47 protein-coding genes, 2 rRNA genes and 1 pseudogene (2 of these 50 running past the window's edge) are annotated in these 57,217 nt (G+C 72.3%); 11 read left to right on the top strand and 39 right to left on the bottom strand.

The window, feature by feature from the left end:
- Both OG349_RS28400 and OG349_RS28395 read right to left on the bottom strand, forming a co-directional pair.
- On the bottom strand, positions 1–239 hold the 5' end (the start) of the coding sequence (locus OG349_RS28400) for an FAD/NAD(P)-binding protein (protein WP_327237282.1). It extends 1,741 nt beyond the left edge of the window; the window shows 239 of its 1,980 coding nt (coding positions 1–239); its start codon is at positions 237–239; its stop codon lies beyond the left edge, outside the window.
- Positions 240–671: 432 nt separating this feature from the next.
- Complete coding sequence (locus OG349_RS28395) at positions 672–1,895, bottom strand: DUF5685 family protein (RefSeq protein WP_327237281.1); 1,224 nt, start codon at positions 1,893–1,895, stop codon at positions 672–674.
- A gap of 238 nt (positions 1,896–2,133) precedes the next feature.
- Here OG349_RS28395 and OG349_RS28390 point away from each other — a divergent pair, with 238 nt between their 5' ends.
- Positions 2,134–2,565, top strand: coding sequence for a cell division protein SepF (locus tag OG349_RS28390; protein WP_327237280.1), 432 nt, complete (start codon positions 2,134–2,136; stop codon positions 2,563–2,565).
- Between the two features lie 47 nt (positions 2,566–2,612).
- On the opposite strand, the gene OG349_RS28385 is transcribed toward OG349_RS28390, so the two are convergent.
- Together OG349_RS28385 and OG349_RS28380 are read right to left on the bottom strand one after the other, a co-directional pair.
- Positions 2,613–3,800, bottom strand: a complete 1,188-nt coding sequence (locus OG349_RS28385; protein ID WP_327237279.1) for an acyl-CoA dehydrogenase family protein — start codon at positions 3,798–3,800, stop codon at positions 2,613–2,615.
- A 126-nt stretch (positions 3,801–3,926) separates the two neighbouring features.
- Positions 3,927–5,711, bottom strand: coding sequence for an MFS transporter (locus OG349_RS28380; protein WP_327237278.1), 1,785 nt, complete (start codon positions 5,709–5,711; stop codon positions 3,927–3,929).
- Between the two features lie 432 nt (positions 5,712–6,143).
- Here OG349_RS28380 and OG349_RS28375 point away from each other — a divergent pair, with 432 nt between their 5' ends.
- Positions 6,144–7,136, top strand: a complete 993-nt coding sequence (locus OG349_RS28375) for a phosphatase PAP2 family protein (RefSeq protein WP_327237277.1) — start codon at positions 6,144–6,146, stop codon at positions 7,134–7,136.
- 88 nt (positions 7,137–7,224) lie between these two features.
- Here OG349_RS28375 and OG349_RS28370 read toward each other — a convergent pair whose 3' ends face one another.
- Positions 7,225–7,440 (bottom strand): I78 family peptidase inhibitor, encoded by a 216-nt coding sequence (locus tag OG349_RS28370; protein ID WP_327237276.1) that lies wholly within the window; start codon positions 7,438–7,440, stop codon positions 7,225–7,227.
- A gap of 330 nt (positions 7,441–7,770) precedes the next feature.
- Entirely contained in the window at positions 7,771–8,751 is a 981-nt protein-coding gene (locus OG349_RS28365; protein WP_327237275.1) for a helix-turn-helix transcriptional regulator, read from the bottom strand.
- A gap of 62 nt (positions 8,752–8,813) precedes the next feature.
- Here OG349_RS28365 and OG349_RS28360 point away from each other — a divergent pair, with 62 nt between their 5' ends.
- The gene (locus OG349_RS28360; protein WP_327237274.1) at positions 8,814–9,992 is read left to right on the top strand and encodes an epoxide hydrolase family protein; all 1,179 of its coding nucleotides are present in this window, start codon (positions 8,814–8,816) and stop codon (positions 9,990–9,992) included.
- A 202-nt stretch (positions 9,993–10,194) separates the two neighbouring features.
- On the opposite strand, the gene OG349_RS28355 is transcribed toward OG349_RS28360, so the two are convergent.
- Both OG349_RS28355 and OG349_RS28350 read right to left on the bottom strand, forming a co-directional pair.
- On the bottom strand, positions 10,195–11,061 hold the full coding sequence (locus OG349_RS28355) for a hypothetical protein (RefSeq protein WP_327237273.1): 867 nt from the start codon (positions 11,059–11,061) through the stop codon (positions 10,195–10,197).
- Positions 11,058–12,323 carry a glycosyltransferase family 4 protein gene (locus OG349_RS28350; RefSeq protein WP_327237272.1) on the bottom strand — a complete coding sequence of 422 codons (1,266 nt, stop codon included), beginning with the start codon at positions 12,321–12,323 and terminating at the stop codon, positions 11,058–11,060. The genes OG349_RS28355 and OG349_RS28350 overlap by 4 nt, the downstream gene beginning before the upstream one ends.
- Positions 12,324–12,713: 390 nt before the next feature.
- Between OG349_RS28350 and OG349_RS28345 the strand changes: the two genes are divergently transcribed.
- Together OG349_RS28345 and OG349_RS28340 are read left to right on the top strand one after the other, a co-directional pair.
- Positions 12,714–13,505 (top strand): hypothetical protein, encoded by a 792-nt coding sequence (locus tag OG349_RS28345; protein WP_327237271.1) that lies wholly within the window; start codon positions 12,714–12,716, stop codon positions 13,503–13,505.
- 152 nt (positions 13,506–13,657) lie between these two features.
- On the top strand, positions 13,658–13,957 hold the full coding sequence (locus OG349_RS28340) for a hypothetical protein (protein ID WP_327237270.1): 300 nt from the start codon (positions 13,658–13,660) through the stop codon (positions 13,955–13,957).
- A gap of 126 nt (positions 13,958–14,083) precedes the next feature.
- On the opposite strand, the gene der is transcribed toward OG349_RS28340, so the two are convergent.
- The 5 genes from der to aroH all read right to left on the bottom strand — a co-directional run bounded on the left by der (position 14,084) and on the right by aroH (position 18,721).
- On the bottom strand, positions 14,084–15,544 hold the full coding sequence (gene der, locus OG349_RS28335; RefSeq protein WP_327237269.1) for a ribosome biogenesis GTPase Der: 1,461 nt from the start codon (positions 15,542–15,544) through the stop codon (positions 14,084–14,086).
- 114 nt (positions 15,545–15,658) lie between these two features.
- On the bottom strand, positions 15,659–16,405 hold the full coding sequence (locus tag OG349_RS28330) for a lysophospholipid acyltransferase family protein (RefSeq protein WP_442806327.1): 747 nt from the start codon (positions 16,403–16,405) through the stop codon (positions 15,659–15,661).
- Positions 16,363–17,088 (bottom strand): (d)CMP kinase, encoded by a 726-nt coding sequence (cmk, locus tag OG349_RS28325; protein ID WP_327237268.1) that lies wholly within the window; start codon positions 17,086–17,088, stop codon positions 16,363–16,365. The genes OG349_RS28330 and cmk overlap by 43 nt, the downstream gene beginning before the upstream one ends.
- 170 nt (positions 17,089–17,258) lie before the next feature.
- A complete protein-coding gene (locus OG349_RS28320) occupies positions 17,259–18,344 on the bottom strand; it encodes a prephenate dehydrogenase (protein ID WP_327237267.1) in 1,086 nt (361 codons plus the stop codon).
- Positions 18,341–18,721 carry a chorismate mutase gene (aroH, locus tag OG349_RS28315; RefSeq protein WP_327237266.1) on the bottom strand — a complete coding sequence of 127 codons (381 nt, stop codon included), beginning with the start codon at positions 18,719–18,721 and terminating at the stop codon, positions 18,341–18,343. The genes OG349_RS28320 and aroH overlap by 4 nt, the downstream gene beginning before the upstream one ends.
- A gap of 100 nt (positions 18,722–18,821) precedes the next feature.
- On the opposite strand from aroH, the pseudogene OG349_RS28310 reads away from it, so the two are divergent.
- Positions 18,822–19,599 (top strand): annotated as a pseudogene (locus OG349_RS28310) (nucleotidyltransferase domain-containing protein).
- On the opposite strand, the gene OG349_RS28305 reads toward OG349_RS28310, so the two are convergent.
- The 14 genes from OG349_RS28305 to OG349_RS28240 form a co-directional block, all read right to left on the bottom strand.
- Positions 19,519–20,355, bottom strand: a complete 837-nt coding sequence (locus OG349_RS28305) for a nucleotidyltransferase domain-containing protein (protein WP_327237265.1) — start codon at positions 20,353–20,355, stop codon at positions 19,519–19,521. The pseudogene OG349_RS28310 and the gene OG349_RS28305 sit on opposite strands and share 81 nt — an antisense overlap.
- Positions 20,356–20,358: 3 nt before the next feature.
- The gene (locus tag OG349_RS28300) at positions 20,359–21,381 is read right to left on the bottom strand and encodes an ADP-ribosylglycohydrolase family protein (RefSeq protein WP_442806326.1); all 1,023 of its coding nucleotides are present in this window, start codon (positions 21,379–21,381) and stop codon (positions 20,359–20,361) included.
- Positions 21,378–22,238: an NUDIX hydrolase gene (locus OG349_RS28295; RefSeq protein ID WP_327237264.1), complete on the bottom strand. Its 861-nt coding sequence runs from the start codon at positions 22,236–22,238 to the stop codon at positions 21,378–21,380. Before OG349_RS28295 ends, OG349_RS28300 begins: the two co-directional genes overlap by 4 nt.
- A complete protein-coding gene (locus tag OG349_RS28290) occupies positions 22,235–23,314 on the bottom strand; it encodes an AAA family ATPase (protein WP_327237263.1) in 1,080 nt (359 codons plus the stop codon). Before OG349_RS28290 ends, OG349_RS28295 begins: the two co-directional genes overlap by 4 nt.
- Positions 23,311–23,967, bottom strand: coding sequence for a nicotinamide riboside transporter PnuC (gene pnuC, locus OG349_RS28285; RefSeq protein WP_327237262.1), 657 nt, complete (start codon positions 23,965–23,967; stop codon positions 23,311–23,313). The genes OG349_RS28290 and pnuC overlap by 4 nt, the downstream gene beginning before the upstream one ends.
- Positions 23,968–24,115: 148 nt before the next feature.
- A complete protein-coding gene (locus OG349_RS28280; RefSeq protein ID WP_327237261.1) occupies positions 24,116–25,480 on the bottom strand; it encodes a pseudouridine synthase in 1,365 nt (454 codons plus the stop codon).
- The gene (scpB, locus tag OG349_RS28275; protein WP_327237260.1) at positions 25,480–26,121 is read right to left on the bottom strand and encodes an SMC-Scp complex subunit ScpB; all 642 of its coding nucleotides are present in this window, start codon (positions 26,119–26,121) and stop codon (positions 25,480–25,482) included. The genes OG349_RS28280 and scpB overlap by 1 nt, the downstream gene beginning before the upstream one ends.
- Entirely contained in the window at positions 26,118–27,308 is a 1,191-nt protein-coding gene (locus tag OG349_RS28270; protein ID WP_327237259.1) for a segregation and condensation protein A, read from the bottom strand. The genes scpB and OG349_RS28270 overlap by 4 nt, the downstream gene beginning before the upstream one ends.
- A gap of 50 nt (positions 27,309–27,358) precedes the next feature.
- On the bottom strand, positions 27,359–27,961 hold the full coding sequence (locus tag OG349_RS28265; protein ID WP_442806325.1) for a hypothetical protein: 603 nt from the start codon (positions 27,959–27,961) through the stop codon (positions 27,359–27,361).
- On the bottom strand, positions 27,946–29,064 hold the full coding sequence (locus OG349_RS28260; protein ID WP_161309024.1) for a ParA family protein: 1,119 nt from the start codon (positions 29,062–29,064) through the stop codon (positions 27,946–27,948). The genes OG349_RS28265 and OG349_RS28260 overlap by 16 nt, the downstream gene beginning before the upstream one ends.
- Positions 29,065–29,445: 381 nt before the next feature.
- Positions 29,446–30,561, bottom strand: coding sequence for an alanine dehydrogenase (ald, locus tag OG349_RS28255; protein WP_327238763.1), 1,116 nt, complete (start codon positions 30,559–30,561; stop codon positions 29,446–29,448).
- Positions 30,562–30,659: 98 nt separating this feature from the next.
- Positions 30,660–32,702 (bottom strand): tetratricopeptide repeat protein, encoded by a 2,043-nt coding sequence (locus tag OG349_RS28250; protein ID WP_327238762.1) that lies wholly within the window; start codon positions 32,700–32,702, stop codon positions 30,660–30,662.
- Positions 32,703–33,764: 1,062 nt separating this feature from the next.
- Complete coding sequence (locus OG349_RS28245; protein WP_327237258.1) at positions 33,765–34,391, bottom strand: NUDIX hydrolase; 627 nt, start codon at positions 34,389–34,391, stop codon at positions 33,765–33,767.
- Positions 34,392–34,490: 99 nt separating this feature from the next.
- Positions 34,491–36,161 carry a CTP synthase gene (locus OG349_RS28240; protein WP_161310575.1) on the bottom strand — a complete coding sequence of 557 codons (1,671 nt, stop codon included), beginning with the start codon at positions 36,159–36,161 and terminating at the stop codon, positions 34,491–34,493.
- 462 nt (positions 36,162–36,623) lie between these two features.
- On the opposite strand from OG349_RS28240, the gene OG349_RS28235 reads away from it, so the two are divergent.
- Positions 36,624–38,432: a glycoside hydrolase family 15 protein gene (locus OG349_RS28235; protein ID WP_327238761.1), complete on the top strand. Its 1,809-nt coding sequence runs from the start codon at positions 36,624–36,626 to the stop codon at positions 38,430–38,432.
- A 110-nt stretch (positions 38,433–38,542) separates the two neighbouring features.
- On the top strand, positions 38,543–40,183 hold the full coding sequence (locus tag OG349_RS28230) for a PucR family transcriptional regulator (RefSeq protein WP_327237257.1): 1,641 nt from the start codon (positions 38,543–38,545) through the stop codon (positions 40,181–40,183).
- A gap of 33 nt (positions 40,184–40,216) precedes the next feature.
- Here the strand turns inward: OG349_RS28230 and OG349_RS28225 are convergent, their stop codons facing one another.
- The 5 genes from OG349_RS28225 to OG349_RS28205 form a co-directional block, all read right to left on the bottom strand.
- A complete protein-coding gene (locus OG349_RS28225) occupies positions 40,217–41,305 on the bottom strand; it encodes a glycosyltransferase family 4 protein (protein ID WP_327237256.1) in 1,089 nt (362 codons plus the stop codon).
- A 150-nt stretch (positions 41,306–41,455) separates the two neighbouring features.
- The gene (gene recN / locus OG349_RS28220; protein ID WP_327237255.1) at positions 41,456–43,228 is read right to left on the bottom strand and encodes a DNA repair protein RecN; all 1,773 of its coding nucleotides are present in this window, start codon (positions 43,226–43,228) and stop codon (positions 41,456–41,458) included.
- A gap of 143 nt (positions 43,229–43,371) precedes the next feature.
- Entirely contained in the window at positions 43,372–44,280 is a 909-nt protein-coding gene (locus tag OG349_RS28215; RefSeq protein ID WP_327238760.1) for an NAD kinase, read from the bottom strand.
- Between the two features lie 74 nt (positions 44,281–44,354).
- A complete protein-coding gene (locus tag OG349_RS28210) occupies positions 44,355–45,170 on the bottom strand; it encodes a TlyA family RNA methyltransferase (protein ID WP_327237254.1) in 816 nt (271 codons plus the stop codon).
- 7 nt (positions 45,171–45,177) lie between these two features.
- The gene (locus tag OG349_RS28205; protein WP_327237253.1) at positions 45,178–45,531 is read right to left on the bottom strand and encodes a hypothetical protein; all 354 of its coding nucleotides are present in this window, start codon (positions 45,529–45,531) and stop codon (positions 45,178–45,180) included.
- Between the two features lie 42 nt (positions 45,532–45,573).
- Between OG349_RS28205 and OG349_RS28200 the strand changes: the two genes are divergently transcribed.
- Complete coding sequence (locus OG349_RS28200) at positions 45,574–45,921, top strand: sterol-binding protein (protein ID WP_327237252.1); 348 nt, start codon at positions 45,574–45,576, stop codon at positions 45,919–45,921.
- Here OG349_RS28200 and OG349_RS28195 read toward each other — a convergent pair.
- The 3 genes from OG349_RS28195 to OG349_RS28185 all read right to left on the bottom strand — a co-directional run bounded on the left by OG349_RS28195 (position 45,869) and on the right by OG349_RS28185 (position 48,824).
- A complete protein-coding gene (locus OG349_RS28195; RefSeq protein ID WP_327237251.1) occupies positions 45,869–46,717 on the bottom strand; it encodes an ABC transporter ATP-binding protein in 849 nt (282 codons plus the stop codon). The genes OG349_RS28200 and OG349_RS28195 overlap by 53 nt on opposite strands.
- Before the next feature lie 98 nt (positions 46,718–46,815).
- Positions 46,816–47,865 (bottom strand): FecCD family ABC transporter permease, encoded by a 1,050-nt coding sequence (locus OG349_RS28190; protein WP_327237250.1) that lies wholly within the window; start codon positions 47,863–47,865, stop codon positions 46,816–46,818.
- A complete protein-coding gene (locus OG349_RS28185) occupies positions 47,862–48,824 on the bottom strand; it encodes a FecCD family ABC transporter permease (protein ID WP_442806429.1) in 963 nt (320 codons plus the stop codon). Before OG349_RS28185 ends, OG349_RS28190 begins: the two co-directional genes overlap by 4 nt.
- 180 nt (positions 48,825–49,004) lie before the next feature.
- On the opposite strand from OG349_RS28185, the gene OG349_RS28180 reads away from it, so the two are divergent.
- Positions 49,005–49,859, top strand: coding sequence for a siderophore-interacting protein (locus OG349_RS28180; protein ID WP_327237249.1), 855 nt, complete (start codon positions 49,005–49,007; stop codon positions 49,857–49,859).
- 109 nt (positions 49,860–49,968) lie between these two features.
- Here OG349_RS28180 and OG349_RS28175 read toward each other — a convergent pair whose 3' ends face one another.
- Entirely contained in the window at positions 49,969–51,000 is a 1,032-nt protein-coding gene (locus tag OG349_RS28175) for an HAD-IIA family hydrolase (protein WP_327237248.1), read from the bottom strand.
- A 73-nt stretch (positions 51,001–51,073) separates the two neighbouring features.
- Between OG349_RS28175 and OG349_RS28170 the strand changes: the two genes are divergently transcribed.
- Complete coding sequence (locus OG349_RS28170; RefSeq protein ID WP_327237247.1) at positions 51,074–52,390, top strand: DUF1015 domain-containing protein; 1,317 nt, start codon at positions 51,074–51,076, stop codon at positions 52,388–52,390.
- 58 nt (positions 52,391–52,448) lie between these two features.
- Here the strand turns inward: OG349_RS28170 and OG349_RS28165 are convergent, their stop codons facing one another.
- From OG349_RS28165 to OG349_RS28155, 3 genes are all read right to left on the bottom strand, one after another.
- Positions 52,449–53,177 carry a hypothetical protein gene (locus OG349_RS28165; protein ID WP_327238758.1) on the bottom strand — a complete coding sequence of 243 codons (729 nt, stop codon included), beginning with the start codon at positions 53,175–53,177 and terminating at the stop codon, positions 52,449–52,451.
- A 1,289-nt stretch (positions 53,178–54,466) separates the two neighbouring features.
- Positions 54,467–54,583, bottom strand: a 5S ribosomal RNA gene (rrf, locus tag OG349_RS28160).
- Positions 54,584–54,693: 110 nt separating this feature from the next.
- Positions 54,694–57,217 (bottom strand): 23S ribosomal RNA (locus tag OG349_RS28155) (it continues 600 nt past the right edge of the window).

Raw genomic sequence — 57,217 nt, 5'->3', positions numbered from 1 at the left:
TCGGCCATCGAGTTCATCCAGAGGAGCGGCGACTGCGCGCGGCGCCATATCCGGCCACCACCCGGTGGAAACGGGTCGATCAGGTGGATGTCGAGGGGCCGGCCGTCGTACAGCGCGGGCGCGTTGGCGGCGAACCGTTCCAGGAATCCCGTGCCGCGCGGGCCCGCGCCGACCACGACGACGGACCGGGAGAGGCGCGCAAGGGCGGGGGTACGGGTGGGCTCCGAGGACACAGGCATGCGAAGGCTCCGTGGATACAGAGATCGAACACGGGATGTGCCTTCACGGAAAACGCGGGCGGACCGAGCCCCTCAGCACGATCCGCTTGTGGCTCAGAGGCTAAGCGGTGTGTACCGTCCGCTGTCAAGCTTGTCCATACTCCGGGCGTCCCGGGTCACTCGGTTGACGGGGAAACGGATGCCTGTTCCACTTGGCACATGTATGCGCAGCAGTGGCTGGTCACCCGCTCCCACATCGACTTCGGTCGAGTGTGGTCCTCGTCCTGTTGAGCTGACGCCCTGCACGGCCTCCGTACCACCGGCGCTCATCCGCCGTCTCCCGCGTGCCTTCACATGCGGCGCTCCACGCGTCACCCCCCTCGCTCTCCCTTTTCCCCCTCCGCCTCAGGCACTCTCCGCGTCCCTTCTCCGCTCACGCCCCTCACGTCCCGGTCAGCAACTGCAATCGCAGCAGCCGCAGCAGTCACAGCAACCGCCGTCACAGTCGCAGCAGTTCCCGTCGCAGTCGCACGTGTGGCAGCAGCCCTCGCGCTTCTTGCCCGACCACGGGCCCTCGTAGCTCTCCGCGCAGCACATCCGACACGTGCAGCACAGGGCGGCGAAGGCCGCGCAGCCGGCCAGGAACCCGCGCGGTCCCGGCCGGGGCGGCTCGTGGTGGGGCCCCTGGGGCGAGTCCGGCATGCCCGGCGCCCCCGGCGCCCGCGGCGGTGTTCCGGGCAGGTGCCCCGCCGGCGCGCCGCCGTGCCCCGGGTGCGCGCACGCCGTCGTACCGAAGGACCGGTCCACCGACACCCGCAGTTCGTGGGCGAGCAGCACGTGCGCGAGCCGGCCGTCGGTGAACTCCGCCTCCCGCAGCGCGAGACGGATGCCCCGCACGGCGTCGTCGGCGAGCCGCCGGGCCTCCGCGCGGGGCGTGCCGGTCGCGGTCAGCGGGTTCCAGGCTCCCGACGCGGCGTCACTTTCCTGGTCCTCCACGGCGTCCAGCAGATGCGCGAGCCGTCCGAAGAGCCGTCCCGCCTCGGTCAGCGGCGCGCGGTTCCCGGGCCGCCCCGCCAGCACGGCGGTGTGCGCGAAGGCGGCCCCCGTCGCCGTCTCGGTGGGCTCGGTGACGGCCGGCAGCGCGGTACCGGGACCGGCGAGGGCCTCGATCGCCGGCTGCCGGTCGACGGCGTCGACCAGGACGGACGTGTCGAATCCCAGCTCCGCGCCGGTACGGGCGCCCGCCCGGTCCCAGCCGGCGGCGACCCGGCGCGCGGCGGCGGCGAGCGGCCGGCGCTTCAACAGCCCGTCCCCGTCGGCCACGTGGTCCCGTACCTTCGCCGAGGCCAGGACGAGCGAGACGGCGGCGGCGAGGCGCGCGCCCTCCCCCCGGGCGACCGGCGCGGTACGCATGCCGCGCAGCGGACAGGGGCCCGCGGTGCGCCGCCGGCCGGGGGCGGGTCCTGACTGAGCCTCCGTCAGGACCGAGACGATCAGGCCGTCGTAGTTGGTGACGACCCGGGACAGCTGCCCGTGGCCGGAGCGAAGTGCCAGGCACATTCCGCAGAGATGGGCCGTCCACTCGGCCTTGAGGCCGTCGGTGAGGCGGTGCCCGCATGGTCTGACGATTCCGAACACGACGGTCCCCCCGGAGTCGTTCGTCTGTGCGGTGGGCATCGTATCGACTCCTCCGTTCACCCGTACGACCCCCGCGTCACCCATCTGGCCGGAACGTCATATTTTGTACTTCCTCAGGGCCCGTACGCAGGAGGAACCTTGACGAACCGCCACATCTTCTGCACCAGTACCGTCACGAATGCCCTGTGCGGCGGCTATCCCCTTGGCGCGGAATCCGCATCATGGTCGACCATAGGGAGTGCGGAACCACTAGTGACCGCGGTGAGAGGAGGCGTCCATGGGATCGGTGCGCAAGGCGAGTGCTTGGCTGGGCCTCGTCGAGGACAACGACGAGCGTTACTACGACGACGAGTACGCCGAGGGTGCGGAGAGCGACGACACCTGGAAGACCGACCCCCGGGCGCGGGTCGCCTCCGAGGCCGTCCATGAGGACCGCAGGATCGCCACGGTGTCCCCGGACGGCTTCCGGGACGCCCGGCACATCGGCGAGCTCTTCCGGGCCGGCACCCCGGTCATCATGAACCTCACCGCCATGGAGCCCTCCGACGCCAAGCGGGTCGTGGACTTCGCCGCCGGGCTGGCCTTCGGGCTGCGCGGCTCGATCGAGCGCGTGGCCACCCGGGTCTTCCTGCTGACCCCCGCCGACACCGAGATCGTCAGCGGCGACCCCGCGGGCCGCGCGCAGGACGGCTTCTTCAACCAGAGCTGAGCGGGGCGCGCACCGGTCCGTCCGGTTTCATCCGGGAATCTCCCGGATCACCGGAAGGCGTCGAGACCGGTGAGCGCCTTGCCCAGGACCAACTGGTGCATCTCGACCGTTCCCTCGTACGTGAGAACCGACTCCAGGTTCGTCGCGTGCCGCATGACCGGATAGGCGAGCGAGATTCCGTTGGCGCCGAGGATCGTGCGCGCGGTACGGCAGATCCCGATGGCCTCCCGGACGTTGTTCAGCTTCCCGAAGCTGACCTGTTCCGGGCGGAGCCGGCCGGCGTCCATCCGCCGCCCCAGATGGTGGGCGAGCAGGATGCCCTTGTGGAGTTCGAGGGCCATGTCGGCGAGCTTGGCCTGGGTGAGCTGGAACCCGCCGATCGGCCGGCCGAACTGCTCCCGCGTCCGCGCGTACTCCAGCGCCGACTCGAAACCGGCCCGCGCCGCCCCCATCGCGCCCCAGACGATTCCGTACCGCGCGTGGTTGAGACAGCTGAGCGGTCCGCGCAGCCCCGAGACCTCCGGAAGGACGGCGTCGGCCGGCAGCCTCACCCCGTCGAGGACAAGTTCGCTGGTGACCGAGGCACGCAGCGACCACTTATGGGTGATTTCCGGGGCGGAGAAACCGGGGGTGCCGGCCGGTACGAGGAAACCCCGCACCCCGTCCGGCTGGTCGGTGGTCTGCGCCCAGACGACGGCGACGTCGGCCACCGAGCCGTTGGTGATCCACATCTTGCGGCCGTCGAGGACCCAGTCGGAGCCGTCGCGGCGGGCGTGGGTGCGCATCCCGGCCGGGTCGGAGCCGTGGTCGGGTTCGGTCAGGCCGAAGCAGCCGATCAGCTCGCCGGCCGCCATGCCGGGGAGCCACCGGAGCTTCTGCTCCTCGGAGCCGTAGCGGTGGATCGCGTACATCGCGAGGGAGCCCTGGACCGAGACGAGGGAGCGGATACCGGAGTCGGCGGCCTCCAGCTCCAGGCAGGCGAGCCCGTACTGGACGGCGGTGGCGCCCGCGCAGCCGTATCCGGTCAGGGACATGCCGAGCGCGCCCAGCCCGCCGAGTTCCCTGGCCAGTTCGCGCAGGACGGGCAGTTCGCCCTTCTCGTACCACTCGGCGATGTGCGGCAGGACCCGGTCGGCCGCCCAGGCCCGGACGGTGTCCCGGATCGCCAGGTCCTCCGGGTCGAGGAGGTCGTCGAGGCCGAGCGGATCACCGGGGTCGAAGGACGGGACGGGCATGGGGGCTGCCTCCGGCGGCTCGCGCGGGTCAAACTAGCAGTGTTAGTCACGGCTCGGCGCAGACGTTACGGCGCCGGTGCGGTGACCGCAACGCCCGGGGGACGGGCGGCCGGGGGCGGGCCGGTGTCAGCCGGACGGGCCGCGGGGCACCAGGGCGGGCCGCCGGTGTGAGGAGGCCGGCTGCTTCTCCTTCTCCTTCTCCGGTGGCGCGGCCTTGCGGAGGTCCGGTACGTGACGCTCCTGCGCCCGCTGTCCCGGTATCGCGCCCGCCGGCTCGCGTACCGCCGCCTCCGGAGTCGCCGGCGCGGCCGGGGCCGTTGAGGACCCCACCGGCTCCGGCGCACCCGCCGCGACGGCCTCAGGGCTGCCGGGCGCCGGGCATTCCATGATCCGGGGCAGCCGCAGCGCGGCCAGCGCGCCGAGCAGCAGCAGGGCCGCGCTGACCAGCAGGGTGACGTGCAGTCCGTGGACGTACGCGTGGCGGGCGGCGCTCCGCAGGGAGTCCCCGGCGGGTCCGCCCAGCCGGTTCGCGACCTGGTAGGCCTCCCCGAGGGACTGGGAGGCGGCCGTGGAGTCGGACTTCCGGACGCCCTTCACGGACGACAGGGCGGGCGCGTAGGACGCGTTCATCACACTGCCGAGGAGGGCGATCCCCATGCCCGCGCCGAGCTGGTACGACGTCTCGCCGATGGCGGCGGCCCCGCCCGCCTGTTCGGCGGGGGCCTCGCTGAGCATCGACTCGTACGCGCCGAAGAGCGTGGACTGCACCCCGAAGCCGAGCAGGACGAACGCGGCGGTCAGCAGCCCCGGCCGGTCGTGCTGGCCCATCATCACGAGCAGCAGCACGGCGGCGGCGGTGAGGGCGAAGCCCCAGGACACCATCCGGCGTGGCCCCACCCGGCGCAGGGTGAGCGATCCCGTGGCGCCGGCGGCCATCGCGGCGAAGGTCAGCGGCAGCAGCCGCAGCCCGGTCTCCAGCGGGCTGAGCCCCAGCACCAGCTGGAGGTACTGGACGGCGATCAGCTCCAGGCCGACCAGCGCCAGCATCGCGAGGACGATGCAGCCGATGGAGACGGAGAACGTGGGCCTGGCGAACATCCGCATGTCGATCAGCGGGTTGGCCCGGCGGCGCTGCCTCCGTACGAAGAGGACCAGCAGAGCGGCGCCGACGCAGAGCGGGACGAGGGTGGTGGGGCCGAGCGGGCTCTCTCCGGCGCCGAGGCGCTTCACGCCGAAGACCAGGCCGAGGACTCCCGCCGCCGCCATGAGCGCGCCGAGCACGTCCCAGGGGCCGTCGGAACCGCCCTTGGACTCGGGGAGCACCACGCGGCCGAGCGGCAGGATGACCGCGAGCAGCGGAAGGTTGATCAGGAAGACCGAGCCCCACCAGAAGTGCTCGACGAGGAAGCCGCCGAGGACGGGCCCCACGGCGGCGCCGACCGCGGCGACCGCCGTCCACACGCCGATGGCCACCGCCCGCTCCCGCCGGTCGGGGAAGACCGCGCGGAGGATGGACAAGGTCGCCGGCATGATCATCGCGCCGCCGACGCCGAGCAGGGCGCGTGCCCCGATCAGCACCGTGGGCGAGCCCGCGAAGGCGGCGACGGCGGAGGCGGCCGCGAAGAGCCCGTACCCGAGCAGCAGCACCCGCCGGCGCCCGATGCGGTCGCCGAGGGTGCCGAAGAGGATCAGCAGGGCGGCGCAGACCAGCGGATAGGCGTCCACGATCCAGAGCAGCTGGACGCCGCTGGGGTTCAGGTCCTCGGTGACGGAGGGGACGGCCACGTGCAGCACGGTCGCGTCCAGCGCGACCAGCAGCAGGCTGACACAGAGGACGACCAGGACGACCCAGCGGTTGGCACCGCCGACGGCGGCGCGCGACCGTGCTGCGGCCGTGGTGGTCCCGGTCATCTGAGTACCTCCCGATGCGTCCCCCGCACTCGGAGGGCCGACCGGGACCCTGGACCCACCGGGCAACCCGCAGCGACCCCGCATCGACGCGCGGGTGATCCGCCACAGTACGCGAGGGAACGCGCATGTCACGTGGTGCAGGTCTCACGGTTCGGATCATCCGGTGTGGCGTGCGCCACACCGGCCGCCTCCGTCGCGGCCGGGGCTCCCGCAAGCGGCGGGGAAATTCCACACGGCGTCCCGGTGAACTCATTCTGTTCCGCACAAAGACAGTTCCGGTAACGCCATGCCGGTGAATAGGGTTCGGGGTCCCTTGGATTTCGGGAACCAGGCCGGATAAACCGTGACCTGAGACATACTCCACATCACATCGTCATCACAAAGAGACCTGATCGCCCTGTTCGGTCACTCACTCGCTGTAACGTCGATTACGTGCGCACCAACATCTTTGCCCGCCTGGATCGGGAGCCGGAGCCGCCGAAGATAGAGATCCCGCGGATGAGTCGCACCCGCAAGGCTCTCCTCGGCGGAACGTTGGCGTTCTATCTCGCCATCGTGATCGCCGTGCTCGCCGATTCCTGGCTGGTGACCCTCGACTGGAAAGTCATGCTGTTCCGGCCGTACCAGCAGTGGCCGGGACTCCACGCCTTCCTCGACTACTTCGTGGTGCTCGGGCAGCGCGGCCCCACGGCCGTGATGATCGCGGCCTGGCTCGGGTGGCGCTCCTGGCGCCAGCACACGGTGCGGCCCCTGCTGGCCCTGGGCACCGCCCTGCTGCTGCTCAACATCACCGTCGGGGCGGTCAAGATCGGCCTCGGGCGGCTCGGCCCCCACTACGCGACCCAGATCGGCTCCGCGGAGCTCTTCGCGGGCGGCGATATATTTCCTTCGGGACACACCGCCAACGCCGTCGTGACCTGGGGAATCCTGGCCTATCTGGCCAGTACGCCCCGGGCCAGGCGGTATCTGTCGATCACGTCGTCCATGGTGGCCCTGGGGGTCGGCGCGACCACCGTCTACCTGGGTACGCACTGGCTGAGCGACGTGCTCCTGGGCTGGGCGGCGGGGCTGCTGATCCTGCTCGCCCTGCCGTGGTGCGAGCCGATGATCGGCCGGATGGAGCGCGCGATCCTCGCCGTACGGGACTCCGTCCTGGACCGGCTGCGCGCCCGCAGGCGGCTCGCGGCGCCGGCCCCGGTCGCCGCGGGCGGCCCCCGGCCGGTCCCGGTGCGGTCAGGACACCCGGAGGACGACGACGCGCCCCGCGAGCCGATCGGCGCCGGTCATCCCGGGCGGACGGCGGCGGGGCGGCCCCCGTCGCAGCTCACGCAGCCGCGCCCGCACGCGATCCGCTCGGAACGTACGCCCATCACCCCGGCCGGCAGCCGCCGTCCGCCGCGCTCCAGGCCGGTGACGGGCGGCTGAGCGGCCGCCCAGGACGCCCCAGGAGGGGCTTTCAGGACACGAAAGGCCCCCGCCATGCCGGGGGCCTTTCCCGCGCACGTGCCGCGTTTCAGCCGCGCCAGCAGCGCACCACCCGGTTGTGCTCGACCTCGAAATTGAGGCGCCCCACCACGTACTCCATGGTGATGATCGCGCCCGGCGGCAGGGCCCGGACCGTCGTCCAGCCCCGCTGCCGGGCCCGGTTCCCGGCGTCGTCGGCGTCGAGGCCCACGTACGAACCGAGGTCGTCGGAGGGCGGGTCCTGGGGGGTCGGTGTGGGTGCCATGCCACTCACGGTAGGCGCCCCGGGGCGAGGAAGGAAGCGGGGCAATCGCCCGGCACGGGCCGTTCCCGCCGGTCCGCCGTCACACTTGTGTCACAGGATCACGCCCACTGGCGCAACGCCCCGACTTCACTCGTTCGGCCCTCCGATTCGGCACTCCGGAGTAATTCCACGCCCCCTAAGATCACATAAATTCACCCTTACCGAATTCACGCCGACGCCGTCCCCGCGAGAGCGCCGGAGAATTGTCGGACCATGCGGAATTCACGATTCCCTCGCACGATCCGCCGACGGCGGACACGGCCGACCCGTTCGTTTTCGGTCACTTCGGACTCAAGTAAGTGCCGCGTCAGTGCCGGGCAGGGCCCGCGACAGCCGGTCCCGCAGGGTCCTGATGTGGTCGACCAGCTCCGGCGGCTCCACCACCTCGAAGTCCAGGCCCACGGACAGCACGTGGAAGGCCATGACCTCCATGCTCCGCGCGCCGGTGCGCAGCAGGCAGCTGTGCGCGTCGACGGCCTCCAGGACGCCCGTGGACGGCGAGACGGACCGCGCCGCCTCCTCGGCGGAGACGGGGAGCCTGATCACCGCCTCGGTCGCGTAGACCCGGGTCGAGACGCCGCGCGAGACATAGGCGGCGAGATCCCCGGCGGGCGCCTCACGCGGAGGGAAGCGGGGGCCGTGCGGTGGCGTGGGAGTGATCCGGTCCACCCGGAACGTGCGCCAGTCCGCCCGGTCGGTGTCCCAGGCCACCAGGTACCAGCGGTGCTCGGTGCACACCAGCCGGTGCGGTTCCACCGTGCGGCGGGTCTCGGCGCCGTCGTGGTCCTGATAGGCGAAGCGCAGCCGCTCGCCGTCCCGGCAGGCGTTGGCCAGCTCGGTGAGCACGGCCGGGTCGACCGGCGTGCCCCAGGCGCCGCGCAGCAGGGGAACGGTGAAGGCGTTGAGGGCGCTCACGCGGCGGCGCAGCCGGTCCGGCAGCACCTGTTCCAGCTTGGCCAGGGCGCGTACGAACGTCTCGCCGATGCCCTCGATGCCCTGCCCGGCGGCGGTCCGCAGGCCGACGGCGACCGCGACGGCCTCCTCGTCGTCCAGGAGCAGCGGCGGCAGCTCGGCGCCCGCGCCCAGCTGGTAGCCGCCGCCCGTGCCCGGGCTGGCGTTCACCGGGTAGCCCAGTTCCCGCAGCCGGTCGACGTCGCGCCGTACCGTGCGCGGCGTGATGCCGAGCCGGTCCGCGAGGTCGGCGCCGGACCAGGCGCGGCGGGCCTGGAGCAGGGAGAGCAGGCGCAGGAGCCGTGCCGAGGTGTCCACCATGGGGCCAGTCTCCCAGGAGTCGCGGACCGTTCCTGTCCGCAAGTCTCCCTACGGTGGGAGACATGAACGAGAACAGCACGAACCAGGGCATCCACCCCTTCCGTGTCGACATCGCCGAGGAGCGGCTCGACGACCTGCGGGCCCGGCTGACCGGGACCCGCTGGCCCGACGAACTGCCCGGCGCGGGCTGGGCGTACGGGGCGGCTCTCCCGTACGTCCGGGATCTGGCGGAGTACTGGCGCACCGGCTACGACTGGCGGGCGCAGGAGGCGAGGCTGAACGGGTTCCCGCAGTTCACCACGGAGATCGACGGGCAGAACGTCCACTTCCTGCACGTCCGCTCCCCCGAGCCGGACGCCCTGCCGCTGGTCCTGACGCACGGCTGGCCCGGCTCGGTCGTGGAGTTCCTCGACGTGATCGGACCGCTGAGCGACCCCCGCGCGCACGGCGGTGACCCGGCCGACGCGTTCCACGTGGTGGTCCCCTCCCTGCCCGGCTTCGGCTTCTCCGGGCCGACCGGCGACAAGGGCTGGTCGTACGTACGGACCGCCGCGGCGTGGGCCGAGCTGATGCGGCGCCTCGGGTACGAGCGGTACGGCGCCCAGGGCGGCGACATCGGGGCGATCGTCTCGCCGGAGCTGGGCCGGGCGGCGCCGGACGCGGTGGTGGGCGTCCATGTGAACGCCGCGTCCGTGGGCTTCATCCCGTCCGGCGACCTCTCCGACGACGAGGTGGCGCGGCTCACCGACCGGGAGCGGCGGAGCCTCGCCGCGATCCAGGCCTTCACGACGGACGGCTGGGGGTACAACGCGCTCCAGTCGACCCGGCCGCAGACCCTCGCGTACGGGCTGCACGACTCACCGGCGGGTCAGCTCGCCTGGATCATGGAGAAGTTCAAGGAGTGGACGCACTCCTCGGCCGCGCTGCCCGAGGACGCGATCGACCGGGACACCCTGCTGACCAACGCGACGCTGTACTGGCTGACCGGTACGGCCGGTTCCTCGGCGCGGATGTACTGGGAGAACGCGCACGGCGGCCTGTGGGGCCCGCGGAAGAACTCCGGGGTGCCCACGGGGGTCGCGAACTTCGGCGAGGACATCGCGATCCGCGCGTACGCGGAACCGGGCCACACGCTCACCCACTGGTCGGAGTTCGAGCGCGGCGGCCACTTCGCTGCGCTGGAGGTCCCGGACCTGCTGGTGGCGGACGTCCGGGCCTTCTTCTCGACTGTGCGCGGCTAGGGCGTGTCCGCAAAGTGGGGTCGTCCGCCCGGAGGGCGGGGCTCGCGGGGTCTGGTGCGTGCGATCGCAAGGCGGAGGACCCACCCCGTACTGGATGTACGGGGTGGGTCCGACAACGCCGCGAGCGCGCGTGCCAGGCGTCGCGAGCCAGGCCCCACTTTGCGGACACGCCCTGGGGCCTGTCCGGCGGATCTTCGTGGCCCTAGGGTCTGTCCGGGGCGGGCTCCAGTCGTACGCAGAGTCCGTTGTCGGCCGCGTAACAGGGCGCTGCCGACCAGGCCTCCGGGCCGGGGCGGACGAAACGCGGGTAGACGAGGATGTTCCGCTTGTCCCAGATGTCGTCCAGGATGCGGGAGATCCGGATGCCGTCCGCCGCCGGCGCGGGCCGCAGCCACAGGTCCCACCGCTGCCGCCGCCCGACCGGCACGTCGGTCAGGACGGCGAACGGCAGGGTGAAGGCGAAGGACGACCCCCGGCCGGTGACCGGGACCCGGTGGACCCGGCCGCCGCCTCGCAGCCGCGCCTCGGCCACCGCGCCGGGCCGCGCCTCGGCGCCGTACAGCACTCCCCCGACCGTCATCGCGCCCCGCTCGCAGCGGATCGCGCCGGCCTCCGCGTGCGGGGTGCGGACCCAGCTGCGGACGGCGAGGCGGCCGTCGCCCGTCGGGTACGGGATCCGGGCGGCGACCCGGTCCGAGCCGGGGATCCGGTCCACGAGGGCCCGTACGTCCCTGACCCCGGGGCGTACGGCGTGTTCGCCGTCGGCTCCCGTCCTGACGTCCCAGCACCCCTCGGCCAGATGCACCGTGCTGGGCAGCACGGCCCGCAGCGCCGGCCCGGCGCCCGCCCCCGGCCCGTCCCCGCCGCCTCCGGTGAGCGGCAGCCGTACCTCCCGGTCGGTGCCGTCCTCGGGGGCGCCGTCGCGCCGGCGCAGGACGAGCACCGGGGCGGGCCCGGCGGCTCCCGCGAGGTCGAAGGTGATGCCTCCCGCGGAGTCGGCGATGCAGTCGGCGACCCGTTCCGCCGCCCCCCGCCGTCCGTTCCGCCCGCTCCTGGGGTCCTCGCTCATGGGGTCCTGCCCTTCCGGATCACGTCGACGGCGAGGTTGCGCGCGGAGTGCGCGCCGGCCAGCACGGCGCCCCGGCCCCGGTGCAGTGGGTCGTGCAGCCTGCCGCGCGAGCCCTTGGCCAGCTCGGCGAAGAGCGCCTCGTGGCGGGTGGCGATCAGCGCGGGGTCGAACCGGGCGGAGGCGGCGAGCGCGGCCCGGCCGGTGCGTCCGCGCAGCACGTCGTCCTGGATGAGGGCGAGCAGCGCGCCGGAGATCGCGTCCAGGTCCCCGTTGCGCACCAGCCGCCCGTCGACACCGTCCTCGATGATCTCGGCGGGGCCGTGCGGGCAGTCGGTCGCGACGACCGGGACGCCGCAGCGCATGGCCTCGACGATGGTCATGCCGAAGGATTCGCGGCTGGAGGTGACGGCGGCGACGGAGCCCTTGACCCACTCGGCCTCCAGCGGGTTGGCGGAGCCCATCAGCAGGACGTGGTCGTGCAGGCCGTGCTCCTCGACCAGCCCGCGCAGCGTGTCCTTCTCGTTGCCGGACGCGTCGCCGCCGCCGTAGATCCGCAGGCGCCAGTCGGGGCGGACCTCCACCACCCGGGCGAAGGCCCGTACCAGCAGGTCGTACCGCTTGACCTTGGTGAGCCGGCCGGCCGCGACCACCCATTTGCCGGTGCCGTCGGCGGGGGCGACGGTGGGCGCGGGCACGCTGTTGGGGATGGCCGTGATCCGTACGCCGGGCAGCCGCAGCCCGGTCCGGTAGGCGCGGGAGTCGGCCTCGGTGACGGTGGTGACGGCGTCGAGCAGCCGGTAGCGGTGGCGGATCTCGCGGCGCAGGCGGCCCGCGTGGGTGTCGAGGCTCAGGTGCTCCTGGCCGACCCGGACCGGACCCCGGCGCGCCTGGCGGGCGAGGTGGACGTTGAGCCCGGGGCGGGTGCCGATGACGACGTCCGCCTCCAGGGAGCGCAGGTGGACGCCGATCCGGTGGTCGGTGAGCGCGCTGTACTGGCGGTACCTGCTGTCGCCGGCCGGGAAGATCCTGGCGCGCCCGTGCTCCGCGGCCTCGCCGTCGTACCGGGGGCTGCCGGGCCTCAGGTCGACCAGGTGCCGCAGCTCGACCCCGGCGGGGGCGCCCAGCGCCGGCTCGTCCCGGTGCCGGAAGACGGAGACGATCTCGACCTCGTGGCGCTCGGCCAGCGTGGCGGCGAGCGTGAACGTCGTCCGGATCGTCCCGCCGACGGCGTAGGCGTTGTGGAGCAGGAAGGAAAGGCGCATACGTGGGTGGGTCCCCCTGGTCGTACCGGTCGTACCGGCTCGGTCCGTTAGACGCTCGAATGGAGCGTTCGGTGCCGAAAAGACCCGGCGTTTTCCAGCCACCTCTTCCGATCACCGACTTCCCGATTTGTCGACCGCGACGGCACGGCCGCCACCTGCGCCGAATCGATCCGTCGACGTGGCGACCGTCCCACCGGGGACACCGGGCCAACGTGCCCGTCCTCGCCACGCGTTGGCCGCGGTGACTGATTCCCGACGATCGGTCACCCGCTGTGCCGGACGGTTCGATTTCCGTTCCCCGATCCGCGTGACCCGGGCCACGGCTCACCCGTTGTCTCCTGTACGAGCCGGGAACAGCCCGGCCCACGCACCGAGTTCGAGGAGCCACCCGTGCCGCGCATGCTCGATGTCAGCGAGGACGTACGCGCCGAGATCGGCGACGAAGAAGCCGACCGGCTGCTGGCCGGCGACAACTCCCCGGGCAGTTACGACTGCACGTCCTGCCGCACCCCCGGCGACTCCGAACAGGAGCGGACCAGCACGGTGCTGTTCGTCGGCGAGGAGACCGCCGTCCTCGCCTTCGCCCACGCCACCTGCATCCCCTCCCAGGTCGTCCAGGTCGCCGAGGACCAGCTCCAGGGCGCCGTCCGGTCCATCACCGGCAACGAGTCGGCGCAGCAGCCGGGCGCGGCCGGCGCCGACCAGGGCGACCAGGCCGTTCTGGGTGTCACCAGCGGCCTGGTGCTGATCGAGGGCGATCTGCACCCGGCGCTGGTGGTCGAACCGACCGCCCCGATCGCCCGGCCCGGCGCGGCCGGCAGCACCGACGAGTTCCTGCCGCTCCTCGCCGAGCAGGGCTTCCGGCACGTCTCCGACCTGGAGACCCTGCCCACCCTCCTGCCCGGCTGGTCCGTCCTGCTCGCCATGGGCCAGCTGCACGCCGTGCTCCAGCCGGGCACCGGCGGCAGCGGTTCCGTCGCCTGGTGGCAGGCGCACCAGCCCCTCCAGGTCACCGAGGGCTGGCGGGCGGCGGCCAACCGGTCCAGCACCGTCCTCGTCTTCGCCGCGCCGGTCGGCTCCATCGGCCAGCAGCCCCGCGAGGACCTGCTGCGCGAGGCCCTGGAGAAGGCGGCGGCCAACGGCCGGCTGGTCGCGGCCGCCATGCCGCTGGCGGGCACGTGACGACGGCCGCGCGCCCGGCCGTACGGCTCACAGAACCCCCGCGAGCGGCGAATTCGCCGGGCACCCCGCATCCGGACGACACCGGGGTCGTTGGCACATACGTGCACGCATACGACCCCCCACGCCCGCAGTACCAGAGCCAGATCCCTTCGATGCGCCCCGCGCAGGACGTCGCGGACGGATATTCCACGACGCCCATCTACGACGCGCTGTACTCCGAGTTCCGCCGGTCCTTCCGGGCCCTGCCCGGGGACCGGAGCAACGAGGAGAACCTGGGCTTCACCGCCTTCGGCACCGGACTGCACGCGTCGTCGCACGGCGGGTACGGCGGCCACGGCCACGCGGGGCACGGCCACACGCCGTACGTGGGCTCCTGGCAGCGCGACCCGCGCCAGCCGGGCGCGCGGCACACCCCGGCGGCCCTGCCCCCGGGCCCACGCCGGGGACACTGAAAGAACCGGGGACGCTGAAAAGCCGGGGACGCTGAAAGAAAAGGCCGGAAGCTGTGGGGTCCGGCGCGGAACTGTCCGCGCCGGACCCCACAGCTTCCGGCTTTCCCGTGCCGTCGCCCGGCCGGGCTACTTCTTGCGGCCGCGCTTCTCGCGTACCCGTACGGAGATGTGGATCGGCGTGCCCGCGAAACCGAACTCCTCGCGCAGGCGGCGCTCCACGAAGCGGCGGTAGCCCGCCTCGATGAAGCCGGACGCGAAGAGCACGAAGCGCGGCGGCTTGGCCCCGGCCTGCGTCCCGAACAGGATCCGGGGCTGCTTGCCGCCGCGGACCGGGTGCGGGTGCCCGGCGACCAGCTCACCGAGGAACGCGTTCAGCCGTCCCGTCGGGACCCGGGTCTCCCAGCCGGCCAGCGCCGTCTCGATGGCGGGGACCAGCTTCTCCATGTGCCGGCCGGTGAGGGCCGAGACGTTCACCCGGGGCGCCCACGCGACCTGCGCCAGCTCGGTCTCGATCTCCCGTTCGAGGTAGTAGCGGCGGTCCTCGTCCAGGGTGTCCCACTTGTTGTACGCGATGACGATCGCGCGGCCCGCCTCGACCGCCATCGTGACGATGCGCTGGTCCTGGACGCTGATGGACTCGGTCGTGTCGATCAGGATGACCGCGACCTCGGCCTTCTCGACGGCGGCGGCGGTGCGCAGGGAGGCGTAGTAGTCGGCGCCCGCCTGGAGGTGGACCCGGCGGCGGATGCCGGCGGTGTCGATGAACTTCCAGACCGTGCCGCCCAGCTCGATCAGTTCGTCCACCGGGTCACGGGTGGTGCCCGCGACCTCGTTGACGACCACCCGGTCCTCCTTGGCGACCCGGTTCAGCAAGGACGACTTGCCGACATTCGGGCGGCCGATGAGGGCGATACGGCGGGGGCCGCCGACGGCGAGCCCGAAGGTCTGGGCCGGTGCGTCCGGCAGCGCTTCGAGGACCGCGTCGAGCATGTCGCCCGTACCGCGGCCGTGCAGGGAGGAGACGGGGTGGGGTTCGCCGAGCCCGAGGGACCACAGGGCCGTCGCGTCGGCCTCGCCGCTCAGCCCGTCGACCTTGTTGGCGCAGAGCACGACGGGCTTGCCCGCCTTGCGCAGCAGCCGTACGACGGCCTCGTCGGTGTCGGTGGCGCCGACCGTGGAGTCCACCACGAAGACCACCGCGTCGGCGGCCTCGATGGCGTACTCGGCCTGCGCCGCGACGGAGGCGTCGATGCCGAGGACGTCCTGCTCCCAGCCGCCGGTGTCGACGATCTTGAACCGGCGGCCCGCCCACTCGGCCTCGTAGGTCACCCGGTCGCGGGTGACGCCCGGCTTGTCCTCGACGACCGCCTCGCGGCGGCCGATGATGCGGTTCACGAGGGTCGACTTGCCGACATTCGGGCGTCCGACGACCGCGAGGATCGGCAGAGGGCCGTGACCGGCCTCGTCGATCGCCCCCTCCACCTCCTCGGGGTCGAAGCCCTCGTGTGCGGCGATCTCCATGAACTCCGCGTACTCGGCGTCGCCAAGCTCTCCGTTCGCTTCCCCGGAGTCGATCTGGTCGTTCATGAAGTCCGTACCTCGTTCATCCATCGTGATCGGTGCGCCGCAGCATGCGGCGCACTACTGAAATACTCGCGCGCTCTCGCGCTCTTACAGCCGTCCGGCTTACAGCGGTCCGGCCTACAGCGGTCCGGACGCCTGGCGTCCGGTCAGCCGCCTGGCGTCCGCCAGGTGGGCGGTCAGCCGCTCCTGGATCCGTACGGTGGCCTCGTCCAGCGCCTTGCGGGTCCGCCTGCCGCTGCCGTCACCCGCCGCGAAGGCGTCGCCGAAGACGACGTCCACCCGGCTGCGGAGCGGGGGCAGTGCCCGTATCAACCGTCCCCGGCTCTCCGTGCTTCCCAGGACCGCCACCGGCACGATCGGTGCTCCCGACCGTACGGCGAAATAGGCGAGCCCGGCGCGCAGGGACGCGAAATCGCCGTCGCCCCTGGTGCCCTCGGGAAATATCCCCAGCACCCCGCCGTGGGCGAGCACGTCCAGCGCGTCGGTGATCGCGGCCCGGTCGGCGACCGTACGGTCCACCTTGAGCTGCCCGATGCCCCGCAGGAACGGGTCCAGCGGGCCGACGAACGCTTCCTTCTTGATCAGGAAGTGCACCGGCCGGGGCGCGGTGCCCATCAGCATCGGGCCGTCGACGTTGTGCGAGTGGTTGACGGCGAGGATCGCCGGTCCCCGCGCGGGGACCCGCCAGGCGCCCAGGACCCGGGGCTTCCACAGGCCGTACATCAGGACCGTGCCGATGCCCCTGCCCACGGCGGCGCCCGCTTCCGACGGGGCCCTGCCCGACCGGTTCGCGGGACGTGCGCCCTGTGCGGGCGGGGCGCTCACCTGACGGCCCGCTTCTCCTCGACCAGGGTCACGACGCACTCGACGACCTGCTGGAGGGTCAGCTCCGTGGTGTCCACCTCGACCGCGTCGGCCGCCTTCGCGAGCGGGGACGTCTTCCGGCTGGAGTCAGCCGTGTCCCGCCTGATCAGCGCCTCCCTGGTGACGGAGACGTCGACCGCCTCCTTGCCCTTCAGCTCACCGCTGCGGCGGGCCGCGCGGGCCTCCGGGGAGGCGGTGAGGAAGATCTTGACGTCGGCGTCCGGCAGCACGGTCGTACCGATGTCACGGCCCTCGACCACGATGCCCTTCGCGGCCGCGGCGGCGATGGCGCGCTGGAGGGCGGTGACGACGGACCGTACCTCCGGGACCGCGCTGACCGCGCTCACCTTGGCGGTGACCTCCTGCGTACGGATCGGGCCCGAGGCGTCCTCGCCGTCGACGGTGATCGTCGGGGCGGCCGGGTCCGTACCGGACACGATCACGGGCTTGCCCGCGGCGTCCGCGACGGCGACGGCGTCGGAGACGTCGATGCCGTTGTTGATCATCCACCAGGTCATGGCCCGGTACTGGGCCCCGGTGTCCAGGTAGCTGAGCCCGAGGTGGGAGGCGACGGACTTGGAGGTGCTCGACTTGCCCGTGCCGGAGGGCCCGTCGATGGCGACGATCACAGCGGCCGGGGCGGTCCGGGCGACGGATGCTGCGGTTTCCACGGAGGCGGACACCTTCCTGGTTCACGGGTGGGAGCGGCGTGCGGGCACGCGGGACGTCGATACGCCCTCGTACAAGGTTACCGAGTACTCGGCACCACAAATGCACTCGTTCGGCGGTGGCCCCCGCCGGACGGCGTCCGCCGGACGGCCCAGGGCGGTACTCCACCCGGCCCGGGGCCGTCCTACTGGCGGATCGACCAGCCGCGTTCCCGCAGGGCCTCGGTGAGCAGCGGGGCCGCCGAGGGCTCCACCATCAGCTGCACCCGGCCCGCCTGCTGGCCGGTCGCGTGCTCGATCCTGACGTCCTCCACGTTGACCCCGGCCCGCCCGGCGTCCGCGAAGATACGGGCCAGCTCGCCCGGCTTGTCGCTGATCAGCACCGCCACGACCTCGTACGCGGCGGGGGCGGTGCCGTGCTTGCCCGGCACCCTGACCCGGCCCGCGTTGCCCCGGCGCAGGACGTCCTCCACCCCGGCGGCGCCCTCGCGGCGCTTGGCCTCGTCGGCGGACTGGAGGGACCGCAGCGCCCCGACGGTCTCGCCGAGGTCGGCGGCGATCCCGGCGAGCACGTCCGCGACGGGTCCCGGGTTGGCGCGGAGGATGTCGACCCACATCGCGGGGTCGGAGGCGGCGATCCGGGTCACGTCGCGGATGCCCTGGCCGCAGAGGCGTACGGCCGTCTCGTCGGCGTCCGCGAGCCGGGCGGCCACCATGGACGAGATCAGCTGGGGGGTGTGCGAGACCAGCGCGACCGCCCGGTCGTGGGCGTCGGCGTCCATGACCACCGGGACGGCGCGGCAGAGCGCGACCAGCTCCAGGGCGAGGTTGAGCACCTCGGTGTCGGTGTCCCGGGTCGGGGTCAGCACCCAGGGGCGGCCCTCGAACAGGTCGGCGGTGGCGGCCAGCGGGCCCGAGCGCTCCTTGCCCGCCATGGGGTGCGTGCCGAGGTACGCGCTGAGGTCGAGCCCGAGCGCCTCCAGTTCACGCCGGGGGCCGCCCTTGACGCTGGCCACGTCGAGGTAGCCGCGGGCGATCCCGCCGCGCATCGCCTCGGCGAGGGTGGCGGCCACGTGCGCGGGCGGTACGGCGACGAGGGCGAGGTCGACGGGGCCTTCGGGCGCCCGGTCGGTGCCGGCGCCGAGCGCGGCAGCCGTACGGGACCTGGTGGCGTCGTGGTCGGTGAGGTGGACGGTGACCCCGCGGGAGGCGAGGACGAGGGCCGCGGAGGTGCCGATCAGGCCGGTTCCGATGACGACGGCGGTTCTCACTGGGCGATGTCCTTGCGAAGGGCTGCCGCGGCGCCGAGGTAGACGTGCGCGATCCGGGGGCGGGGGAGGTCGGACTCGATGGGGGCCAGTATCTCGATGGGGGCCAGTATGCGGACGACACGCGGCATGGCACCGGCGATGTCCGGCTCCTGGGCGCGGAGGAGAGGCACGTCGACGATACCGAGTCCCCGGGCGGCGGCGGCCGGGAAGTCGCTGTGCGGGTCGGGGGTGGCGGTGAACCAGATGCTGATCAGGTCGTCGCGGCCGATCGCGTTGCGCTCCAGCATCGCCGTGAGCAGCTGCGTGACCTGCTCGCCCATGGGGCCGGACGCGTCCCGCTCCAGCTGGACGGCGCCCCGCACCGCTCGTACCGCCACGGCGTCCTCCTCGGTCGTCGAGTGCGGTTTCCAGGTTAGACCGGGCGGCGGAGGGCGGCCGGGGGCGGCCGCGCGCGGGGGTCCCGTACCCTTCTCGCGCATGACGCCCGACGCTCCCTTCTCACGCCTCACGCCTCACGCTCTCGTGCGTGACCACACCGTCTATTCCTGTGTGATGGGGTCGCGGGCGTTCGGCCTGGCGACGGAGGGCAGCGACACCGACGTCCGGGGGGTGTTCCTGGCGCCGACCGCGCTGTTCTGGGGCTTCGAGAAGCCGCCGGCGCATGTCGAGGGCCCGGCCGACGAGCAGTTCTCCTGGGAGCTGGAGCGCTTCTGCGCGCTGGCGCTGCGCGCCAACCCCAATGTGCTGGAGTGCCTGCACTCCCCGCTGGTCGAGCGCCTGGACGACACCGGCCGCGAACTGCTGTCCCTGCGCGGGGCGTTCCTCTCCCGGCAGGCCCACACGACGTTCGTACGGTACGCGCTCGGCCAGCGCCGGAAGCTGGAGGCGGACGTCCGGCAGCACGGCGCCCCGCGCTGGAAGCACGCCATGCACCTGCTGCGGCTCCTCGCGCTCTGCGGGGACCTGCTGCGTACGGGCCGGCTGGTCATCGACGTCGGCACGGACCGCGAACCGCTGCTCGCGGTCAAGCGCGGCGAGGTGCCCTGGCCAGAGGTCGAACGCCGGATGAACCGCCTGGCGACGAAGGCGGACGACGCGGCGGCGGCCTCCCCCTCTCCCCCCGGAACCCGACCACGCCCGGATAGAGGACTTCCTGATCCGCACCCGCCGCGCGTCAGCGCGGCGCGTCGAGCCGCACCCGGACGACCAGGTCGCGCAGCGCGTCCCGGGCGGCGCCTCCGGGCACCTCGGGTAGCGAGGTGTCCGCCCTGGCGTCCTCCAGGTCCGTACGGAGCGCCGCCAGGTCCTTCTCGACCCGGTCCCGGCCCGGGACTCCGTCCGTACCGTGCTCGGCCTCGGCCTTCGCGGCGATCAGTTCCGGCAGGTACGCCGGCGCGGCCACCTCCCCGAGCAGCGTGGGCAGATGGGCCTCGATCCCGCCGCCGCGCATCAGGTGGACCCCGGTCAGCAGGGCGCGGAAGGTGTAGAGCAGGGGCTTCAACTCCCCCGTCCGCTCGAAGAGCCGCTCCTGCGTGGCCGCGAACCCCGCGTAGTGGTGGGCGTGATGGGCGGTCAGCAGGCCGGGGGCCAGCGAGGCCAGTTCGGAGTGGGCGCCGGTGGTGTGCACAACCAGGGGCGACAGGAGCTGTTCCAGGACATAGCCGTTGCGCCGCAGCATCAGCCGGGCGAACTTGCGCAGGTCGTGGGTGACGAGGTCCATCTCCACCCCGTCCCTGTCCCCCATCCGGGTCCGGGTCTCGTCCGGTTCGTCCAGTCCTACGAGGGCCTCGACCGGCAGGACATGGACCCCGCGCAGGTCGATGTCGGAGTCGCGGGAGGGGAATCCGTAGAGGTGCGCCCCGGACACCGTGGCGAACAGCAGGGGGTCGGTCTCCTCCGCGAGGACCGGACCCAGGTCGGTGACCGGCAGGCCGGCCTCGCGGAGGCGGTGTTCGGACGGGGTGTGTCTGTCCGGTGGGGTCGCGTGGCGCGTGGTCGTGTGTGCGTGCATGGGTCAAGCGTCCCAGAGCGCTCCCAGTGACAGCAGGTCGCTGCGGTACTCGATGCGTTCCGCCCATTCCTTGGGCCAGGCGCCCGCGCCGAGGTGGGCGCCCGCGAAGGCTCCCGTCAGGCAGGCGATCGAGTCGGAGTCGCCGCGGGTGCAGGCGGCTCTGCGGACCGCGGTGACCGGGTCCTCGGGGAAGAGCAGGAAGCAGAGCAGCGCGGTGGCGAGGGCCTCCTCGGCCACCCAGCCGTCCCCGGTGGCCAGGCAGGGGTCGGTCTCCGGGGAGGGGGCGCGCAGGGCGTCCTGGACACGTTCCAGGGCCGCCAGGCACTCGTCCCAGCCGCGCCGCGCGAAGTCCTCCGGGGTGGGGTCCTGGGAGTACGTCCACAGGTCGCCGAGCCACTGGTGGCGGTAGCGGCCGCGGTTCTCGTACGCGTACGAACGCAGCTGGCCGACCAGTCCCGTCGGCTCGCCGCCCCGCGCCATCAGGTACACCGCCCGCGCCGTGAGGTCGGAGGCGGCCAGCGCGGTGGGGTGGCCGTGGGTGAGGGCCGCCTGCAACTGGGCGGCTCCTGAGCGCTGTTCGTCGCTGAGGAAGGGGACGAGGCCGACGGGCGCGACCCGCATGTTCGCCCCGCAGCCCTTCGAGCCGGTCTGGCTCGCCGCCTGCCACGGCCGGTCGCTGTCGAGGAGCATGCAGGCCGTCATGCACGTACGGCCGGGCGCGCGGTTGTTGTCGGGCGAGTGGTACCAGTCGACGAACTCCTCGCGCACCGGCCGCACCAGGCGCAGCGGGCCGAGGACGCCCCGGTCCGTCGCGGTGCGTATGCCCCGGGCGAGCGCGAGGGTCATCTGGGTGTCGTCGGTGACGATCGCCGGCCTCGGCAGGTCCATCTCGCGCCAGGGGCCGCACTTGGCGAGGATGGACGGTACGTCGTTGAACTCGGTCGGGAAGCCGAGGGCGTCGCCGATGGCGAGCCCGGTCAGCGATCCCGTGGCGGCTTGTTTGGTGAGGGTCCTGGTGGAGATCACGTGGTCCGTCCTTCCGGTCGCAGGAGAGGTGGATGCAGAGTGGTGGCGGCGCCCGCGCGGTACAGCGCGGCGGGTTTCCCCCGGCCGCCGGTGCGGCGCGGGGGCCCCTCGACCGCCTGGACGAAGCCCGGGGTCGCGAGGACCTTGCGCCGGAAGTTGGGCCCGTCCAGCTCCACGCCCCAGACGGTCTCGTACACCTGGCGCAGCTCCGCGAGCGTGAACTCCGGCGGGCAGAACGCCGTGGCGAGACAGCTGTATTCGAGCTTGGCGCCGATCCGGTCGTAGGCGTCGGCGAGGATGTCAGCGTGGTCGAAGGCGAGGGGGACCAGGCCGTCGGCGGCGGGTGCCGGGGAGGCCGGCGGGTGTGCGGGGGGCGGTCCGGCGCCGCGCGAGGGGCCCGGTCGCAGGACCCGTGACAGATCCGTCCACCGCGCGAGCGCCGCGTCGCCGCCGCCGCGGGGCTCGGGCAGGTCGGGGACCAGCGCCGCGTACGCCACGGACACGACCCGCATCCTCGGGTCGCGGTCGGGGTCGCTGTAGGTCCGCAGCTGTTCCAGGTGGAGCGCGCCCGCGGTGTGCTCCGACAGTCCTGTCTCCTCGGCGAGTTCGCGGCGGGCGGCCTGTCCCGCGGACTCCCTGGGCAGGACGAAGCCGCCGGGCAGGGCCCAGGCGCCCAGGTAGGGCTCCAGGCCGCGCTCCACGAGCAGGACGTGGAGCTGGTTGTGGCGGACGGTGAAGACGGCGAGGTCGACGGTGACCGCGAACGGCGTGAAGGCGGAGGGGTCGTACCCGTCGGGGACGCGGGGTTCCGGCGGGCTCCCCCACCCGTCCTCCGGCTCAACCCCCCGCGTGTTCATCGTCGCTCCGGCAGCGGCGGCGCGAAGTGCCAGCCCCCGTCGAGCAGCGCGTCCACCGCGGCCACCGCCGTGTCGAGCCGCTTCTCGTGCGGTCCGGTCAGCTCCACGAACTCCCGCCCGGTACGGGTCAGTTCGGCGCGGAACCGGTCGGTCATCCAGGGCCGCAGCTCCTCGCCGTCCCGCAGCCCGTCGTCCTCGAACGGCACGTCCTCGTGTCCGGTGAGCAGCCACAGGTGACGCCGCGTCCGGCCGGCGATCTCCTCCACGAGCGGGTTGCGCCCGCCCACGTACCGCTCGTGCCACACCGTGGTGGCGAACGCATCCGTGTCGCAGAACAGCACCGGCGACCCGGCCCGCGCCGCGCTCTCCTCTGCCTCGTCCTGCCGCCGGGCGATCAACGGGAAGTCGTCCGTGGTGAATTCGACGTCCTCCCACCGCGCCCGGGGCTCCTGCGCCCGCAGCGCCGCCAGCTTGCGCTCGCTGAACTCCCGGCCGTACTCCGGCACACAACCCGTCCGCGCCCACACCCCGCCCCGCGCGCGGTAGTGCGCGGCGAGGGCGCGGGCCAGCGTGGTGGTGCCGGTGGACTCCGCCCCGAGCACTACGACCCGGCGGGCAAGCGCGGCCCGTACGGGCGGCTCCAGGAAGTCCCAGCAGGCCACCGGGTCCTCGCGCACGGCCGTACCGGAGACGGGGAAGACCGTACGGCCGGGGTCGACGCACACGGATTCGGCGCCGAACCGCCGCCCCAGCTCCTCCCCGTACGCCTCGGAGGTGAAGACCACGTCCACCCGGCCCGGCACCGCGCGCCGGAAGACGGCCAGGTGCGCGTCCCAGACCGCCGGGTCGTCGACGTCCATCGGCACGTCGTCCACAGCGCCCACCACCCTTACGTCCGGGTGGACTTCGCGCATCCACGCGACCCGGTCGGCCAGGGACAGCGACTCCACGGAGGACGAGCAGACGAGCACGGTGAGGTCCGCACAGCGGTCGCGCGCGGTCCGTACGAGATGGTGGTGGCCCGCGTGCGGCGGATAGAACTTGCCGAGCACCAGGCCGTGTCCGTACGCGCTCATCCGGCGCTCACCACCAGGGGGCGGTCCGGCGAACGGGCCCCGTCCCGGGACCAGTTGCGCAGTCCGGCCACGCACAGGGCGAGGAAGCCGACGTACAGCAGCGAGGTCAGGTAGAGGTCCTTGTGGGCGTAGAGCGGGATGTACACGATGTCCGCCGCGATCCACAGCCACCAGGACTCCAGCAGCTTGCGGCACTGCCCGTACGTCGCCATCAGCGAGAGGGACGTGGTGAGCGCGTCCCAGAACGGCACGGTCGAGTCGGTGGCGCGGCCGAGCAGGAACGTCAGGCCGAGTGTCCCCACCACCCCCGCCGCGCAGAGCACGCCCCATTCGGTGCGGGTCGTACGCCGCACCGCGGGCGCGGGTGAGTCCGGGCCACCCCCGTGGGTCCAGATCCACCAGCCGTACGCGGCGAGGGTGATGAAGACGGCCTGCAACGCCATGTCGGCGTAGAGGCCCGCCTGGAGGAACAGCACGACGAAGAAGAGGTTGTTGGCGATGCCGACCGGCCAGTTGGCCACGTGCTGACGGGCGACGAGCCACACGCAGAGCGCGCCGCTGCCGAAGCCGAGCACCTCGGTCCAGCTGACCGGGGTGTCCAGCACGGTCACCAGGGGTCGCCGCAAGGGATCGAGGATGTCCGCGAGACTCACGCCCGCCTCCTTAATGGTCATGTTGACTATAAAGGCGAACAGGGGTGCCCCACAAGGGAAAAAGCCCGCGGCCGGGGCGGCCGCGGGCTTTTCTCGCGTCGTTCTTCTCAGGTGCCCCAGGGGCTGTCCACAGCCCCGCTTCCGCGGTCTACAGCCCGACTTCCTTCATCAGCATGCCGACCTCCGTGTTGGTGAGGCGGCGCAGCCAACCGGACTTCTGGTCGCCCAGCGGGATCGGGCCGAAGGATGTCCGGACGAGCCGGTCGACCGGGAAGCCGGCCTCGGCGAGCATGCGGCGGACGATGTGCTTGCGGCCCTCGTGGAGGGTGACCTCGACCAGGTAGTTCTTGCCGGTGTTCTCGACGACCCGGAAGTGGTCGGCCTTCGCGTAGCCGTCCTCCAGCAGGATGCCGTCCTTGAGCCGCTTGCCGAGGTCGCGCGGGAGGGGGCCCTGGATGGCGGCGAGGTAGATCTTCTTCACGCCGTACCGGGGGTGGGTGAGGCGGTGGGCCAGCTCACCGTGGTTGGTGAGCAGGATGATGCCCTCGGTCTCCGTGTCGAGCCGGCCGACGTGGAAGAGGCGGGTCTCGCGGTTGGTGACGTAGTCGCCGAGGGACTGGCGGCCGTCCGGGTCCTCCATCGTGGAGACGACACCGGCGGGCTTGTTCAGCGCGAAGAAGAGGTGCGACTGGGTGGCGACGGTCAGCCCGTCGACCTTGATCTCGTCGCGGTCCACGTCCACGCGCTTGCCCTGTTCGAGGACGATCTCGCCGTTGACCTCGACCCGGGACTGCTCGATCAGCTCCTCGCAGGCGCGGCGCGACCCCATGCCGGCGCGGGCGAGGACCTTCTGGAGGCGCTCGCCCTCCTGCTCGGCGCCCGGGTTGGTGCGGGGCGTCCTGATCTCGGGCTTGTCCGCGTACCGGTCGCGGTTGCGCTGCTCGATCTTCGCGTCCAGCTCACGGGGGCGGGCCTGGCCGCCAGGGCCCCTGCGGGCGCGGGGAGGGGTCTGGGAGGGCTTGGGGCCGCCCTTGGCGCCGCCGCGGGCCGCCGCGCCACGGGCACCGCGCGGGGCGCCCGTGGCGCCGGCGCCGCCGGTGGCTCCGGAGCGGCCGACGTCGTACCGGCGCTCCTCGGGGCGGGGGCGGGACAGGCGCTTCTGCTCCTCGTCGCGGCCCGCGCCGGGGGCGCGGTCGTCCCTGGAGCGGTCGTCCCTCGCGCGGTCGTCGCGGCCCCGGTCGTCCCTGGCGCCGCGGCCCGCGCCGCCGTCCCTGCCGCCGCCGCTGCTCCAGCCGCTTCCGCTGGTACGGGGGGTGCTGCCGCCCCGGTTGCCGTCCCGGCCGACGCCGCCGCCGCGGCCGCCGCCGGTGCTCCGGCCGCCGCCCGCGCTGCCGCCACGGCCGCCCGCGGCGCCGCCGCTCCTGGCCCCGCCGCCGTTCCGGTTCGCGCCGCTCCCGCTCCCACTCCCGCTGTTCCGGTTGCCGCTTCCGCTGTTGCTGTTACCGCTTCGCATCAAATTTCCGTCTTGTCGTCTGCGTGAGTTTCCGGGGCGTACGGTGCGTCCGGATCGAACGACGGGACACCTTCAAGGGTCTCGGCCTCGATCGCGTCCGCCTCGGGGAGGAAGGGCGCGAGCTCCGGAAGCTCGTCCAGGCCGCGCAGGCCCATCCGCTCCAAAAAGTAGTTCGTCGTCCCGTACAGGATCGCACCTGTTTCGGGTTCCGCGCCCGCCTCCTCGACGAGCCCGCGCTGGAGGAGGGTCCGCATGACCCCGTCACAGTTCACTCCCCGTACGGCCGAGACCCTCGATCTGCTCACCGGCTGGCGGTACGCGACCACCGCGAGGGTCTCCAGGGCGGCCTGGGTGAGCCGGGCGTGCTGGCCGTCCAGGACGAAGCCCTCGACGGCCTCCGCGTACTCGGGGCGCGAGTAGAACCGCCAGCCGCCGGCGACCGTCCGCAGCTCGAAGCCCCGCCGCTGGACGGTGTATTCGTCGGCCAGCTCGCGCAGGGCGTCGGCGACGGCCCGGCGCGGGCGGTCGAGGATCTTGGCGAGGTGCGTCTCGGAGACGGGTTCGTCCACGACCATGAGGACCGCCTCCAGGGCGGGCTTGAGGCCGAGCTCCGCGACCGTGCTCCGCTGCTGCTCGCTCATGACCGCTCCTCGGCGCTCGCGTGTTCCTGGTCGAATTCGTCGGTCACGGCGGGCGCCGCGTCCTGGTCGCCGCCGGTCCAGCGCACCATGAGGGTCCCGAGGGCCTCCTCCTGCTCCAGCGCGACGGCCCGCTCCCGGTAGAGCTCCAGCAGCGCGAGGAAGCGGGCGACGACGGTGAGGGTGTCGGCGGCGTCCTCGGTGAGCACCTGGAAGCTGACCTCGCCCCGCTCTCTCAGCAGCGCGACGACATGCCCTGCCTGCTCCCGTACGGAGACCAGGGGCGCGTGGATGTGGTCGATGTACACCTGCGGCCTGGGCTTGGGCTGCATCGCCTTGACCGCGAGCCGCGCGAACCCCTCGGGTCCGATGCTGATGACCACCTCGGGGAGCAGCTCGGCGTGGTGGGGTTCCAGTCCGACGGTACGGGGGTAGCGGCGGCTCTCGTCGTCGAGGCGGGTGTGGAAGATCTCGGCGATGCGTTTGTACGCGCGGTACTGGAGCAGCCGCGCGAAGAGCAGGTCCCGCGCTTCGAGCAGGGCGAGGTCGGCCTCGTCCTCCACCTGCGCGGCGGGCAGCAGCCGCGCGGCCTTGAGATCGAGCAGCGTCGCGGCGACGACGAGGAACTCGGTGGTCTGGTCGAGGTCCCAGTCGGGCCCCATGGCCCGGATGTGCACCATGAACTCGTCGGTGACCTTGGAGAGCGCGACCTCGGTGACGTCCATCTTGTGCTTGGAGATCAACTGGAGGAGCAGGTCGAAGGGCCCCTCGAAGTTGACGAGCCGCACGGTGAACCGGGAGTCGGCGTCCGCCGCGGCGCAGTCTGTGGCCTCCGTCACGTCCCCGGCGGCACCCGCCGGCGGCGGGACGGAGTCCGGCCCGGCGGGAACGGCCTGCGACGCGTCCGTGGGCTCCGTCGCGGCCAGTGGGGGCGTGGTCTCGGGAATCGGCCCGGCGGCCTCTGCCGGCTCGGTGGGCGCAGGGCGGGGCGAGGGCGTGGGCTCCGGCTCGTCACGCGCGGGGTCCCGCACCGGCCGGGTGGGCTCGTCTGCCGGAGGGGTGGGCTGCGGCTCGGTGCTCGTGGCGGGGGGTGGCGGGGTTTCTTCCGCAGGCGTCCCCGAAGGGGTCGCTCCCGGGCCGCGGCCCAGCGCTCGGCGCGGGGGGCGGGTCGTGTCGGGAGGCGGGGGCATCGGGGTCCTGGGGGCGAGGGCGGAGGTGGCGCGGCCCCGGCAGGCTATCCTCAGCGCCCGCGCAGGCGCCGTACGAGGATGCTCGCGTCGCCCCGCGATTCGAGGTCCGCCAGGACCACCGCGACGGCCTCGCGGACGATCCGCCCGCGGTCCACGGCGAGCCCGTGCTCGCCGCGCAGCACCAGACGCGCGTGCTCCAGGTCCATCAGTTCCTCGGCCGAGACATAGACCGTGATCTTCTCGTCGTGCCGTTCACGCCCGCTGGGACGGCGGTTCGCGCCGCGCCCCCTGCGCCGCTGCTGGCCGCCCTGCGCCTCCTGGGGCCGCCGGTTCTTCACCGGTCCCGACTGGTCCCCGTCGGTCCCGCCCGTACGGCCGCGGGACGACTCCGCCGAGTCGCGCTCGGTGGCCGCGTGCTCCTCCGCCGCGGAGGCGGTCGAGGAGGCCGCCGCGCCGGACGGCGGCGTACCGTCCGCCGGGTCGCCCTCCCCCGCCGAACCCGCCGGACCCGCCGGATTCGGCACCCGCGCCTCGCCGTTGGCGTTCGCGTTGCGCCGCCGCTCCCGCTCCGCGGGCGACGACGACTGGAGCGCCATGCCCCCGGTCGTACGGAACAGCTCGTCGGCCCCGGGCAGACTCACTCGGCGTGACACCGGGCGAGCACCTCCCTGGCGAGCTGGCGATACGCGGCCGCACCCACGGAGTTCGAGGCGTACGTGGTGATCGGTTCACCGGCGACCGTGGTCTCCGGGAAGCGCACGGTCCGCCCGATCACCGTGTGGTAGACGTGCTCGTCGAAGGCCTCGACGACGCGCGCGAGGACCTCGCGGCTGTGCACCGTACGGGAGTCGTACATCGTCGCGAGGATGCCGTCGAGCTCCAGGTCGGGGTTGAGCCGCTCCTGGACCTTCTCGATGGTCTCCGTCAGCAGGGCCACCCCGCGCAGCGCGAAGAACTCGCACTCCAGCGGGACGATCACCTTGTGCGCGGCGGTCAGCGCGTTCACGGTCAGCAGACCGAGCGACGGCTGGCAGTCGATCACGATGTAGTCGTAGTCGGGCAGCAGCGGCTTGAGGGCCCGCTGGAGCGTGGACTCGCGCGCCACCTCGCTCACCAGCTGCACTTCCGCGGCGGAGAGGTCGATGTTGCTCGGCAGCAGGTCCATGTTGGGGACCGCCGTCTTCAGGAGAACCTCGTCGGCCGCCATGCCCCGCTCCATGAGCAGGTTGTAGACGGTGAGGTCGAGCTCCATCGGATTCACGCCGAGACCGACCGACAGGGCTCCCTGCGGGTCGAAGTCGACGAGCAGGACGCGCCGGCCGTACTCCGCGAGCGCGGCACCCAGGTTGATGGTCGACGTGGTCTTGCCCACGCCGCCCTTCTGGTTGCACATCGCGATGATCGTCGCGGGGCCGTGGTCCGTCAGCGGGCCTGGGATCGGGAAGTACGGCAGGGGACGCCCGGTGGGGCCGATCCGCTCGCGGCGCTGGCGGGCAGCGTCGGGTGCGAGGGTGGCCGCGTACTCGGGGTCGGGCTCGTACTCGGCGTCGGGGTCGTAGAAGTGCCCCTCGGGCACTTCGTTGTAGTCGGCGAATGGGCTGGACTCTCGCCCGCCCTCGTTGCCGGCCATGGCGTTCACGTGGTGGCCGTCCATCATCTGGTGGGCTGTCGTGTGCTGGTGGGTGGCGAAGGTGCGGACAGCGACGGAGCCGACAGCCTCCAGCCCGGACGACGGGCTCCCGCCCCTCGCAGGCATCCCTGGCTGACCACCCCCGGGAGTAAATGTCGACTCATTCACAAGTCGTCTTACCTCCTTGGACGTGACCAGGAAACTTATCGATAGGTCAGCGTGGCACCATGCCGACGATGGGCGACTCTATGGCGTGTCACCGGTCCGCAGCAACACAATCCGCCGGACCCGGCCCGATGTGTCGGCAACCGAACACCTCTCTGTCAAGGGCGCACAGGCCTCTCACCACAGCAGGTGCCACACGTTTCACGGGTGCGCGAATCGGTTAAAGAGTCACGTTCCCCGCGAGTTGACCCGGCGTTCGAGCGCACCCGGGCACGCCGCCGGCCGGACCTCGGGGGGCAAGATCCGGCCGGTGTCGTGATGTTGACGAATCGTGTTGACGAGTCAGCCGAGAACCGCGCTCAATTCGGCGTGATTCAGCCCATGGGCGTCCGCGACCTCGCGATAAACCACCTGACCGCCATGGGTGTTGAGTCCCTTCGCGAGCGCCGGATCGCGCCGCAGCGCCTCCACCCAGCCCCGGTCGGCCAGTTCCACGATGTACGGGAGCGTGGCGTTGGTGAGCGCGAAGGTCGACGTGTTGGGCACCGCGCCGGGCATGTTGGCGACGCAGTAGAAGACCGAGTCGTGGACCCGGAAGGTCGGGTCGGCGTGGGTCGTCGGGTGCGAATCCTCGAAGCAGCCGCCCTGATCGATTGCAATGTCGACAAGTACACTTCCGGGCTTCATCCGGGCGACCAGCGCGTTGGTGACCAGTTTCGGCGCCTTGGCGCCGGGGATCAGAACGGCCCCCACGACGAGGTCCGCGTCGACGACCGCGCGCTCCAGTTCGTACGTGTTGGACACGATGGTCTGGACCTTGGTGCCGAAGATCCGGTCCGCCTCGCGGAGCTTGTTGATGTCCCGGTCGAGGAGCGTCACGTGGAAGCCCATGCCGACGGCGATCTGGGTGGCGTTCCACCCGGAGACCCCGCCGCCGATGACCACGGCGCGGCCCGGGGCCGTACCGGGGACGCCGCCCGGCAGGACACCGCGCCCGCCGGCCGAGCGCATCAGGTGGTACGCGCCGACCTGTGGGGCCAGCCGGCCCGCGACCTCGGACATCGGGGCGAGCAGCGGGAGGGCGCGGTTCGCGGTCTCGACCGTCTCGTACGCGATGGCGGTGATGCCGGAGTCCAGCAGGGCGTCGGTGCAGGAGCGGGACGCGGCGAGGTGCAGGTAGGTGAAGAGCGTCTGGTCCTTGCGCAGCCGGTGGTACTCCTCGGCGATCGGCTCCTTGACCTTCAGCACCAGGTCGGCGGCGGCCCAGACCTCGTCGGCCGTGGCCAGGATCCGGGCACCGGCGGCGGCGAACTCGCCGTCCGTGATCGAGGAGCCGGCGCCGGCCTCCCGCTCGACGACGACCTCGTGGCCGTGGCGCACCAGTTCGTGGACACCGGCGGGGGTGATGGCCACGCGGAACTCGTTGTTCTTGACCTCGCGGGGGATACCGACCAGCACGTCGATCACGGTCCTTGGCTCAGGGGAGGGTACGCCGCGAGTGGATGCGGCGAACCCAGTCTAATGAAGGACTTCCCCCTGTCTAGCCTTGCAAAGCATTATTCCATCGCCGAGGTGCTGCGGATTTCGTAGGCAGAATCGCCTTCCTCCGTTCCAAGGAGCCGGTCGGCGACGGCCCGGTGCAGCCGGGCGGCGGTCGGGTCGCCGACCCGGTCGAGGGTGTCGGCCAGCCTGAGCTGCAACGCCGCCTCCAGCCGTACGTCCCCGGCGAGCCGCGCCCAGCCCACCGCCTCCTCGCAGGTGCGCAGCGACTCGTAGGGGCGGCCCGCGTACTCCTGTACCCGGGCGGCCTCGCTCAACGCCCGTGCCTGGCCCGTGAGATCGCCCAGGCGGCGGTGGCCGGCGGCGGCGGCGCGCCAGTCGCGCAGCGCCTCGCCGTACCGGCCCGCGTAGGCGTGGACCGCGCCGAGGCGGCCGTACAGCCGCGCCTCGTCGGCCCGCTCGCCCCGGCCGATCCGCTGGGCGAGCGCCCTGCCGTACCAGTCGGCGGCCCGCTGCCAGTCCTCCAGGTCCTGGTGGGCGCCGCCTACGGATTCCATCGCGCGGCCGGTGGCGTAGTGGTCGTTGGCGGCCCGTCCGGCGTCGAGGGCGGCCCGGTAGCGGGCCAGCGCGTCGTGCGTACGGCCCGTCCTGGCGTCGAGGTCGCCGATGTTGAGCAGGGCGGCGGCCTGCTCCCGGTGCAGGCCGCGCCGCCGCGCGATGTCGAGGACGAGGTGGTGCAGGCCGTACAGCTCGGGGGCGGCGGCCTCCGTGCCCCGGTGCGCGGCGAGCGCCCTGACCAGCGCGGCGACCAGCCGGCGGGCCAGGGTGTCCAGTTCGCCGTCGGCGACGGCGAGGCGGGCGGAGGCGATCAGCGCGGGGAGCCGGGTGCGCAGCCAGTCGTCGGCGGCGGCGGCGTTCGGGAAGCGCAGGGCGCGGGGCAGTTCGGAGAGCTTCCTGCGGGCCGCGGAGCCCTCGGGGTCGGTGACGGCACGGCAGGACTGGAGCAGCCGTACGGTCCGCTCCAGCATCCGGGCGCGGGCGAGCCGCAGTTCGCCGGGCCGGTCGTGGACGAGGAGGGCGCGCAGCAGCGGTACGAGGCAGGCGGGCACCTCGTACAGCTCCCCCGCCGGGTCGCCGGCGTGCCGCAGCATCCCCACGGCCACGAAGCCGTCCAGGGTCGTACGGGCGTCCGTGACCGAGCAGCCGGCCAGCGCGGAGGTGGTGTGCGCGTCGGTGAGGCCGGTGGGCGCGAGGGCGAGCAGGCGCAGTGTGCGGGCGGTGGAGGGGGCGAGGGTCGCGTACACCAGCCCGAAGACGCGGGCGAGCGGGCGGTCGCCCATGGGCATGCCGGGGTCGTCGGGCAGGGCGCGCAGCTGGGCGGCCACGTCGGCGACGGACGCGGTGGGGCGGGCGGCGAGCCAGCCGCCGGCCAGGACGAGCGCGGCGGGCTGGCCGCCGCACTCCTCCACGAGGGCCTCGGCGGCCTGCGGGTCGACGGTGATCCGTACGGCTCCGGTGTACCGGGCCAGCAGGTCGACGGCGGCCTTCACGTCCATCCCGCCGAGGGTGCAGGGCCGGACGTCGGGGATGCCGGTGAGCGGGCCCTGCGCGACGGCGACGACGAGGCAGTCCGGGTTGTCGGGGACGAGGGGGTCGACCTGCTCGGCGTCGACGGCGTCGTCGAGGAGCAGCAGGACGCGCCGGACGGCCAGGGCCTCGCGGACCATCTCGGACAGCTGGTCCTCGCCCGCGCCGGGCGGGCCCGCGATGCCGAACGCGGTGAGGATCTCGCGGGCGGTGGCCTCGGTGGGGACCGCGTCACCACCGGTCTCGGTGAGCCGGGCCCGTACGACTCCGTCGGGATAGCGGTCCGCGAGCCGGCGGGCGATCTCGTGGGCGAGGGCGGTACGGCCCGAGCCGGGGCGCCCGGCGATGAGCAGGACGCGGGCGCGGGGTTCCTTGCGGCCGGAGATCGTGTTGAGCCCGGCGCGCTCGATGTCCTCGTGCAGCGCTTTGATCTCACGGGCCCGCCCGAAGAACGCGGTGGTCCCGTCCCCGGCGCCCGGGGGCTGGTGCGGTGCGTCGAGCCCGGAATCGATGCGGTGGTCCCCGGGGGCGCCGAATTCGGGGGACAGCCCGCCCTCCCCGCCACCGGGCGCGTCGGGCGACACGTAGGCCATCCCGTCCACACCCCGCCCGGCGACGGCGACCCGTGGCGGGTGCGCGTGCGCCTGCCCGGCGGGGGCCGCGCGTTCGCCCTGGGTACGGAAGCCCTCCTCGCCCCCGCCCGACACCGACGCCACGCCTGAGGCCACAGGCAACGCCTGACTCGGCGCCACGTCCGAAGCCACAGCCCCCGGCGACAACTCGCCCGCAGAAACCGACCCCGGCCGGGCAAATCCAAGCCCGTCCGGCGATTGAGGACACGGGCCTGACGCCACGCCCGACGCCGCAGCACCCGACGACAACTCGCCCGCAGAAACCGACCCGGGCCGGGCAATCTCAAGCCCGTCCGGCGATTGAGGACAAGAGCCGGCCGCCGGGCCGGGCGCGCCGTCCGGGGCGGAGGAGTGCGCGGGAGGCCCGGCAACCGGCTCCTCCGTGGCGGGCGAGGGAGCCACGTCCGGCGGCACCGGCCCCGTACCGGCCGACAACGGCGGCCCCGCCCGCCCCTCGTCGGAGTCCGTCACGTCCACCCCACCCGCCACCGCCGTGCCCACGTCTTCCCCGGCCGGCTCCGTCGCGCCGGCCGCCTTCTTCGCCGCCCGGGGGCGCTTCTTGCCGCTCTTCGCGCCCTTGGGGGACTTTCCGTTGTCCCCGGTCTTCACGGCCTTCCCGGACTTCGCGGTCTTCCCACGGCCCGCACCGGCGCCCCCGGCGCCCCCGGCGCCATCCGCGCCACCCGCCCGCTCGCCCCGCGTGCCCGGCGTCCCGTCGGTCCCCGCGTCCGAGGCGGCGGAGCCGCCCAGGGCGTCCATGTCCACCGCCTGATCCGTCACGGGCCACGCTCCGTCCGCCTGCGCACGAGCCGAGCCCGGCGGGTTTCCGCGCGGGCGATTCGAGCGTAGTTCACTCTCTGCGACCGACCGGGTGAGGCAGAGCGGACAAGTCCCCCAATCGGATCAGCATTTCTTCAGACCGGAGGCAGCGGACCCAAGGTCTCAGGACGTGAACGGCCGCGCCGGCCACGGCGACTCCGCCGGACGCAGCGCCTCGACCCCGTCCCCCGCCAGCACCGCCGACAGCGCCAGCACCCCCACCGCGAGGCACGTGTTGTGCAGCTCGCCCCGGATCACGCCCCGCACCAGGTCGGCGAGTTCCACCCGCGCCAGCTCCATGTCCGCCTCCTCCTCGGCGACCTCGAAGCGCGCGCCCCCCGCCTCCGACAGGTCCCGGGCGAGGAAGATCCGTACCGCCTCGTCCGAGCCGCCCGGCGACGGGTACACGTCCGTCAGCACCCGCCAGTCCCCGGCCTTGACGTACGCCTCCTCGTACAGCTCCCGCTGCGCCGCGTGCAGCGGGTTCTCGCCCGGTACGTCGAGCAGGCCGGCCGGGATCTCCCAGAGCTTGTGGCGTACGGGGTGCCGGTACTGGCGCAGCACCACCACCCGGCCGTCGTCGTCCAGCGCGAGGATCGCCACGGACCCGGGGTGCACCTGGTAGTCGCGGGAGACGGTCGCGCCGTCGGGCATGACGACATCATCCGTACGGACGCTGGTCTTGTTCCCGCGGAAGGGGACCGTGGTCGCGGTGACCCGCCACTCTTCCGGAGCGTCCTCGATGGTCATGAAACGTCCTCCCACACAGCAGCGCACCAGCGGAAACCGGGGCGCCGGTCCCGAAGGACCCGCACCCCGGTGCCTACCGTATCGCTAACAGCCGGGCGGTCAGTTGTCCCGCAGTTGCGCCGCCCGGCGCTCCACCGCGGCCTTCACCAGGCCCGCGAACAGCGGGTGCGGCCGGGTCGGACGGGACCGCAGTTCCGGGTGCGCCTGGGTCGCCACGAGGTACGGGTGCACCTCGCGGGGGTACTCGACGTACTCGACGAGCTTGTTGTCCGGGGACGTACCGGAGAAGACCAGGCCGGCCTTCTTCTCCAGCTCCGCGCGGTACGCGTTGTTGACCTCGTAGCGGTGGCGGTGGCGCTCCTCCACGTACGGCTCCCCGGCGTGCACCTCCCGCACGATGGAACCCTCGGCGAGCTTCGCCGGGTAGAGGCCGAGCCGCATCGTGCCGCCGAGGTCCCCGGCGCCTTCCACGTACGCGAGCTGCTCCTCCATCGTGGAGATCACCGGGTGCGCCGTACCGGAGTCGAACTCGGTGGAGTTGGCGTCCGGGATCTCCGCGACGTTGCGCGCCGCCTCGATCACGATGCACTGGAGGCCCAGGCACAAGCCCAGCAGCGGCACCTTGTTCTCGCGGGCGTACCGGATCGCGCCGACCTTGCCGGTCACACCCCGCTCGCCGAAGCCGCCCGGGATCAGGATCCCGTCCACGTCCTCCAGCTGCCGCGCGGCGCCCGCCGGGGTCTTGCAGTCGTCCGAGGTGACCCACTTGACCGTGACGCGCGCCCGGTTGGCGAAGCCGCCCGCGCGGATGGCCTCGGTCACCGACAGGTACGCGTCGGGGAGGTCGATGTACTTGCCGACCAGCGCGACCGTGACCTCGTGGTCGGGGTTGTGGACGCGGTCCAGCAGGTCGTCCCAGACCGTCCAGTCCACGTCACGGAACGGCAGGTCCAGCTTCCGTACGACATAGGCGTCCAGGCCCTCGGTGTGCAGGACCTTGGGGATGTCGTAGATCGACTTGGCGTCGATCGCGGCGACGACGGCGTCCTCGTCCACGTCGCACATCAGCGAGATCTTGCGCTTGATGGACAGCGGCACGTCCCGGTCGGCGCGCAGCACGATCGCGTCGGGCTGGATGCCGATGCTCCGCAGCGCGGCGACCGAGTGCTGGGTCGGCTTGGTCTTCAGCTCGCCGGACGGGCCGATGTACGGCAGCAGGGAGATGTGGACCACGAACACGTTGTCGCGGCCCACCTCGTGGCGCACCTGGCGCACGGTCTCCAGGAAAGGCTGGGACTCGATGTCGCCGACCGTGCCGCCGACCTCGGTGATCACGACGTCGACGTCGTCGGTCGCCATCCGCCGGATGCGGTGCTTGATCTCGTTGGTGATGTGCGGGATGACCTGGACCGTGTCGCCCAGGTACTCACCGCGCCGCTCCTTGGCGATGACCGTCGAGTAGACCTGGCCGGTGGTGACGTTGGCCGAGCCGTCGAGGTCGACGTCGAGGAAGCGCTCGTAGTGGCCGATGTCCAGGTCGGTCTCGGCGCCGTCGTTGGTGACGAACACCTCACCGTGCTGGAACGGGTTCATCGTGCCGGGGTCGACGTTCAGGTACGGGTCGAGCTTCTGCATGGTGACCCGCAGGCCGCGCGCCTTGAGCAGCGCACCCAGACTGGAGGCGGTCAGGCCCTTGCCGAGGGAGGACGCGACACCCCCGGTGACGAAGATGTGCTTGGTCGTCGAGGGTGTCGAGGATCGGTTCGGCATGGCCAAGACGGGGCTCCCGTGGTCGCGGTCTGAGGTGCGTGCCGGTGCCGGGCCCTGAGAGTCTCGGAGGGATTCTCCGGGAGGCCACCGTCGCTGCGGGTTCGGGGCCTCATTGCTGAGCAAGGGAGTCCACCGGTCCACGGGCTACCAGGGTATCAGCGCCGAAGGGAGGCTGGTTCCGGCCACACGGCGGCGGCGGCCCCGCCCCGCGGGTCCCGCCGGATTCCCCCGGATTCCCCGGGATTCCCGCCGCGTCACCCTTGGCTCACCCGTTCGGCGGACCCATGTTGCCGGGAGCGTGGCGCGGAACTCCGAGGTGCGTCGTATCCTGCTCGGACATTCGCTGCCGATGCAGGCCGGCAAACGGCACCACCCCGCCCGTGTTCCCGGAAAACATGCTCGTCAACGACCCTTAGACCGCAGTTATCGCCCTTCGGGGCGAACGTGGCCGTTCGACTGGAGATGCACGTGGCCGGGCGCATCGAGGATTACGCACTCATCGGAGACATGCAGACCGCCGCCCTGGTCTGCCGGGACGGCACAGTCGACTGGCTGTGCCTGCCCCGCTTCGACTCACACGCCGTTTTCGCGGCCCTGCTCGGCACGGACGAGCACGGCTTCTGGCGGCTCGGACCCGCGTACGCGGCGGGTTCCGAGCCCCCGAGGGCCGCGCGGCGCCACTACCGCGGGGATTCACTGATCCTGGAATCGGAGTGGGACACGCCGCGCGGCACGGTCCGCGTGACGGACTTCATGCCGCCCCGTGACGGCGCCCCGCAGCTCATCCGGATCGTGGAGGGCGTCAGCGGCCGGGTGCCCATGCGCTCCGCCCTGCGGATGCGGTTCAGCTACGGCCGGGTGACCCCGTGGGTCCACAAGGTCGACAACCGTACGGTCGCCGTCGCGGGCCCCGACTCGGTCTGGCTGGACACCGAGACGGAGACGTACGGCAAGGACCTCACGACGTACTCCGACTTCACCGTGGCGCCCGGCGACCGCGTCGCCTTCACCATCAGCTGGCAGCCCTCGCACAAAGAGCCGCCCGCGCTGCCCGACCCCGAGGGCTCGCTGGACGCCACGTCAGATTTTTGGCGTGAATGGGTCGAGCACTGTACGTATCACGGCCCTTACAGAGAGGCAGTGGTCCGCTCGCTGATCACCCTCAAGGCCCTCACGTACGCGCCGACGGGCGGCATCGTCGCCGCCCCGACGACCTCCCTGCCGGAGGAGATCGGCGGCGTCCGGAACTGGGACTACCGCTACACCTGGCTGCGCGACGCCGCGATCACACTCTCCTCGCTGCTGCGCACCGGCTACCGCGAGGAGGCCCGCGCCTGGCGCGAGTGGCTGCTGCGGGCCGTCGCGGGCGACCCGGAGAACCTCCAGATCATGTACGGCATCGCCGGTGAGCGGGAGTTGGGCGAGGCGGAGCTGGACTGGCTGCCGGGGTACGAGCGTTCGGGCCCGGTCCGGGTCGGCAACGGCGCCGCGCACCAGCTCCAGCTGGACGTGTACGGCGAGGTCACCGAGGCGCTGCACCTGGCGCACATGACGGGCCTGGCCCGCAACGACTACGCCTCGCTGCTCCAGTTGAAGCTGATCCGCTACCTGGAGAAGCACTGGGACCAGCCGGACGAGGGCATCTGGGAGGTCCGCGGGCCGCGCCGGCACTTCGTCCACTCGAAGGTGATGGCGTGGGTCGCGGTCGACCGCACGATCAAGCTCATCGAGTCCGGGGACGCGGACGGGCCGCTGGAGCGCTGGCGCGAACTGCGGGACGACATCCACCACGATGTCTGCGAGAAGGGGTACGACAAGGAGCGGAACACCTTCACGCAGTCGTACGGCTCCAAGGAGCTGGACGCGTCGCTGCTGCTGATCCCGCAGATGGGCTTCCTCCCCCCGGACGACAAGCGCGTCATCGGCACGATCGAGGCGATCCAGCGGGAGCTGTCCACGGAGGACGGCTTCATCATGCGCTACCCGACCACCGGCTCCGAGGCGGGCGTGGACGGCCTGGAGGGCGACGAGGGCGCCTTCCTCGCGTGCTCGTTCTGGCTCGCCGACGATCTCGCGATGATCGGCCGCGTCGACGAGGCCCGCAAGCTCTTCGAGAAGCTGCTGGACCTGCGCAACGACCTGGGCCTGCTGGCGGAGGAGTGGGACCCGCGCCTCAAGCGCCAGGTCGGCAACTTCCCGCAGGCGTTCAGCCACGTGCCCCTGATCGACACGGCACTGCGCCTGACGGCGTCGGGCGCTTACGGGGGCTGAGCGGCACCGCACGCGTGTGGGGCCCCGTCCTTCCGGGCGGGGCCCCACGTGCGTGGGCGGACTCGGCGGGCGGTGACCGGAACGTACCGGTACGGGTAGCCTCCGCTTCTATGGAGAGCCAGGACGGGATCACCGTGCAGCGCGCGCTGGAGCTGCCAGGACTCCGTGCCGGGCTGCCCGAGGTCGTCGCGGGCGCGGACCGGCTGAACCGTACGGTGCGCTGGGTGCACGCCGGGGAGGTCCCGAACATCGCCTCGCTCCTCAAGGGCGGCGAGCTGCTCCTCACCACAGGACTGGGCCTCGGCACCCGGCCCGCCGAGCAGCGGGCCTTCGTCCGCGCGCTCGCCGAGCGGGGGATCGCGGCGCTCGTGGTCGAGCTGGGGCCGCGGTTCGACCGGCTGCCCGCCACGCTCGTGGAGACGGCCGGGGCGGCCGGGCTGCCGCTCGTGCAGCTCCACCGCGAGGTGCCCTTCGTGACGGTGACCGAAGAGGTGCACACCGAGATCGTCAACGGGCACTACGCACTGCTGCGCCGGGCCGAGGAGGTCCACCGGCGCTGTACGGAGGCGCTGCTCGACGGGGGCGGGGTGCCGCAGGTGCTGCGGATCCTCGCCGACTTCGCGGCCAATCCGGTCTTCCTGGAGACGGCGGAGGGACGGCTGCTCTACGCGGCGGCCCCGGCGGCGGGGCCCGCCTCGGCGCCCGCCGCCGCCGATCCGCTCCAGATCTGGGAGGGGCTGCGCGGGCAGCGCGCGGCCCGCGCGGCGGGGCCGCCGGCGGGCGCCGTGCTGGTGGACGTGCCGGGCGGCGGGCACGGTTCGGGCGCGGTACGGGCCCGGCTGGTCCTCCCCGCCGTGTCGGCGCCGCTGCTGCCGGTGCACCGGATGGCGGCGGAACGCGCGGCGGGCATCCTGGCGGTGGTGCTGATGCAGGCCCGCCAGGACGAAGAACTGGCGGCGCGGGGGCGCGGCGACTTCCTGACGGATCTCGCCGGGGGCCGCATCCGCGCCGAGGACGCGCCCGCGCAGGCGAGGGTGCTGGGCTTCCGGCCGGGCGACGGGCCGCTGCTCCCCGTGGTGATGCGGCTGGCCTCGGAGCTGGCGCCGTCCGGCAACTGGGCGCTGCTGGCGAGAGCCGTACTGGAAGAGCTGTCCTCCGTGGGTGTGCCGGTGCTGCTGGGGGTACGTCCGGTGGAGGGCCGGGTGCCGCTGCTGCTGGGGCTGCGCTCCGACGGTGAGCGTACGGCGGTGGCGGACCGGGTCGCGACGGCGCTGCGGGCCGGTGTGGAGCGCGCGGGCCTGGAGCGGCCGGGCGCGCAGCCGCCGGTCGTGGTGGTCGGGGTGCCCGGCAACTGGGCGGCGGCGAGCGCGGGGCTGCGGCACGCGGCCGAGACCGCGACGGCGGCGCAGGGCCTCACCGACCTGCCGTGGTACGACGCCCGCCGCCTGGACATCGACCTGCTGCTGTGGCGGCTGCGGGACCACCCGGACCTGGCGGCCTTCGTGGACCGCGCGATCGGCCCGCTGCGCGCCCACGACAGGACCGCGCGGCCGGCTCTGCTGCCTACCCTGGAGGTCTTCCTGGCGCACGCGGGCCGCAAGGCGGAGACGGCGCGCGAGCTGCATCTGAACCGCCAGACGCTGTACAACCGGCTGGCGCGGATCGCGGAGCTGCTGGGCACGGACCTGGACGACCCGCAGACGGTCCTGGCCCTGAGCCTGGCGCTGCGCGCCCGCCGCCACGCGCCCTGATCAGGCCCGCCGGGCGACACAGCGACGCCCCGCTCAGCGCACCCGTCGCGGCTGCGTCAACTCGTCGTAGACGCTGAGCATCTGAGCGATCGAATCCTCTTCCGTCGGCCACGTCGCCGCCTGCGCCCGGCCCGCCGCGGCGAGTTCCTTCCTCCGGTCCGCGTCGCCGAGGAGCCGTACCACCGCCGCCGAGAGCGCCACCGAGTCGCCGTACGGCACCAACTCCGCCGCGTCGCCCACCAGATCGGGGTTGCCGCCGACCGCCGTGGCGACCAGCGGCACGCCGAGGCGCAGCGTTTCCTGCGCGAGGACGGAGCGGGCCTCCCAGCGGCTGGAGAGCAGCACCAGGTCGGCGGCGTCGAGGAGTTCGCCGACGTCGTCGCGGCGGCCGACCAGGTGGACGGGCAGGTCCCCGCTGTCGATACGGCGCTGGAGCCGCGCCCGCTCCCGGCCCTCGCCCGCGACGACGAGCAGCGGGACGGGGTCGAGGCCGCGCCACGCGGCGGCCGCGTCGAGCAGGGTGTCGTACCCCTGATGCGGGACGAGCGCGCCGACGGCCATCAGCAACGGGCGGTCGGCCGCGCCCAGTTCGGCGCGGGCCTTGTTCCGTGGGCCGTCGGGGAGCGGGCGCGCGGCCGGCACCGCGAGCGGGGCGAGCCGGGCGTCGCGCGCCCCGCGCTCCCGGGCCTGGTCGACCAGCTCCGAGGAGGTGCCGAGGACCACCGCCGCCGTCCTGACGACCCGTCGCTCCAGCAGCCGCATCAGTGATCCGCGCGCGCCCTCGCCCTGCGAGCGGGTGTGCCAGGTGACGACGAGCGGCACCCGCTGCCCGCCCAGCGCGAGCGCGGTCCGCGCGGCGGCGTGCAGTCCGTGCGCGTGCACCACGTCGGCGCCCGCGCAGACCGCCCGCAGCGCGGCGACCGCCGCCGGGTCCCCGCGCCTCGGTACCGGTACGTGGTGGGCCCCGGCGCCGCCGAAGTCGTACGAGCGCTCCAGATCGGCGGGGGCGCACACGGTCACGCGCACTCCCCTGGCGACCAGGCCGGCCGCCAGGGAGCGGACGTGCGCACTGCTGCCCGCGCTGCCGCCGCCGAGCACCTGGACCGTACGCAGTGGTGTCACGTGGCCAAGGCTCCTGGGTCGGGATCGGGGGGTACGTCAAGGATGCCAGTCCGTACGCACGTTCCGACACCGCGGATGCGTCGTTCGTGTGTCCGCCGCCTCAACTCCCCCGCCGGATTCACCCAACCGGGTGACACGTGGAGAGGGAGGTCAGCCGCCGCGCGGGCCGTCGGCGCGGGCCGTGGCGAGGAGTTCCTCGGCGTGGGCGCGGGCCGTCTCCGAGTCCTCCTGCCCCGCGAGCATCCGCGACAACTCCCTTACCCGGTCCTCGCCTTCCAGGACCGTCACACCCGAGCGCGTCACCGAGCCGTCGTTGGTCTTCTCGACCAGCAGCTGGCGGTCGGCGAACGCCGCGACCTGGGGGAGGTGGGTGACCACCACCACCTGCGCGGACTGGGCGAGTTTGGCCAGCCGGCGGCCCACCTCGACCGCCGCCTTGCCGCCGACCCCCGCGTCGACCTCGTCGAAGAGGTACGTCGGCACCGGGTCGGAGCCCGCGAAGACCACCTCCACGGCGAGCATCACGCGGGACAGCTCACCGCCCGAGGCGCCCTTGGCGATCGGCCGGGGCTGGGCGCCCGGGTGCGGGGCCAGGAGCAGTTCGATCTCGTCGACGCCGTGCGGGCCGTACACGACCGACCGGCCGCCCACCTCGATGCCGGACGTCTCGTCGGCCGCCTCCGTCTGCCGGATGTCGAACGACACCCGCGCGTGGGGCATGGCCAGCGAGGCCAGCTCCGCCGTGACGGCCTCCGCGAAGAGCGCCGCCGCCGCCGACCTGGCGTCGGTCAACGCCTGGGCGAGGCCGGACAGTTCGGCGCGCAGCGCGTCCCGCTCCGCCGTCAGCTCGCCGATCCGCTCGTCGTCGCCTTCCAGTTCGGCCAGCCGCGCCGTGCTCTCCTCGGCCCAGACGAGGACACCGTCGATATCTTTGCCGTACACGCCGTACTTGCGGGTCAGGGAGGTGAGGGACGCCCGGCGCTCCTCCACCGCGGCCAGCCGCAGCGGATCGGCGTCCAGGTTGTCGGCGTATCCCGCCAGCTCCCCGGCCACGTCCGCCAGCAGGATGGAGATCTCCCCCATCCGCTCGGCGAGCCCGGCGAGGGCCGGATCGTGCGCCCGTACGGCGTCCAGGGCCCGTCCCGCGCCCCCGACGAGCGTGGTCGCGTCGACGGCCTCCGGGTCCTCGGGGTTGCCCGCGAGCGCCGCGTGGGCGACGGACGCGGCGGAGGCCAGCGCCTCCGCGTGGCCCAGCCGCTCGGCCTCGGCGGCCAGTTCGACGTCCTCGCCCGGCAGCGGTTCGACCCCGGCGATCTCCGCCAGGCCGAAGCGCAGCAGGTCGGCCTCCTGCGCCCGTTCCCTGGCGCGGGTGGTCAGTTCGTCCACCTCGGTGGCGACCGCCCGCAGCCTGCGGTAGGCCGCCGCGTACGTGGCGTGCGGGTCCGTGACCGTCGCGCCCGCGTACCGGTCGAGGGCCTGCCGCTGCCGCGCGGGCCGCAGGAGGCCCTGCTGGTCGGTCTGGCCGTGTACGGCGACGAGGTCGTCCGCCAGCTCGGCCAGCACCCCCACCGGCACGGAACGCCCGCCGATGTGGGCGCGCGAGCGCCCCTCGGCCGAGACGGTCCTGCTGATGAGCAGCGCGCCGTCGTCCAGCTCGGCACCGGCCTCCTCGGCCCGTACCGCCGCCGGATCGCCCGGGGACAGCGTGATCCGCCCCTCGACGACCGCCGCCTTCGCGCCGATCCGCACCAGGGCGGCGTCGGCCCGTCCGCCGAGCAGCAGCCCGAGGCTGGTGACGACCATGGTCTTGCCCGCGCCGGTCTCACCGGTCACCGCCGTGAAGCCGGGCGACAGCTCGACGACCGCGTCGTCGATGACCCCGAGCGACCGTATCCGCATCTCCTCCAACACGGTCATGACCATACGAGGTCCGGGGGCCGCCGTGCGACGGACCCCACCCCCCATTCGCACGGACGTACGGTGTCCAGCCTTCCGTACGACCGGTCGCGCGGCCCTCTCCGTACCTCAGGCACCCGCCCTGACCTGCGCACGCCCGCCGGTACGGCTCAGTGCGGCGCCCCGCGCCAGCCGGAGACCGGCAGCGCGAACTTGGCCACCAGCCGGTCCGTGAAGGAAGCGTGGTGAAGCCGGGCCAGCCGTACGGGCACGGCCCCGCGCCGCACCTCCACCCGCGCGCCCGGCGGCAGCTCGACGGTCCTGCGCCCGTCGCACCACAGGACCCCGTTGGGGGTGTTCGGCTGCACCTCCACCGCCAGGACGGTGGTCGGCGAGGTGACCAGCGGCTTCGCGAACAGCGCGTGGGCGCTGATCGGCACCATCAGCAGCGCCTCCACCTCGGGCCACACCACGGGCCCGCCGGCCGAGAAGGCGTACGCCGTCGAGCCGGTAGGGGTGGCGCAGATGATGCCGTCGCAGCCGAAGCCGGTGACCGGGCGGCCGTCGATCTCCAGGACGACCTCCAGCATCCGTTCGGGCGACACCTTCTGGACGGCGGCCTCGTTGAGGGCCCAGTCCCGGTGGACGACGTCGCCGTTGCTGTGCACGACGACGTCTATCGTCATCCGCTCCTCGACCTCGTAGTCCCGGCTGACGACCCGGGCGACCACCTTGTCCAGGTCGTCGCGCTCCGCCTCGGCGAGGAACCCGACCCGGCCGAGGTTGACGCCGAGCATCGGCACACCGGAGGCGCGGGCGAACGCGGCGCCGCGCAGCAACGTGCCGTCGCCGCCGAGCACGATCAGCAGCTCACAGCCTTCGAGGACACCGGGGGTGGCCTCGGGAACGGTCTCCACGGACGACGGCAGCGGCAGGTCGACGGCCTCGCCCGCCAGCACCCGTACCCCGATGCCGTTGCGCAGCAGCCCGGTCACGACCAGTTCCGCGCTGCGGATGGCCGCGGGTCTGCCGGTGTGCGCGAGGAGGAAGACGGTACGTGGTTCGCCGGTGATGTTCATGGTGTCGCCGGTGTTCGCGGTCAAGGTGGTGTCCGCGGTCAAGGTCGTGTTCGGGGTCAAGGTCGTGTTCGTGGTCAACGGGGTCCCTCCGCCACTGCACGGTCGACGTCCGCCGGATCGAGTTCGGGCGCTCCGGCGTGGAGCCACAGAAAGTACTCGACGTTCCCGGAGGGCCCGGGCAGCGGACTGGCGGTGACACCGCGCACCCCGAGGCCCAGCGCGGCGGCCCGCCGGGCCACGGCCCGTACGGTCTCCGCGCGCAGCTCGGGGCTGCGGACGACACCTCCGTTGCCCAGCCGCTCCTTGCCGATCTCGAACTGTGGTTTGACCATCAGGACGAGGTCCGCGCCGGGGGCGGCGCAGCGCACCATCGCGGGCAGCACCAGGCCGAGCGGGATGAACGAGAGGTCACCCACGATCACGTCCACGGGCTCACCTCCGATCTGGTCGAGCGTCAACTCCCGCACGTTCGTACGGTCCTTGACGGTGACCCGTTCATCGCCCCTGAGCGACCAGGCGAGTTGTCCGTATCCGACGTCGACCGCGACCACGTGGCCGGCCCCGGCCCGCAGCAGCACGTCCGTGAAGCCGCCCGTGGAGGCGCCGGCGTCCAGGGCCCTGCGGCCCTCGACGGTGAGGCCGAGGGGGGTGAACGCGGCGAGCGCGCCCGCGAGTTTGTGCCCGCCGCGTGACACGTAGTCGGGGTCGCCGTCGTCCTCGGTGACGACCACGGCGGCGCTGGTCTCCACCTGGGTGGCGGGTTTGGTCGCGACGGCACCGCCGACCTTCACCCGGCCCGCGGCGATCAGCTGGCTCGCGTGCTCGCGGGAGCGGGCGAGTTTGCGGCGTACCAGTTCGGCATCGAGACGGCGGCGTGCCAGTCCTGCCACGTTCGGTTCAGCTCCTGTGGTCGTACGCGTGAGAGGTCGCCGGGGGCGCCGGGGGTCCCTGCGGGGCCGGGCGTGCGTCGAGCGCGGTCAGCGCGTCGCGCAGCCCCCGGTGCACATCCTCGTACACCTCCTGGTGCCCGTCGGCGGGGAGGTGGTCGGCGTCGGCCAGCCGCGTGAGCAGCTCGTCCGCGGCGGGGTCGCCGGTCGGCACCCGTTCCACCCCGAGCGGCCGGGGGGCGGCCGGCTCGAAGGCGGGCGGTGAGGCGGGCGCCGGGGAGCTGGTCGTGCCGGGCTCCTGCCCGGGGTCGGGACCGGCCGGGGGCGCCGGGGAGTCGTGCGGGTCCGCCACGGAGTCGTTCATGCCCAGACGCTACCCCGAAGCCCTGCGGTACCGTCGCTCACGATGGCGACGAAGGAGGAGTGCCGCAGCGCACTCGAGAAGCTCTCGGACAATCTGGCGGGCGCGGACGGGGACATCCGTACCGCGGCCGGCTTCGACCGTTCCCTGAGCTGCCACATCACCGATCTGGACCTCACGTTCCGGGGCGAGCTGGTGGGCGGCCGGATCGAGGTGAGGGACAGCGTGCCGGGGCCGCCGCCCGACAAGGCGCAGATCCGCCTGGCGATGACGGGGGACGACCTGGTGGCGCTGGTCGACGGCGAGCTGCACTTCGCGCGCGCCTGGGCCTCGGGACGGGTCAGGCTGGAGGCGGGCTTCCGGGACCTGCTGCGCCTGCGCGCGCTGCTCTGACGGCCGGCGCCCGGCGTTCCCGGCTCGCCGGGACGACCAGGGGGGTGCCCGTCTCCGGGTCCTCGATCACCTGGCAGCGCAGCCCGAACACCCGCTCCACCAGGGCCGCGGTGACGATCTCCGCCGGCGGGCCCTGCGCGACGATCTCCCCGTCGCGCATCGCGATGAGGTGGGTGGCGTAGCGGGCCGCGTGGTTGAGGTCGTGCAGGACGGCGACCAGGGTGCGGCCGCCCGTCTCGTGCAGCTCGGCGCAGAGGTCGAGCACATCGATCTGGTGCTGGATGTCCAGGAACGTGGTGGGCTCGTCGAGCAGCAGCAGCGGGGTCCGCTGGGCGAGCGCCATCGCGATCCAGACGCGCTGGCGCTGCCCGCCGGACAGTTCGTCGACATGGCGCCCCGCCAGGTCCGCGACGCCGGTCGACGCCATCGACTCCCCGACGATCCGCTCGTCGTCGGGCGACCACTGGCGCAGCGTGCCCTGGTGCGGGTAGCGGCCGCGCGCCACGAGGTCGGCCACGGTGATGCCGTCGGGCGCGAGGGAGGACTGCGGCAGCAGGCCGAGGGTCCTGGCGACCTTCTTGGCGGGCATCGTGTGGAGGGCCGTACCGTCCGGCAGGACCTGTCCCCGGGTGGGCCTGAGCATCCGGGAGAGCGCGCGCAACAGGGTCGACTTGCCGCAGGCGTTCGGCCCGACGATCACCGTGAAGGAGTGGTCGGGGATCGCCACGGACAGGTCGCGGGCGATGACCCGCCGGTCGTAGCCGAGGGTCACGGCTTCCGCGGTGAGGCGCTGCATGGTCGTGCTCCTGCTTCCGGGGGCGGGGTTCTGGTCGGTACGAGCTGTCGTTTGGGTACGCGCTGTCCTATGGGTACGCGCCGTCGCACGGGCCCTTCTCACACGCGCCCCGCCCTGCGCTCGGCGACCAGCAGCCACAGCAGATAGCACCCGCCGAGCACCCCCGTCACCACCCCCACGGGCAACTGCCGGTCCCCGAACGCCGAGGTGGCCAGCAGGTCCGCGACGAGCAGCAGGACCGCGCCCATCACGGCGGCCGGGCCCAGCTGGGGACCGGGCGAGCGGGTGAGCCGGCGGACCAGCTGGGGCGCGCTGAGCGCCACGAAGGAGAGGGGCCCGGCGGCGGCGGTCGCCGCGGCGACCAGCACCACGGCCGCGCCCATCAGGACGAGCCGGGTGCGCTCGACCCGTACCCCGAGCGCGTACGCCGCGTCGTCGCCCATCTCCAGCATCCGCAGCGGCCGTCCGTACCCGAGGATCAGCGGGACGAGGACCGCGCACAGGACGAGCAGCGGCCACACCTGTGCCCAGTCGCGCCCGTCGAGCGAACCGGTCATCCACAGGACGGCCCGGGTCGCGTCGACCAGGTCGGCCTTGGTGACCAGGTACTGGTTGGCGGCGGTGAGCATGGCCGCCGCGCCGATCCCGACGAGCACCAGCCGGTAGCCGTGCACCCCGCGCTTCCACGCCAGCAGGTAGACCGCGATCCCGGTCGCGGTCCCGCCGACGACCGCGCCGCCCGCGACGGCGACCGCCCCGCCGTGGAAGAGGACGATCACGCTCAGCGCGCCGACGGCCGCCCCCTGCCCGAAGCCGATGACATCGGGGCTGCCGAGCGGATTGCGGGTGACGGACTGGAAGACGGCGCCCCCGATGCCGAGGGCCGCGCCGACCAGCAGCCCCACCAGGACGCGCGGCAGCCGTACCTCCCTGACGATGAACTCCTGGGCGGGCGTGCCGTTCCCGAGCAGGGTGGCGACGACGTCACGGGGGGACAGGGGGTGGTCGCCGTGGCCGACGAGCACCACTGTGGTGGCCAGCGCGGCGGCGGTGAGCAGCAGGACGACGAGGGCGGCCCGGCGGTCGAACCGTACGGACAGGCCGCCGGGCGTCCGTATCGCCCGCACCCCGCCGGAGGACGCGGTCACAGCCGGGCCATCCTCTTGCGCCGTACGAGATGGATGAAGACGGGCCCGCCGACCAGCGCGGTGACGATCCCGACCTGGAGTTCCGAGGGCCGGGCGACCACCCGGCCGAGCACGTCCGCGCCCAGCAGCAGGACCGGCGACAGGACGGCCGCGTACGGCAGGATCCACCGCATGTCGGGGCCGGTGAGGGCGCGTACGAGGTGCGGCACCATCAGCCCGACGAAGACGACCGGCCCGCACGCGGCGGTCGCCGCGCCGCACAGCAGCGTGACGGAGAGCATGGCGAGAACGCGGGTACGGGTCAGGTGCGCGCCGAGCGCGCGGGCGGTGTCGTCGCCCAGCTCCATGGCGTTCAGCGGCCGGGCGATCAGCGCGGCGACCACCACCCCGGCGGCGATGAACGGCCCCACCTTGCCGACGGTCGGCAGATCGGCCGACGCGAGCGAGCCGACGGTCCAGAACCGCAGCCGGTCGAGCGCGGCCGAGTCGAGCAACTGGACGGCGTTGACGTAGCCGTAGAGGGCGGCCGTCGCGGCGGTGCCCGCGAGCGCGAGACGTACGGGCGTGGCCCCCCGGGTGCCGCCGAGGACGTACACGGCCGCCGAGACGACCCCCGCGCCGAGGAAGGCGAACCACACATAGCCGGTGACCGAGGTGACGCCGAGGAAGCTGATGGCGGAGACGACGGCGGCGGACGCCCCCGCGTTCACGCCCAACAGGCCGGGCTCCGCGAGCGGGTTACGGGTCAGGCCCTGCATCACGGCCCCGGAGAGGCCCAGGGCGGCTCCGACGAGCACTCCGAGGACGGTCCGGGGCAGCCGTACGTCCGAGACGATCACGTCGTTCCCGGTGCCGGTGTCATGGAACAGCCCGTGCCACACGTCCCCCAGGGGGACGGACTTGGCGCCGATCGCGATGCTCGCCACGCAGACCAGCAGCAGGACACCCACGGAGACCAGCAGCCCGGCCGCGCGCAGGCGGCGCCGGGAGCGGGGGCCCGAGGCGGGAGCGGGGGCCCGAGGCGTCCGGCTGCCGCGCCAGGGACGCCCGGCTCTGCGCCCGGCTCTGTTCGGGGGGACTGTCGACCCACACGTGGTTAGGTTAGCCTACCCTCGCAAAACATCGAGGAAGGGCATCGTATGAGCACCGTCTCCCACGTCCCGTACCGGTACTTCGACGTCCATGTGATCCGCACCGAGCGGATCACCCCCGGCATGCTCCGCGTCGTCCTCGGCGGCGCCGGCCTCGCCGCCATGGCCACGGCGGGCCGCGACCAGCGCGTCAAGCTCTTCCTGCCGCACCCCGGCCAGGACAGACCCGTCATGCCGCCCATGGAGACGGACTCCGACGACTGGTACGAGAACTGGCGCGCGCTCGACCCGGACGTCCGCGGCATCATGCGGACGTACACCGTCCGCGAACTGCGCCGCGAACCCTCCGAGGTGGTCGTCGACTTCGCGCTGCACGGCGGCGCGGACGACCCGGCGGCCGGACCCGCCGCACGCTGGGCCGGTGCGGCGGCCCCCGGCGCCCGGCTCGGTCTCCTCGCCCCCGTGGAGGAGGACAACCTCGGCTACGACTTCCGCCCGCCCGAGACCGCCGACTGGATCCTGCTCACCGGCGACGCCTCCGCGCTCCCCGCCCTCGCCGGCATCCTCGAATCCCTGGCGCCCGGCATCCCGGCCCGCGTCTGGATCGACCTCCACGACCGGGAGGACCGCCAGGACCTCCCCACCAAGGCCGACGCCGAGATCACCTGGCTGGTACGGGACACACACGGCGACTCCCCCACCACCGCCGACGCGATCCGCGCCGCCACCCTGCCGCCGGGCACGCCGTACGCGTGGGTCGCCGGTGAGTCGGCGACGGTGAAGGCGGTACGGCGCCACCTCGTCGCGGAGCGCGGATTCGACCGCAGGGCCGTGAAGTTCACCGGCTACTGGCGGCGCGGGACCTCGGAGGACCAGCTGCTCCAGGCGGACGAGGACGCCTGAGGGGACGGGCCCGCACCGCCGGGCCCGTACCACCGGCTTCGCCCCACCAGCCTCGCGCCATCAGCCCCGTACCCGCCCTACAGCCCCACAGCCCCACAGCCCCACAGCCCTACAGGTCGAGCTTGGCCAGCGCCTTGCCCGCGTCCAGGTCGGCCGCCCCCTCCCCCGCGTGGGTCCACGCCGCCGCGCACAGCGCCCGCAGCCCGTCCATCGCCCCGCCGTCCCCCGCGAGCGCCAACTCGCCGCCCCGCACGGACGCCGTCCATCCCCCGCAGCCGAACCCGCCTTCCACCTCGGCGACTTCGGGCTGCCCGGTCAGCAACCCCCGCAGATCCGCGTCCACATACGTCGGCCGGTGCGCGGGCACCGCCGCGAGCAGGCGCGCCGCGTCCGTCACCCCGGTCAGGACCAGCAGCGAGTCGACCCCGCCGTTGAACGCGCCCTCGATGTCCGTGTCCAGCCGGTCCCCGACGACCAACGGCCGCTCCGCCCCCGTACGGAGGATCGTCTCGCGGTGCATCGGAGGCAGCGGCTTCCCCGCGACCCGCGGCTCCGCGCCCGTCGCGATCCGCACGACCTCGACGGCCGCGCCGTTGCCCGGCGCGATGCCCCGCGCGCTCGGAATCGTCAGATCCGTGTTGGAGGCGAACCACGGCACGCCCCGGGCGATCGCGTAACCGGCCTCCGCGAACCGCCCCCAGGCCAGGTCGGGCCCTCCGTACCCCTGCGCCACCGCGACCGGCCCGTCGTCCGCCGACTCGACCGGTTCGAGGCCGCGTTCGCGCAGCGCGACCCGCAGCCCCTCGCCCCCGATGACGAGCACCTTGGAACCGTCGGGCACCTGCTCGGCGATCAGCCGGGCGACCGCCTGCGCCGAGGTGATCACATCGGCGGGATCGGCCGGCACCCCCAACTCCGTCAGGTGCGCGGCGACGGCGTCCGGGGGGCGCAGGGCGTTGTTGGTGACGTACGCCAGACGCATCCCCGCCTCCCGGGCCGTACCCAGCGCGTCCACCGCGTGCGCGATGGCCTCACCGCCTGTGTACACCACCCCGTCGAGATCGAGCAGAGCCGTGTCGTACGCCTCGTTCAGCGGTGTCGTACTGCCGCGGGGCCTGGTCGTGCTCTGCTGCTCGCTCATCGAGTCTTCCGCTCCTCGCTCGGGACATCTCCCCCGATCATCGCTCATCCCTTACCCCACATACGATGCACGGATGAACACCACAGGTCCGCCGGACGAGAACAGAGGTCTGCGCCTGATCCCGATCCGCGGACTGCGCTACGTCCCCGAGCGGGTGGGCAGCCTGTCCGCCGTGACCTCCCCGCCGTACGACGTGGTCATCAGGCCCGACGGACTCCACCACCTGGAGTCGGCGGACCCGTACAACATCGTCCGGCTGATCCTGCCGCAGGCCGCCACCGCCGGGGAGAGGCACCTGCAAGCGGCACAGACACTCGCGCGGTGGCTGGCGGAGGGCATCCTCGCCGCCGATCCGGAACCTGCCCTGTACGTCTACGAGCAGCGCAAGGGCGATCTGCTGCAACGCGGGGTCATCGGGGCGCTGGAGCTGTCCGTCCCGGCCGACGGGATCGTCCTGCCGCACGAGGACGTGATGGCGGACGTGGTGGAGGACCGGGCGGCCCTGATGCGGACGACGGCGGCGAACCTCGAACCGCTGCTGCTGACGTACCGGTCCGAGAACTCCACCGCCGCTACGGACGCCGCTACGGAGGCAGTCCCGACCGGTACGGGCGCGGTCATCGGACGCACCCTCACCCGGCCGCCGCTCCTCGCCACCACCACCGAGGACGGCTTCGCCCACCGCCTGTGGTCCGTCACGGACCCCGCCGACCTCGCCGAGATCCGGACCGACCTCGCGCGCCACCAGGCGCTCATCGCCGACGGGCACCACCGCTGGGCGACCTACCTGCGGCTGCGCACCGAGCATCCGGCGGGCAGCCCCTGGGACTTCGGTCTTGTCCTGCTGATCGACACGGCCCGCTACCCGCTCCAGGTCCGCGCCATCCACCGGCTGCTGCACCGGCTTCCGGTCGCGCGGGCCCTGGACGCGATCGGGGACACGTTCCGGGTCCGTACGCTCGACGTCCCGCTGCCGGAGGCCCTGGCCGTACTGGCGGAAGCCGCGTCGGAGAGCAACGCGTACCTGCTGGCCGGGGACGGCCGCTTCCACCTGGTGGACCGCCCGGACGAGGGCCTGCTGGCCCGTACGGTACCGGCGGAACAGCCCGCCGCCTGGCGGGAACTGGACGCGACGGTCCTGCACTCCACGCTGCTCGACCACCTCTGGCGGATCCCGGACGCGCCCGAGCACATCGCCTATCTGCACGACACGGCGGCGGCCGTCACCCAGGCCGAACGGGTCGGGGGGACGGCGGTGCTGATGCATCCGGTACGCGAGGAGGTCGTACGGGACCTCGCGCGCCAGGGAGTCACGATGCCGCGCAAGTCGACGTCGTTCGGCCCCAAGCCGGCGACCGGACTTGTCCTGCGGAGCCTGACGCTGGGCTGAAACGGAAAAAGGCGAGTGGGCGGACCCCGGTCGGGGTGCCGCCCACTCGCCTCACAGCTCAGTGCTTGGTGTCTTCGTCTTCGTCTTCGTCCTCGTCGTCGTCCAGGTCGGCCGCGACCTCGACCTCGACGTCGTTGTCGACCTCGTCGTCCTCGTCGTCCTCGTCATCGACCAGGGCGTCGACGAACTCGACCCCGTCCAGCTCGGCGAGACGGTCCGAGGCGTCCGTCGCGGCGTCCTTGTCCGCCTCGACGGTCTTGCCGAACCATTCGCGCGCCTCGTCCTCACGCCCGGCCGACAGCAGAGCGTCGGCGTAGGCGTAGCGAAGGCGCGCGGTCCACGGCTGTACGGAGTGGGACGCCAGCTCGGGGCCCTGCAACGTGACGATGGCGGCCTCGATCTGCCCCATGTCCCGCCGCGCTCCGGCCGCGACCATCCGCATCTCGACCTGACCGGCCTTGTCGAGCTTGGCCACCTCGGGCTCGCCGGCCATCGCCATCGCGCGCTCCGGACGGCCGAGGCCGCGCTCGCAGTCCGCCATCACGGGCCACAGGTCGACGTTCCCGGTCATCCGCTTCGCGGCCCGGAACTCGGCGAGCGCCTCCGCGTACTTCTGGGTGGCGTACGCGGCGAAGCCGGCCGCCTCGCGGACGGCCGCGACCCGGGAGGCGAGCCGCAGGGCGATACGGGAGTACGCGTACGCCTGCTCCGGGTCGTCGTCGATCAGCTGGGCGACCATGACGAGGTTCCTGGCGACGTCGTCGGCGAGCGTCTTGGGCAGGCTCATCAGCTCCTGCCGCACGCTCTTGTCGACCTCCTGACCGGTGATCTCGTCAGGGATCGGCAGCCGCTTGATGGGCTCCCGGTCGCGCTCGCGCTCGTCGCGCCGCGCGTAACCGGTCCCGCGCTCGCCGTCCCGGCTGCCGTAGCCGCCGCCGGGGCGCCCGCCCCGGTCGTCACGGCGGGCGTACCCACCGCCGCCGGACGAAGGACGGCCACCACGATCGCTGCCGCGGTCGTTGTCCCGCCGGGGACCACTGCCGCCCGGCCGGTCGTCGCGGCGCTGGTAACCGCCGCCCGCACCACCACCGGTGGGACGCCCACCACGGCTGTCGTCACGACGGGGCCCACCGGTGGACCGGTCGTCACGACGGAAACCGGACCGGTCGTCATCGCGGCGAGGGGTGCTGGGGCGCTCGTCACGCCGGTCGTCCCGCCGGAACGCGGGCCGGTCGTCGTCGCGCCGGGGCGTGCTGGGCCGGTCGTCACGGCGCTGGAAGCCACCGCCACCGCCCCGGTTGTCGTCCCGCTTGAAGGGAGGACGGTCGTTGTTGTCACGACGGGGAGCGCTGGAACGATCGTCGCGCCGGGGGCCGGCGGAACGGTCGTCACGACGCTGGTAACCGCCACTCGCCCCACCACCGGTGGGACGGCCACCCCTGTCGTCACGACGGGCCGGGCCACCACCCGTGCTGGGACGGCCGCCGCCGGAACCACCGGAACCACCGGGACGGCCACCACGGTCGTCATCACGGCGCGGACCGCTGCCAGTTGGCCGGTCGTCACGGCGCGGACCGCTCGGGCGGTCGTCACGCCGGTCGCCACGGAACGAGGGCCTGCCTTCGCCACGGTCGTCACGACGGGGCCCCGAAGGCCGGTCGTCACGCCGCTGGTAACCGCCGCCCGCGCCACCACCGGTGGGCCGACCACCACGGTCGTCGCGGCGAGGGGCCCCACCACCGGTGTTGGGCCTGCCACCGGTACTCGGCCGGCCGCCCGTGCTGGGCCTGCCGCCCGTACCGGAGCGACCACCACCAGCACCGCCGGAGGCGCCCGCACCTGCGGGACGGCCGCCACGGAACCCACCCCGGTCGCCACCGCTGTCCCTGCTGCGACGTGGCTCGCGCTCAGGTCGGTCGTCGGAGGAATTGGGGGACATCGGTGGCTCCTGTCTGCGGGTACCGCAGTAATTCTCGCGCGGCCGACCTTCGGACGCGCGTCGGGAAAGAAGTACGGGAAAAACAAAAAGGACCCTTGGTCCAGCATGAACGCTGGACCAAGGGTCCTTGAAAGATTGTTCGGCGGCGTCCTACTCTCCCACAGGGTCCCCCCTGCAGTACCATCGGCGCTGTGAGGCTTAGCTTCCGGGTTCGGAATGTAACCGGGCGTTTCCCTCACGCTGTGACCACCGAAACCCTATCGGGCTCTAGCGAACAAGCACACTCTTCAATTGAGTAAAAGACGCTAGTTCAACCGGTGCGACAGTTCGCAACCCGGGAACTACACAGTGGACGCGAGCAACTGAGGACAAGCCCTCGGCCTATTAGTACCAGTCAGCTTCGACCGTTACCGGTCTTCCACATCTGGCCTATCAACCCAGTCGTCTACTGGGAGCCTTAACCCCTCAAAGGGGGTGGGAGTTCTCATCTCGAAGCAGGCTTCCCGCTTAGATGCTTTCAGCGGTTATCCCTCCCGAACGTAGCCAACCAGCCATGCCCTTGGCAGAACAACTGGCACACCAGAGGTTCGTCCGTCCCGGTCCTCTCGTACTAGGGACAGCCCTTCTCAAAACTCCTACGCGCACAGCGGATAGGGACCGAACTGTCTCACGACGTTCTAAACCCAGCTCGCGTACCGCTTTAATGGGCGAACAGCCCAACCCTTGGGACCGACTCCAGCCCCAGGATGCGACGAGCCGACATCGAGGTGCCAAACCATCCCGTCGATATGGACTCTTGGGGAAGATCAGCCTGTTATCCCCGGGGTACCTTTTATCCGTTGAGCGACGGCGCTTCCACAAGCCACCGCCGGATCACTAGTCCCGACTTTCGTCCCTGCTCGACCCGTCGGTCTCACAGTCAAGCTCCCTTGTGCACTTACACTCAACACCTGATTACCAACCAGGCTGAGGGAACCTTTGGGCGCCTCCGTTACTCTTTAGGAGGCAACCGCCCCAGTTAAACTACCCATCAGACACTGTCCCTGATCCGGATCACGGACCCAGGTTAGACATCCAGCACGACCAGAGTGGTATTTCAACGACGACTCCACCTGAACTGGCGTCCAAGCTTCACAGTCTCCCACCTATCCTACACAAGCCGAACCGAACACCAATATCAAACTATAGTAAAGGTCCCGGGGTCTTTCCGTCCTGCTGCGCGAAACGAGCATCTTTACTCGTAGTGCAATTTCACCGGGCCTATGGTTGAGACAGTCGAGAAGTCGTTACGCCATTCGTGCAGGTCGGAACTTACCCGACAAGGAATTTCGCTACCTTAGGATGGTTATAGTTACCACCGCCGTTTACTGGCGCTTAAGTTCTCAGCCTCGCCACACCGAAATGTGACTAACCGGTCCCCTTAACGTTCCAGCACCGGGCAGGCGTCAGTCCGTATACATCGCCTTACGGCTTCGCACGGACCTGTGTTTTTAGTAAACAGTCGCTTCTCGCTGGTCTCTGCGGCCACCCCAAGCTCAGGAAGTAAATTCCGTCACCCAAGATGGCCCCCCTTCTCCCGAAGTTACGGGGGCATTTTGCCGAGTTCCTTAACCATAGTTCACCCGAACGCCTCGGTATTCTCTACCAGACCACCTGAGTCGGTTTAGGGTACGGGCCGCCATGAAACTCGCTAGAGGCTTTTCTCGACAGCATAGGATCATCCACTTCACCACAATCGGCTCGGCATCAGGTCTCAGACTCATGTGTGACGGATTTGCCTATCACACGCCCTACACCCTTACCCCGGGACTACCACCGCCCGGGCTGGACTACCTTCCTGCGTCACCCCATCGCTTACCTACTACCACCTTGGTTCGACGGCTCCACCACTCCCCTTTGCCCGAAGGCTCCAGGACGGCTTCACGGCCTTAGCATTAATGGATTCGATACTGGGCGTTTCAAAGCGGGTACCGGAATATCAACCGGTTGTCCATCGACTACGCCTGTCGGCCTCGCCTTAGGTCCCGACTTACCCTGGGCAGATCAGCTTGACCCAGGAACCCTTAGTCAATCGGCGCACACGTTTCTCACGTGTGTATCGCTACTCATGCCTGCATTCTCACTCGTGAACCGTCCACTACTAGCTTCCGCTGCGGCTTCACCCGGCACACGACGCTCCCCTACCCATCCACACACCCGTTGGGGCTATATATGTGAATGACACGACTTCGGCGGTACGCTTGAGCCCCGCTACATTGTCGGCGCGGAATCACTTGACCAGTGAGCTATTACGCACTCTTTAAAGGGTGGCTGCTTCTAAGCCAACCTCCTGGTTGTCTCTGCGACTCCACATCCTTTCCCACTTAGCGTACGCTTAGGGGCCTTAGTCGATGCTCTGGGCTGTTTCCCTCTCGACCATGGAGCTTATCCCCCACAGTCTCACTGCCGCGCTCTCACTTACCGGCATTCGGAGTTTGGCTAAGGTCAGTAACCCGGTAGGGCCCATCGCCTATCCAGTGCTCTACCTCCGGCAAGAAACACACGACGCTGCACCTAAATGCATTTCGGGGAGAACCAGCTATCACGGAGTTTGATTGGCCTTTCACCCCTAACCACAGGTCATCCCCCAGGTTTTCAACCCTGGTGGGTTCGGTCCTCCACGACCTCTTACAGCCGCTTCAACCTGCCCATGGCTAGATCACTCCGCTTCGGGTCTTGAGCGCGCTACTATACCGCCCTATTCGGACTCGCTTTCGCTACGGCTTCCCCACACGGGTTAACCTCGCAACACACCGCAAACTCGCAGGCTCATTCTTCAAAAGGCACGCAGTCACGACCCTATGTGTAAACACATAGAGCGACGCTCCCACGGCTTGTAGGCACACGGT

Source organism: Streptomyces sp. NBC_01317, assembly GCF_035961655.1.
Lineage (GTDB): Bacteria > Actinomycetota > Actinomycetes > Streptomycetales > Streptomycetaceae > Streptomyces.
The sequence above is the reverse complement of the archived record's forward strand: the minus strand, read 5'-3'. Positions and strand labels throughout refer to the sequence as shown.

What these genes read in the sequence shown, in the direction of transcription:
- OG349_RS28180 (WP_327237249.1), top strand. Translation starts at nt 49,005, where the DNA reads ATGAGCACCGTCTCCCACGTCCCGTACCGGTACTTCGACGTCCATGTG.
- der (WP_327237269.1), bottom strand. Translation starts at nt 15,544, where the DNA reads ATGAACGACCAGATCGACTCCGGGGAAGCGAACGGAGAGCTTGGCGAC.
- recN (WP_327237255.1), bottom strand. Translation starts at nt 43,228, where the DNA reads ATGGTCATGACCGTGTTGGAGGAGATGCGGATACGGTCGCTCGGGGTC.
- scpB (WP_327237260.1), bottom strand. Translation starts at nt 26,121, where the DNA reads ATGAGCGAGCAGCAGCGGAGCACGGTCGCGGAGCTCGGCCTCAAGCCC.
- OG349_RS28170 (WP_327237247.1), top strand. Translation starts at nt 51,074, where the DNA reads ATGAACACCACAGGTCCGCCGGACGAGAACAGAGGTCTGCGCCTGATC.
- OG349_RS28380 (WP_327237278.1), bottom strand. Translation starts at nt 5,711, where the DNA reads ATGACCGGGACCACCACGGCCGCAGCACGGTCGCGCGCCGCCGTCGGC.
- OG349_RS28395 (WP_327237281.1), bottom strand. Translation starts at nt 1,895, where the DNA reads ATGCCCACCGCACAGACGAACGACTCCGGGGGGACCGTCGTGTTCGGA.
- OG349_RS28305 (WP_327237265.1), bottom strand. Translation starts at nt 20,355, where the DNA reads ATGCACGCACACACGACCACGCGCCACGCGACCCCACCGGACAGACAC.
- OG349_RS28385 (WP_327237279.1), bottom strand. Translation starts at nt 3,800, where the DNA reads ATGCCCGTCCCGTCCTTCGACCCCGGTGATCCGCTCGGCCTCGACGAC.
- OG349_RS28340 (WP_327237270.1), top strand. Translation starts at nt 13,658, where the DNA reads ATGCGCCCCGCGCAGGACGTCGCGGACGGATATTCCACGACGCCCATC.
- OG349_RS28230 (WP_327237257.1), top strand. Translation starts at nt 38,543, where the DNA reads ATGGAGAGCCAGGACGGGATCACCGTGCAGCGCGCGCTGGAGCTGCCA.
- OG349_RS28245 (WP_327237258.1), bottom strand. Translation starts at nt 34,391, where the DNA reads ATGACCATCGAGGACGCTCCGGAAGAGTGGCGGGTCACCGCGACCACG.
- OG349_RS28360 (WP_327237274.1), top strand. Translation starts at nt 8,814, where the DNA reads ATGAACGAGAACAGCACGAACCAGGGCATCCACCCCTTCCGTGTCGAC.
- OG349_RS28280 (WP_327237261.1), bottom strand. Translation starts at nt 25,480, where the DNA reads ATGCGAAGCGGTAACAGCAACAGCGGAAGCGGCAACCGGAACAGCGGG.
- OG349_RS28200 (WP_327237252.1), top strand. Translation starts at nt 45,574, where the DNA reads ATGGCGACGAAGGAGGAGTGCCGCAGCGCACTCGAGAAGCTCTCGGAC.
- OG349_RS28350 (WP_327237272.1), bottom strand. Translation starts at nt 12,323, where the DNA reads ATGCGCCTTTCCTTCCTGCTCCACAACGCCTACGCCGTCGGCGGGACG.
- OG349_RS28240 (WP_161310575.1), bottom strand. Translation starts at nt 36,161, where the DNA reads ATGCCGAACCGATCCTCGACACCCTCGACGACCAAGCACATCTTCGTC.
- OG349_RS28270 (WP_327237259.1), bottom strand. Translation starts at nt 27,308, where the DNA reads ATGCCCCCGCCTCCCGACACGACCCGCCCCCCGCGCCGAGCGCTGGGC.
- OG349_RS28260 (WP_161309024.1), bottom strand. Translation starts at nt 29,064, where the DNA reads ATGCCTGCGAGGGGCGGGAGCCCGTCGTCCGGGCTGGAGGCTGTCGGC.
- OG349_RS28165 (WP_327238758.1), bottom strand. Translation starts at nt 53,177, where the DNA reads ATGAGCCTGCCCAAGACGCTCGCCGACGACGTCGCCAGGAACCTCGTC.
- OG349_RS28235 (WP_327238761.1), top strand. Translation starts at nt 36,624, where the DNA reads ATGCACGTGGCCGGGCGCATCGAGGATTACGCACTCATCGGAGACATG.
- OG349_RS28295 (WP_327237264.1), bottom strand. Translation starts at nt 22,238, where the DNA reads ATGAACACGCGGGGGGTTGAGCCGGAGGACGGGTGGGGGAGCCCGCCG.
- OG349_RS28195 (WP_327237251.1), bottom strand. Translation starts at nt 46,717, where the DNA reads ATGCAGCGCCTCACCGCGGAAGCCGTGACCCTCGGCTACGACCGGCGG.
- OG349_RS28370 (WP_327237276.1), bottom strand. Translation starts at nt 7,440, where the DNA reads ATGGCACCCACACCGACCCCCCAGGACCCGCCCTCCGACGACCTCGGT.
- OG349_RS28355 (WP_327237273.1), bottom strand. Translation starts at nt 11,061, where the DNA reads ATGAGCGAGGACCCCAGGAGCGGGCGGAACGGACGGCGGGGGGCGGCG.
- OG349_RS28205 (WP_327237253.1), bottom strand. Translation starts at nt 45,531, where the DNA reads ATGAACGACTCCGTGGCGGACCCGCACGACTCCCCGGCGCCCCCGGCC.
- OG349_RS28390 (WP_327237280.1), top strand. Translation starts at nt 2,134, where the DNA reads ATGGGATCGGTGCGCAAGGCGAGTGCTTGGCTGGGCCTCGTCGAGGAC.
- OG349_RS28175 (WP_327237248.1), bottom strand. Translation starts at nt 51,000, where the DNA reads ATGAGCGAGCAGCAGAGCACGACCAGGCCCCGCGGCAGTACGACACCG.
- OG349_RS28215 (WP_327238760.1), bottom strand. Translation starts at nt 44,280, where the DNA reads ATGAACATCACCGGCGAACCACGTACCGTCTTCCTCCTCGCGCACACC.
- OG349_RS28365 (WP_327237275.1), bottom strand. Translation starts at nt 8,751, where the DNA reads ATGGTGGACACCTCGGCACGGCTCCTGCGCCTGCTCTCCCTGCTCCAG.
- OG349_RS28290 (WP_327237263.1), bottom strand. Translation starts at nt 23,314, where the DNA reads ATGAGCGCGTACGGACACGGCCTGGTGCTCGGCAAGTTCTATCCGCCG.